Genomic DNA, 57671 nt, shown 5'->3' with positions numbered 1-57671 from the left:
GGATATGCTCGGCTGGGGTGCCGGTATAGTGCTTGAGGCGGGCCAGCGAAAAATCGGTACGCAGACCGTCGAACAGGGCGAGGGGTCTATGCCCTTCGGTGTCGAGCAGGTCCATGCCGTCGGCGACTTCGTTGCCGATCAGGGCCAGTTCCGTGGTGGGGAAGTGCCGCGCCAGATCGAAGGCCGAGACGCTGTTGAGGTCGAGGCCTGCGCCGTCGAGCACGTAGGGATAGGGGATTTCCTGATCCGAAACGCCGACGTGGATCGTGGCGTTATAATCCTTTTGCAGCAGTTCGAGCTGCTCTTCGACCGAGTCGCCGAACAGGTCCGGGCGGGTGATCGAGGACGAATAGGTGCCCGGACGCGAGAAACGGGCGAAGGCGCGATTGACGACCGGATGACGGTGGGTCAGAGGCGCATCGTCGTCGTCTTCGTCGAAATCGACGCCCTTCCACACCACGATCAGGCGCGGATAGCAGTACCGGCCCGTTTCACGGGCGGTCTTCGACGGTTTGGTGCGATCGGAGAGATAGGCCTGAAGATCGGTCTGCAAGGCCTTTACGGCGGCAGAATAGATATCTTTTAGCTTCTGAATGGCCTCGCCTGCGGTCAGGGTTTCGAGGTGTGCGTCATTTTCGGCATGACGTGCCGCTTTGCTTTCATTTGTCATGGAATATTGTGTCATGAAATTCCACGCCTGAAAAGGGTGCGGCGCAAAATAGTCATCTATACCTCCCCAACGTGTTGGGGAGGGGGACCGCACGAGTTGGCCGCAGGCCAATGAGATGTGGTGGTGGGGTGTCTTGTTTTCCTACGACAAGGTTGCGGAAGCTTGGTTGTCCACCCCACCCGTCATCGCTTCGCGATGCCACCCTCCCCGCCAGCGGGGAGGTATAGGGACTCAGAGATTTGCCTTCAAAAACGCCGCCGCATCCGCCCGTAACGGGGCTTTACCCCGGAAAGGCACCGAATAGACGGCCGCGCAGTCCTGATGGCTCAGGCCGTCATAGAGTTGCAGAGTCGAGTCCGTCCCGACTTTTTTCAGGGCCTTGTCGAGATTGACCGAATTATGCACGCCGCAGACGCTGTCGGCACGGCTGTGCTGGAACAGGAATTTCGTCGTCGATTTGGTGGCGTGATTGAGCGGCTGGGTTTCCTGCGGCCGGGGGTAGGCACCGAAGGTCTGAATCGAGGCCTTAACATCGAAGGGGTAGAAATCATAAGGCCCCGCAATGCCGACACAGACCCTGAACGGGTTCGACGCGACGGGATCGAATTTGAGGAAGCTTTCATCCAAAGCCAAGGTCGCAGCGATATAGGCGCCCGCCGAATGACCCATCACGCCCAGCCGTTTCGCATCGCCGCCAAAACCTGAGACCTCGCGCTGAATATGGCGCACGGCGGCGGCGGCGTCTTCCATGAAGCGCGGATAGACGACTTCGGGGTAGAGGCGATAGTTCGGAACGGCGACGACATAGCCCAGGGCCGCCAGCGACCGGCCCATCCACGCATAGTCCTTCTTGTCGCCGGACTCCCAGCCGCCGCCGAAAAAGAAGATCAGTACCGGCCAGCCCTTGGCAAGCTTCGCACCCGTCGGCGCATAGACGTCGTATCTGTGGCGCGGATTGTCGCCATAGGCCACGTCCTGCGCCACGCGTTTCGAGCCTCCGTCCTTCGGCGTCATACTGTTGAACGCCGTCAGAGTCGAACAGCCCGACAAAACCAGACCTATGCCGGTGCCCAGCACAAGACCGCTTAAGAGATGGCGTTTGCTTAAGGTGGTCATAGCGTCCCGCTCCGACAAATTATGCGCATTTTTGCGTGAACATGATTGAATTGCGACGACAATCCCATACTATCGCATCTCAAGAAACCATACGTAATTCAGGGAGTGTCGGACGTGCATAAACGGCAATTTTTATTGGGAGCTGCGGCGGCGGCTTTTGCGTCTCCGGCATTGGCGCAAACCCCTGCGAAAACCGAAATTCCCAAGGACTGGATCGATCCCGACACCGGCCATCGCATCGTGCGTTTGTCCGAGGAAGACGGCTCGAAATCGCTCTACTTCCACGACAACGCCTTTACCGCCGACGGCAAGTGGCTGGTCTTCGACAGCCCGTCGGGCATCCAGATGGTCGACATGGCGACGCGCAAGCTGCGCCACCTGACGCCCGCCGGTTACGGCACGCTGATGGTGTCGCGCACGAAGAACATCTGCTATGCGCGCAAATATCCCGGCGGGGTGATCAAGACCGCCGACGACGCGGGCCGCGCCGGTATCGAGATCGTCGCCATCGACATGACGACGGGCAAGATCCGCACCATCGCCAGGGACATCAAGGGTTACGTCACCTCGGTCAATGCCGACGACACGCTGCTGGCCGGAACCTGGGCCGAGCGCGAATACCAGCTCCAGCCGGGGCCGAAGGTCGGCGGCACCGACGGCGGCTATAATGCGGTGGGTCCGGACGGCAAGCCTTTGAGCTTTCAGGCGGCCAAGGAGGTGCGCATGGCCGAACGGCTCAAGCAGAACATCCCGATGGAAATCTTCACGCTCGATATCAAGACCGGCGAGCGCAAGGTGGTTACGGCCTCCACTGACTGGCTCAACCACGTGCAGTTTTCGCCCGCCGATCCGCACCGCCTGATGTACTGTCACGAAGGTCCGTGGCATGGCGTCGACCGCATCTGGACGATCAAAACCGACGGAACGGGCAAGGAAAACGTCCATAAGCGTGCCATGAATATGGAAATCGCCGGACACGAGTTCTTCTCCTATGACGGCAACCGCATCCTCTACGACCTGCAAACCCCGCGCGGCGAGGACTTCTGGCTGGCCAGCTACGACCTGACGACGCACAAGCGCGTCTGGTACCATATGCAGCGCAATGAATGGTCGGTGCATTTTCAGGTGACGCGCGACGGTACGCTGTTTGCCGGTGATGGCGGCGACGCCGACATGGTCGCCAAGGCGCCTGACGGCAAGTGGATGTACCTGTTCACGCCGGAAATCATCGAAGACCTCGGCGTCTCGGCCCCCGATGCTGCCGATCTGGTCCGGCCGGGCGTACTGCGGGCGACGAAACTGGTCAACCTCAGCAAGCATAGCTACACGACCGAGCCGAACCTGCAATTCACGCCGGACGGCCAATGGCTGGTCTTCCGCTCCAATATGCACGGCCCGATCCACGTCTACGCCGTCGAGGTGGGCAAGGCTTGATCAGGGCCATTCTAACGGAGGCCTTTCGATCGCCCGCACCGTCAGGGTGTGACTGACACCGCCGGGGGTGCGGTAGGCGATCGACTGCCCGATCGACAAACCGATCAGGGCCGCGCCGACAGGCGTCAGCACCGATAGCCGTCCGGCGTTGATATCGGCCTCATGCGGTAAGACGAGGGTGCCGGTGGTCTCGGCACCGTTGCGGTCGAAGGTAATGCGGTCGCCCATGGCGACGACGGTGGCGGGTATTTTCGCCTGAGATTTCCGGTGGGCGCGCTCCAGTTCGGTCAACAACTGTTCGGCGGCGGCGGCAAGAGGGCCGGCCACGCTCCCGGTCAGGGCCTCCAGCGCGCGGAAGTCGTCATCGCCGATCTGAATAGCGGGAAGTCTGGTTTTTTGAGCGGTCATGGCACACCACGATAGGCCCGGATGCAGCGCATCGGGCGGAAGGATTGATGATTGAGGTGAGCGCCTGAAAAGCGCTAAGGGTGAGCGGGCGCCGGGTCCTTAGCGATGGTCCCAAAACCCGGAAAGCGCGCAGCCGGGCTTCGGGCTATGATCCCGTGACGGGATATCCCTTGAGCGAACCGGTGAGGTGCAAAAGCGCGCGGATGGCCATGCGCCGGACCCTAGCGCCAAGGCACGGATTGTCAAGCCACGTACATTAATTGGTCGGCCTGAACGTCGGGATCGACAGGATGACGCCGTACTTCGCCACCGCCGCCTGCACGTCGGGGCGGGCGATGATTTTGGCGCGGCGGGCGTCGAGTTCGGCCATATACGGCGTAGGTGCCGGTTCCGGCAGGTAGGTCTGCACGTCGATCAAGGTGTCGGAGCGCGTATCGGGATCATCCAGTTTCGCAACGATCAGGGCCGCCAGCGCGTCCTGATCGTTGGCGCACAGAAGCGCCGAGCGCAGAGGCGCATAGCCGTCCTTCGCCTGACCTTTCATGAAATCGAGCGAGGCTTTCAGCTTTTCTGTCTCGCCCTTTTGCGCGTAGGCGCAGGCGCGGATTTCTTCGGCGACCATGATGCCGTAGGGGCTGGTCTGGGTCAGATCGACGCCTGCCACTTCCTCCAGCGCCAGATCGGGCTTGCCCTGCTGGTAATAGAAACTGCCCAGATTGAGCTTCTGGCTGACCACGTCCATGTCCTTGCTGAGGGCGTAGTCGCGGGCCTTGATCTGGGCGGTTTCGGCGTCCTTCCAGCGGCCCAGCTTGCCGAGGATATAGTTGCGTGCGTCCAGTGCCCAGTTGAGGTGCTCCTCGACATCGGTAAAGGACGGTGGGCTGACCTCTGCGGTTTTCAGGGCCGCGTCGATGACCTTGAGCGCTTCCGCCGGGCGGTTGGCGTCGACCAGTTCCAGTGCGTAGGTGTTGGCGCCTTCGATCAGGGCCGGGTGGGCTTCGGCGCGCATTTTGGCGCGCTTTATCGAAGCATCGACGGCGGCGTTCAGGTCGGGGCGCGCGGCGGCGCGGAAGGCGGTGTAGCGGTTGTCGATGTGCAGACGCACCAGACTGCCGACTTCGATGAAATCCTTGGCCAGTGCCGTGGCTTTTTCCCGCTCGCCCTTTTGCACATAGATCTCGAACAGGTCGAACCACAGACCTTCGGCGAGCATGAACGGGTTTTCCGACGTGTATTTGCCCGCATAAAGCGCTTCGAGCAGTTTCAGGCGGCGCGCACCGCCGTCGTCCAGCGCCTTGGCGCGGGTGAGCAGGCTGAAAACGTATTCGCTCTCGGTGGCTGAAACGGCGTCCGGCCATTTTTGCGCCACGACGATGACGGCGTCGAGCGCCTCCTCTTCCTTGCCCATCTGGCTACAGATGTCGGCCAAAGCGAACCAGTAGTCGGCGTCGCGCAGGGCCGGGGCGATTACCCCGGCTTGTAACAGGCGGTCATAGGCTTCCTGAGTCGCGCCATTGGCATAGAGGCTGAGAGCTAAGGCATGGAAGGTGGCGAATTGCGATTCCAGCGGCAGGTCGACGAACCGCGGGTGGCGGATCACGGCCTTGAGGGTATCGACCGCCCTGGCGTTGTCGCCTTTGGTGGTTTCATCGGCGGCCTGCATCATCAGGCGGTACATCGAGGCGAAATCGGTCTCGATGGTCTCAGGTCCGGCGGGGGCGGCGGGGGCGGCCGTCACCGGCGTCGCCAGGGCGGCCATGGCCAGTGCCAGCGGTAAAAAGGTACGAATGCGCATGATGTTCCCCCTCCGGATCGTTCCGGTTGAAGATAGGCCGCCATCGCCGGTTTGTCAGCCGCGTTTTTTTAGCCTCTGACCAAAGTGCAGCCGGTCGAATAGACCAGCAGGACCGGCGGGGCCGGAGGTTTGCACGGCAGGGCTATACCGTTTTCATGATAGTCGAAATTACCGATGCGATAGGTGCCGGTCGCCTGATCGCGCTCAGCCGTTTGCGGACGCACCTGACCGAGGATTTCAACAAGGGCACGGTCGTAGAGCCTGAGGCCGAGGGAACGGGATTTACGCATGCACAAACGGTGAACGCTTAGGGTTAATGAAAGATTAACGAACTGCGATATGCAAAGATTTCGGCCCGCGCAACGACAGGCCGGATTTGAATTCGGGCTCTGCGGTCATGTCTATATGGCCGAAGCGGATGAGGAGTTGCGAAAAGACCGCCTCCATATTCATCCGCGCCAGATGATTGCCGAGGCAGAAATGCGGTCCGGCGGCGAAGGCCAGATGCCGGTTCGGTGCGCGACCGATATCGAAGCGGTCGGCGTCGAGGAATGCTTCCGGATCGCGGTTGGCCGAGGCATAGAGCAGGCCGATCTTCGTGCCTTTGGGGATGTCCCAGCCGTTGACGGTCATGTCGTCTGAGGCATAGCGATGAAAGAAGGGCAGGGGCGCGTCGTAGCGAAACATCTCCTGTATGGCGGTCGGCATCAACTGTGGATTATTCCGCAGACGGGCCATCTGGTCGGGGAAACGCAGTAAGGCGTTCAGACCGTTGCCGAGCGCGTCAATCGTTGAGCCGTGTCCTGCCATCAGGATCAGCATACAGGTCGAGACGTATTCGTCCTCGGTCAGGTCACCGGCGTCCCAGCGGGTAATCAGACGCGAGATCAGATCGTCCTTAGGGTGTTTCCGGCGGTGGTTCGACAGGTCGGACAGATAGTCGTAGAAGGTCTTCGTTGTCCGTTCGGCCAAGACTTTTCGTTCGTCCGTGCGGTCGATATCGAAATACTGCACTATGTCTTCGGACCACTGGCGCAGGGCGTGGCAATCCTCGTCCGGCACGCCGAGGAAGCGCCCGATGGCCAGCCCCGGCACGTGGGCGCACAGGTCTTCGATAAAGTCGAAGCGCTTGCCCAAGCGGTCGAACAGCCCGCCGACATAGGATTCGACGCCGCTTTTCAGCCGTTCGATCTGGCCCGGCGTGAACTCGCGAAAGACCAGCTTGCGCAGGCGCTGATGCACCTCGCCGTCGGCATTGAGCATGGAAAACTGCACGAAGCGCGAATGGAACGGCATGTCGTGCCAGTTCTGGGCGCGGCGTTCCTCGGCCATTTCACGGGCGGTCATCAGATGGTCGAGCGAGCGCAAACTGAGCGGATTCAAGGCGGCGGCCTGCACGTCGGTATGGCGCGAGAAGAGCCAGATATCGAAGGGCGCGTAAAAGACCGGTTGGCCCGTGGCGCGCAGCGCAGCATAGTCGGGGTAGGGATCGCGGGCAAAGGCCGTGCTCAACGGATCGAAGGTCGCGTTCTGGTCTGTCGGCAACTGCATCTTACCCTCCGTAAAAGGCAACGATTTCAGAGGTCGGAACGGTCGTCAAGCCGAGACAGGACACCCTCTGTGAAAGCTTGCGGGTTAACCCCTCTTGATTTCACACGCCATTGCCGCAATTGTGAGACTGAATCTCGCCTTAAGGGCGTATAGTGCTGGTGTGCCCCAAGTTGGCGATTTTCGTCGGCGATTTTCGTCGGCGATTGCCCAAGCGTTGCATCTGTGGTTTTGAGCGTGAGGAAAACTGCCCGTATGGCGGTGGATGTAAAGGTTCTTTTCGACGCGGCACCCGATGGTTTTGTGACCCTCGATACCGGAGGCATGATCCTCTACGCCAATCCGTCCGCAGGTCGATTGTTCGGTTACGATCCGGCGGAATTGCATGGCCATCCGTTCCACGTATTGCTGACCGAAAGCTTTGATCCGGAACTGTTTTCGCGTGGCGAATTGACCGGTCGTCACCGGTCGGGGCGGCTTTTACCCTTCGATCTGAGCGTTTCCCTTTATGAAGATGAGGGCGCCCGGCGCTATGCCTTGATCCTATGCGATGCCACCGCCCGCAAAGCGGCCGAAGGTCGGGCGCGCGCCGCCCGCACCCGCGCCGAAGCGGTATTCGACCACGCCTCCGACGGCCTGATGACGCTGAATGCGCATGGCGTGATCGACAGTTTCAATCCGGCCTGCGAGGCCATGTTCGGCTATGCAGCGGCCGATGTCATCGGGCGGCACATGAAGGTGCTGCTGCCGGAGCCCTATCATTCCGGCCACGACGGCGCGATCCGCTATTTCGAGACCACGCAGGACCAGCGGACCTCGGCAGGCGACGGGCCGGAACCCGCGCAGGGCCGGCGCAAGGATGGGAGCGTCTTTCCGATGGACCTCTCGTTTCGCCAGTTCACGCTCGACGACGCGATCGGGTTCTGCGGTATCGTGCGCGACATGACCGAGGTCCGGGCCGAGGCCGATCGTCGCGACAGCCTGCTGGAAAAGCTGATCGATTCCAATACCGAGCTGGAACGTTTCGCCTATGTCGCCTCGCACGACATGCAGGAGCCGGTGCGCATGATCGCCAATTTCAGCGAGATCATCCGCGACGACTACGCCGATAGGCTGGATGCCGACGCGAAGGAATATCTCGATATCTTGGCCGGTTCCGCCGAACGGTTGCAGGCCATGATCCGCGATCTGCTGCAATATGCGCGGCTGGGGCGCGAAGGCCTGACCTATGCCGAGATCGACCTTTATGATCAGCTGAGTCACGTGCGTGAAAATCTGGGTGAAATGATCCGCGAATCGAAGGCGGTGGTGCGCATCGACCCGATGCCGCGCGTCCACGGTAACGCCGTGCAGTTGCTGCGTCTGTTCCAGAACCTGATCGCCAACGCCATCAAGTATCAGCCTGCCGACAATGTGCCGCACGTGGTGGTCTCGGCGCGCGACGACGGGACGCAGTGGCGCTTTTGCGTCGCCGACAATGGCGTCGGTATCGACGGCGCCTTTCACCAGCATGTGTTCGAGCCGTTTCGCCGCCTCCAGCAGTGGGATCAGGTGCAGGGCACCGGGCTGGGGCTGGCCATCTGTCGACGGATCGTCGAAAATCACGACGGGCGCATGTGGCTCGACTCGGCGCCCGGCGATGGCAGCCGCTTCTATTTCACCTTGTCGAAATCCCTTATAAGAACCGCTCCAGAGGTAAACCCATGACCCGTTTAAACCGTCCGGCGGAAATACTGGTGGTCGATGACAATCGCGGCGACGCGATTCTGGCGGCGCGCGCCTTCAAGGCCGCCGAGCTGGAGTCGAACCTGACGGTCGCCGATACCGGTGAAAAGGCGCTGGCCATGCTGAGCCGTGAAGGCGAATACGCCGATACGCCCTTGCCGGACCTGATCCTGCTTGACCTCAACCTGCCCAAGATGAGCGGCACCGACGTCCTGACCCGGATCAAGGCCGATGCGGCGCTGAAACATATTCCGGTGATCATCCTGTCGTCGTCGGGGGCCGAGCGCGACGTGACGGTCAGCTACGGGCTGCACGCCTCGGGCTATGTCATCAAGCCGGGCAGCCTCGAACAATTCAAACGCTTCGTCAGCGCGGTGACCGATTTTTTTTTCGACATGGCGATCCTGGGCGGGCCGGACCGTTTCGCTGGCCGTCAGACCTGACGGAATGGATGTAAAATCCTGTTACTTTACGCCGCCACGCTCTTTTTAGGCAGGCTGAACGAGATCACCGTGCCGGTTTCCGACGAGCCGATACCGATCTGACCGCCGTGCATGATGACGATCTTGCGCGCGAGAGTCAGGCCCATGCCGGGACCGTCATAGATGTCATCCGTGTGCAGTTTGCGCAGGGGGCGGAACACGTCGTCATAGAACATCGGATCGACGCCGAGGCCGTTGTCGGCGATCGAGAGCCAGTAGTCGCGCTCGGTGTCTTCGCAGGCGATATCGATGGTCAGCGGGCGCTCGTGGCTGCGGAACTTGATGGCGTTGTCGACCAGCATATAGACGAGCTGATAAAGGCGGTTGGGATCGCCGGTGACCTCCGGCAGACGCGTATGGTTGAGCGTCGCCTTGATCATGTCGAGATCTTCCTGCCGGTTCATGTGAACGCGAGCGACGACCTCTTCCAGATCGACCTTCTGCGTCAGGCGCGGCACGGTGTTCAGGCGCGAAAACTGCAAAAGACCCTGCAATATTTCCTGAAGCTTTTCGCCGCTTTCGAGCACCATCGACAGGTTGGTCTTGGCCTCATCCGTTTGCGGCACGGGGGCCTGTTCGACCAGCAAGCGCGAGAACTCGACGAGGGAGCGCACGGGGCCCGCCAGATCGTGCGATACGATATAGGCAAAGTCCTTGAACTCCTCGGCCGGGTCCATTTCCGTCATTCCCCTGATCTGATATTTCTGCACGTTCTGTCCTCATCCTGAAGTTGGTAACGTCGATACCTGAACGGTATGATACAGCCAGAAACGCAACTTAATCGTGAATCTATAGGGATTCAAAGCGGATTTGAAAGCACATAAATTTGATCGAGCGTATTTTTTGCTTATGACTCCGCAGGTTGTACGTTTTTCTCCGGAACGTTTCGTTATAAAAAACCCTCCGGAGCCCGGCTCCGGAGGGTGATATTTATCAGGGCTTCCTGATGACCGTGACATTGGGTTTCGGCGGGGCCTTCATCTGGTCGCCGATGAAGTAGGACGGCCACGGCGGCTGATTATAGGCGGTGTTCTGCCAGGCGATCGCCGCGCGGTATTGCGGGTCCTGCATCAGGGTGATCAACTTGTACTGGGTCGGGATGTTGGTCGAATAGATACGCAGGGTCAGGTTATCCGTGCTGCGCAGCATGACTTCTTCGCGCCAGTCGCCGAACAGGTCCGCCGACAGGGCCGGGGTCGACTTGGTGCCGTTGTTCGACGTCGCGCCTTCGGCATTGAGCAGGACGGTCGCGTCGCTCTTTTCCCAGTCCCACTTCGACACCTTGTTGCCGTCGAGCAGTTCGCGCAGAAGATCGCCGTCCCACCAGATCATGAAGTTCATCTGACGCGGGCGCTTGTCGGAAATGACATTGCCCTTGACGTCGAAGAGGTTGCCGCTGTTCGAGCCCCAGAACTCCGCGCCGGGGAAGCGCGGGTCGATGTCGCCCGCCGCGCCGCGGCCCGTGTCCTTGTCGGCGGGTATCTTGAAGATGACCTCGCCGGTGCCGGCATCGAGCAGCGCCGCACCGGTATTGCCCGACATCTTCATGTTTTCATGGACGCCCCACTTTTCGAGGCCGGGACGGTTGGGATCGAGATCGGAGACGTGCATGGCGTCGCCGTGGCCCATGCCCGTGCTCCACAGCGGCTTGCCGTTGTCGTCGATGGCCATGGCGCCGTAGAGGATCTCGTGCTTGCCGTCGCCATCGACGTCGGCAACGCTGAACTGGTGGTTGCCCTGACCGGAATATTTCTCGTCGAGGCCGTTTTCCTTCGAGTCGAAATACCAGCGATTGACCAGCTTGCGGCCCTTCACGTCGACCGCAGCGATGGTCGTGCGGGCATAGTAGCCGCGCGCAAAGACCGCCGACGGATGGACGCCGTCCAGCCATGCCGTCCCGGCCAGATAGCGATCCGAACGGTTGCCGTAGGCATCGCCCCAGCGCGCCTTGGCCTCGTCGTCGGTCGGATCGTCGCCGTTGGGGCCGCGCGGCGAGGGGTATTTGATGGTGTCGAGCACGGCACCGGTCGCGCCGTCGAACAGGCTGAGATATTCCGGTCCCTTGAGGACGCGGCCCTGCATCTGCGCCATCAGCTTGCCGTCGGCGGCGACCACCGAACCGGTCTTGTCGTTCTGGGCGATTTCGCCGCCGTCCGAGACCCAGTTGGCCTTGGCGTCGCCGATGATCTTGCCCTTGGCGTCGGTCGTGCCGTCGGCGGTCTTGACGATCAGCTCGGCCTTGCCGTCGCCGTCATAGTCTTCGACCTGAAACTGCGTGTAGTGGGCGCCGGCGCGGATATTGCGGCCCAGATTGATGCGCCACAACTGCTTGCCGTTCAGCTTGTAGGCGTCGAGATAGACAAGGCCGGTATAGCCGCCCTGACTGTTGTCCTTGGCGTTGGTCGGCTCCCATTTGAGGATGACTTCGTACTGCCCGTCGCCGTCGAGATCGGCGACCGAGGCGTCGTTGGCGGTATAGCCATAGACCTTGCCGTCCGGCGTCGTGCCGTCGGCGGGCTTGTTGAGCGGGATGCTCAGGAAGCCGTCGATGATCAGGGCTTTCGACTTCGCGCCTTCCTTGCCGCCCGTCACTTCGCGGACTTCGTAGGCATTTTTGGCCGTACCCGTTTCGTCGGCGAAGTTCGTGCGGTCGCCGATCGGCTGAGCATTGAGCTTCTTGCCGTCGCGATAGACATTAAAAGCGAGTTTCGCGTCGTCGGTCGTCAGCGACCGCCAGCTGACCAGTACGCCCTTATCGCCGGTCACGGCCACCGCGCCGCGGTCGAGATACTCGACCTTCATGGAAGTCGTTTGCGCTGCGGCAGGCAGGGCCAGCACCATCAGGCCTGCAACGGCCAGCGCACCTGCGCCCGAGCGCAGATGGTATTTCAACGATGTCATTATATATCCTCCGTGCGGCATCCCTGTGGTCCACATTCAGGCGGTTCTACGCGGGAGGCCGTGTTACCTGTCGCTATTTATCTCATGATTGGGTAATTTTGTACAAGATTTGATCAAATGTGATCGATTTTGCATTGTTAGCGCTAACTTTGTCCGACTTATTTGTCATCTAAAACATATCTTTTCGCACGCGACACACATGGCTGTATTCGAGCGGCAATAATGCAAGAACTTGAAAAGTCTTGCTTATTTTATTTATATATTACAAATATTTAGTATGCTCATTTGTCGGGACATTCTGTGTCAGAATGGTAATGGGTGGCCTTGCAGTGAAATTTTCTCCGGAAGATTCAATCTGTTGCACGCCGAACTTGGTTATTATTAAGATTATGTTTTTAAAGGATAATGTGTCGATTTCCCTGAGGTGATAGCTTTTTTTGTCCCTATTTTCGGGACGAAAATATCAATTTGAAAATTTTACAAAAGTTTCTGTGGTGACATTTTCGGGCTGATTTTACCCTTCAGGGACGCAAATTGTGGTTTTTGGGTAACTTCTCAGGCCAAATCCTACAATATTGTCTGATGAATGCCCGATTATGATCACAATGCGGCTTGACTTATCACTATCGGTCAATCAAAGGTCAACCTCATCCAACAGGTTGTTAGGTCAGAGGTCCACCAAAAACAGGACCCTGGCAGGGGAGTGAAAACCGGACCGAAAGGTTCATTCCGAATAGGGCCAGCGCACGACTTCGCACAGACGAAGGTGCATGGCTGGCGGTCTGATCGCCGCTACGGGATGACTGATGGGCTCCGACATACGGAAGGTGCCGCCCGGTGCCGCGCCGTCGCTTTCCTTCGTTACAGTCTAAGGACTAACGCCATCGCTAAGGGGCATGTCGCTACGTGCGACATTCGGAGGAATATTAATGCATAAATCGCAAAAGGGCGCTTTCGCCCGTTACCTGATGACCGGCACCGGCCTGGCCATGCTGGCCGTTTCGGCCCCGGCCTTCGCGCAAGACGCGCCGGTCGCTGCCAAGGGCGACGAAGTGACCGAAGTCGTCGTCGTCGGCGCCCGCGCCGCGCAACAATCCGCCAACGAGCGTAAGAAACGCGCCAAGACCCCGACCGACTCGATCGTCGCTGACGACGTCGGCGCGTTTCCGGACCGCAACATTTCCGAAGCTATTTCGCGCATCGCCGGTACGGCGGTCGACCGTAACGAGTTCGGTGAAGGTTCGGGTGTCACCATTCGCGGCAACACGGCGGATATGGTTCGCGTCGAACTGGACGGTATCGGTGTTCAGAACGCCGGCGGTCTGGCCATCTCGTCGGGTACCGGCGACGGTCGCGGCGCCGACATGCGCGAACTTCCGTCCGACCTGATCAAGAGCGTCGATGTCGTCAAGGGCTCGACCGCCGACATGACCGAAGGTTCGATCGGTGGTTCGGTCCGGATTCAAACCCGTACCGGTCTGGATTTCAAGAAGCCTTACCTGTCGCTGCGCATCGGCACGACCCGCAATACCCTGGGTCGGGAATACCGCCCGGACATCAATATCGTTGGTTCGCGCAAGTTCTTCGAAGGCCGTCTGGGCGTTCTGGCGAGCCTTTCGACCAGCAAGATTCAGAACAATGGTCACAACATGGAGGTCGTGACCTCCAATAACGCCGGTTACGCGCGTGCGGTCGATTTCGACAACTCGCCGAACAAGACCTTTACCTTCAATCCGTCGACCGTTACGGGCCCTCTGGCGACCACGCCGAACCTGGTCTCGCCGGCGGCCAACGGTGGTGCGGGCATCAACTCCCTGACCCCGCTCGAAGTCGTTACCCTTTCGGCCAATGCCAAGACCAAGGACGAATGTAACGCAGCCTTCCCGCTGCTGACGGATGCCCAGCTGGCGCTGATCGCCGGCGGCACCAGCAACAACAACCGCGTCGCAGCGCAGAACCAGCGCATGTATGAGCGTATCACCTGCCTGAACCAGTGGAACGACTATACGCCGTCCCTGATCCGTAACTTCCAGAACTCGAACGACGATGAACGCGTGGCCGCCGACATCCGCTTCGATTACCGCGTCAATAATAACCTGAGCATCTACGCCAAGTACGGCATCGCCAACCGCCACGTCGACGACCAGTACCGCAACCGCAATCTGGGTGGCATCAACATCAATACGGCGTTGACGTATAACGATACCCTGACCAACGGTCCGAACGGTACGCTCTATCCGTCGAACAGCATCAACTATCGCACCGCCCTCGCCAATTCCGGCTACTACAACTACAACACCGGTTACCTGACGGCACCGATCACCATCGACATCAACCCGGTGGCGGGTACGGCTGCGGCAAACGTGTCCAACTATGCCTTCCCGACTCTGGGTCTGGTGACCAACGTCGATCCGGCTTCGGTGAAGGTTGACGCCAACCACCACGTGACGGCGTTCTCCATCTCGGACGGTTCGGTCGGTATCGACCAGATTTCGACCAATATCATCTCCGACAGCAGCTACATGCAGTTCGGCGGTGAATATAAGGACGGTCCGCTGAAGATCGAGTTCGTCTTCAACCGTGGCGAAGCGACCTATTCGCGTGACGACAAGCGCAGCAGCATCAACGCGCCTTACGGCAAGGCAACCTTGACGGTTCAGCCGAGCGGTCTGTGGGCCTACACCCTGCCGACCGGTTTCGACGAAAACAATGCGGCGAACTACGTCGTCCTCTCGCCGGCAGCGGCGCAGAATGCTGTGGCGGCCTCGATCAACAACCCGGCCATCCCGGCCTATACCGCGGCTCAGATGCCGCAGTTTACGCCGACCTTCCAGGTCACCTACCAGCCGCGGATGCAGGAATCGAGCGAAACGACGGCCAAGTTCGACCTGACCTACCGTCTGGAAGACAAGCTACCCTTCTTCACCCTGTTCAAGACCGGTTATTCCAAGCGTGAAAACAAGGCCCAGTACTGGGGGCCGGGCGGTTATAACGTCAAGGAAGCGGTCGGCACCTTCGGTACCACCACATATCAGGCGCCGATCGTGGTGCCGACGCTTAACCTGCGTGGCTTCTTCCGTGCCTGTCAGCCGACGGCGACCTCGACGGTGCCGTGTCCTTACGGTTATGTCGCCAACACGAACCTCAGCAGCAAGCTGACGGGGACTGACACCTTTACGCCGGCCCAACTGGTTGCCCTGCTGGGCAGCGTGCGTACGGAACCGGATTCGGTCTTCTTCGACGGCTATAACGGCGCTGGCAACCTGACCAACTGGTACGGTATCGATATCGACAAGCTGTGGGGCCAACTCGGCGCCGCGCAAAACGCTAACCTGGACTGTATCAAGGTCTGTATGGGTAGCGACGGCAACATGTACGAACAGCCCGTCACCCTGACCAATGAAGCGACGACGGCCGCCTACTATATGGTGGAATTCGAGCAACAGCTTCCGTTCGGCATGGAGTTCAGCGGTAACGTCGGCCTGCGTATGGTCGAGGTCGATACCTCGGCGACCGGTGTGTTCGTTCTGAACTCGATCCGCAAGACGGCGACCTACAACCCGGCGACGCCGGCAGCGGCAGGCGGAACGGTCACCTATACCTTCCGTCAGCCGGTCGAACTTGACCGCAAGACCCGTGACTGGCTGCCGAGCTACAACGCCAACCTCTGGGTTATCCCGGATATTCTGGTGGCGCGTTATTACACTGCCAAGACGGTTTCGCGCCCGCCGATCGCCCGCCTCGTGCCGGCCGGTACCTGTAGCTTCGATGAACGTAACGAAGGCGTCATCGCCGTTGACGGCAGCGATCAGGACATGACCTGCACCGGCACTATCGGGAACCCGAACCTGAAGCCTTACACGGCCAAGAATTCGAGTGTCACCGTCGAATGGTATCCGAACAAGGACACCATGCTGTCGCTGGCTTACCACAAGCTGGACGTCAAGATCGGCGGCCCGATCGCCGTCGCCAAGACCAACGGCAAGCTGTTCGAAGGTTCGGGCCTGGTCGATCCGCAAACCGGCGCGCCGGTCAGCGACCTCGAATTCTCCTACACCCAGTGGGAAAACGACGTCGGGTATGGCCGTACCGGCTGGGAATTCACCTCGAAGACCGCCTTCACCTTCCTGCCGTGGTACGCCCGTTACACCGGTGCCGACTTCAACATCTCGACCCTGGCCAGCACGGAAGGCACTTCGGTCGTCGATCCGAACTCCGGCGATCAGATGCGTCCGGTCGGCGAGTCCGATTACTTCGCCAACCTGTCGCTGTGGTATGACGATGGCAAGACGAATGCCCGCGTCTCGTATCAGAAGCGTACCGAGTACTTCACCTGTATCACGCCGTGCGGCACCGCCAACACGGTCAACAACTACCCCGGCTCGTTCGGCGTAACGGCGGCGCGCCCTGTACCGTACAACCCCGGTCAGCCGCGCTTCCAGGACGAAACCCAGTACGTCGATGCCAAGATCACGCACAAGTTCCGCCCGAATATCGAGTTCTATCTCGAAGGGCGTAACCTGACCAAGCAAGGCACCTCGACATCGGGTGGCGATTACAACGGCTTCGCCAACGGTGAAAAGAACCTGTACCGCCTGTCCTACGGTGGCTCGCGCTACATGTTCGGCGTCACCTATCGCCTGCAATAGTCGATAAGAAACTGACTGCTAAATACCGCCGTCCGGGTCTCCGGGCGGCGGTTTTTTGTGTCCGATTGATGTTGACAGGATGTGAGCATTGGCGTCATCTGCGATCAAAATAGCGCTAAAATGGTCAACCAAGCGCCGGACTATCCCCTCTCTGCCGTTTAACCGGCAGACCAATTGCACAGGCTGGGAACCCTAAATATGCCGAACCCTTCATTTTCACGCCGCCACCTTCTTCAGGCGGCCACCGCCTTTGGCGCCTTGTCCTCCGTTCCGTGGGTGGCCGAAGCCGCCGCGCCGGTCAAGGCGACGCCCGTATCGTCGACGGACCTCACATGGCTGGATGGCAAGCCGAATGCCTTCGAAGGCGGGACTTTGGGTGTGCCGTGGCCGCGCGGTACGGTGAAACTGGCCAAGGGCAAGACGCCGGAGTTCAGGCTGGGCGACGTGCCGGTGCAGTCGTGGCCCATCGCCTACTGGCCGGACGGCTCGCTGAAATGGACCGCCCACGCGGTCGCTGGCGGGGCACCGAGCGAAGGGCTTTCGCTCACCGCCGGTAAGCCGAGCGCGCCCGCCAAGGCCGTCAGTGTCAAACAGGCGGCGGATGCCGTCACCATTACCTCCAGTGATCTGGTGTGGGTCGTGCCGACCTCGGGCGAGTATCTGATCGCCAGCGCCACGCGCGCGGGCCGTCTGACGCTCAAGGAGATGAAGCTGGTCGCCCTGTGGCAGGATCAGCCGGACCTCGACGCCACGGGCAGCGTCAACCAGCAGAAATTCGCCAGCAAGGTGACGAAGGTCACGGTCGAGCAGACCGGTCCGGTCCGTGCTTTGCTCAAGGTCGAAGGTACGCACTCTGGTAATGGCCGCGACTGGCTGCCGTTCAGTGTCCGTCTGTACTTCTACGCCGGTTCCGAAAGCGTCCGCATCGTCCACTCCTTCATCTATGACGGTGACCCGGCGAAGGACTTCATCCGCGGTCTGGGTGTCACGGCAAAGACGCCGCTGACCGACGAAACCCATAATCGCCATATCCGCCTGTCGGGCGACGGTGTCGGTGTGTGGGGTGAGGCCGTGCGGCCCCTGACCGGCCTGCGCCGTCCCGTCGGCAAGGGGCTCGGCGCGGCTCAGGTCGATGGCAAGGCTGTGGCGGTTGCCGATATGGCCAAGCCGGTGCAGGACGGTTTGAAGTGGATTCCGGAATGGGGCGATTTCAGCCTGTCGCAACTGACGCCCGACGGTTACACGCTGAAAAAGCGTACCCGCGCCGGTCATGCCTGGATCGACTCCAATGCGGGCACGCGTACCAAGGGGCTGGCCTATGTCGGCGGGGTCAGCGGCGGCGTGGCGCTGGGGCTCAAGGACTTCTGGCAGCGCGCGCCGACCAGCCTCGATGTGCGCAACGCCCATACCGACACGGCGGAAATCACCGCCTGGCTCTATTCGCCGGACGCGCCGGCGATGGATGTCCGCCCCTATCGCGGGCAGGACGGCATGGACACCCACCCCAAGGAAATCGAAGGCCTTAACATCACCTATGAGGACTATGAAACCGGCTGGGACACGGCCAATGGTGTGGCGCGGACGTCGGAGCTGACGCTGTGGGCGCTGGGCGCGACGCCGTCGCATCAGGCCTTTTCCGACATGGCCGAGCAGATCGCCAACCCGGCGCGTCTGACCGTATCGCCCGCGCGTATCAAGGAAGCGGGCGTGTTCGGCGATTGGGGGCTGCCCGATTCCTCGACTCCGGCGCGCAAGATTCTCGAAGACCGCCTGACCTATCAGATCGACTACTATATGAAGGAGGTCGAGCAGCGCCGCTGGTACGGCTTCTGGACCTATGGCGACGTCATGCACACCTACGATGCCGACCGCCACATGTGGCGCTACGATATCGGCGGCTATGCCTGGGATAATTCCGAGCTCTCGACCGACCTGTGGATCTGGTACACCTATCTGCGTACCGGTCGCGCCGATGTGTTCAAATTCGCCGAGGCCATGACGCGGCAAACCGGCGAGGTCGATGTCTATCACCTCGGGCGGTTCAAGGGCTTCGGTACCCGTCACGGCGTCCAGCCGTGGTCGGATTCATCGAAGCAACCGCGCGTGTCGAACGTCGCCTATCGCCGTATCTTCTATTATCTGACCGCCGATGAGCGCGTCGGCGACCTGATGCGCGACCTGATCGATTCCGACATGGCGCTGGAAAATGTCGACATCTCGCGCAAGCTGCCGCCGGCGCCGGGACGTGAACGGCCCAAGGGTGTCGTGGCCTCGGGCTTCGGCACCTCGTGGGGCGCGTTCCTGGGGGCATGGCTGACCGAATGGGAGCGCACGCAGGACACAAAATGGCGCGACCGCATCGTCAACGGCATGGTCACCATCGCCGCCATGAAGCGCCGCTGGTTCGCCGGTGAGGCGCCTTACGACCTCAAGACGGGTAAGTTCCTCGGTGACGGCGACTATATTTCCGTATCCCACCTGAACGCCGTCTTCGGGGTCGTGGAAATGACCTCTGAACTTTGGGATCTGGTCGACATCCCGGCCTACAAGAAGGCGTGGCTGGAATATTGCCGCTTCTACAACGCACCGAAGGCCGAGATCGTCGCACTGCTGGGCAAGGATCCCGGCGGTCGCGCCCTGACCGACTCGCATTCGCGTCTGACGGCCTTTGCGGCGTTCCACGAGAAGGACAAGGCGCTGGCGTTGCGGGCGTGGGGCGAGTTCTTCGGCAAGGAAGGTCGCGAATCCGACGGCGGACTCAACCGCAAGACCAAACGCATCGATGGTGCGGCCGTCCTGCGACCGCTGGACGAAGACCCGACCCTGTCGACCAACGGCACGGCGCAGTGGGGCCTGTCGGCGATCCAGAACCTGGCCCTTATCGGGGATAGTCTGGAAGAGGCCGCGGCCAAGGCGGGCGTCGTGAAATAGCGCTTCCGTTGTCAGGAGCCCAGAAAAACCCGGCCGTGGCGACGGTCGGGTTTTTCTTTGCCTGTCGCGCAAAGAAAAACGCATCAGCCAAAAGGCGATGCGTCCAAAGTTTCAGGGAGGAAATGTCGGCCGAAACGGAACTGCCAGTAATGGCGGATCAGGTTCGAGGGCTGGGGGGCTGTTCAGGGGTGAACCTGACCGGACCGATCCGACCGACAAGACCGTTTTATAAAGCAAAGGCGGCGGCGAAAGGGCGGAAATAAGGTCTTATTGCGGTGCAATCGTTTCTTTCCGATAAGTGGCCCGCAGGACATAGTTTTACGGATTTGACGCCTGTCGCATAAGGATTTTGACTTGCCGGGAGCCCGCGGCGGGCGCTTAATCGCGGTCTGATGTATGAGGTTCAGCATGAGTTTTCAGGACCACGGATCAAGCTTCCAGCCGTCGGGCGCGACGGTTTTCTTCGAGCGCCGCGAACTGGAGTTGATCCTTCGATTGTACGGGCAGAAGGTCGCGGCGGGCGACTGGCGCGACTACGGCATCGATAGCCTGTCGGACGCGGTGGCTTTCAATATCTTCCGGCGCACGGGTGAAGCTCCCGTCTACCGCATCGAAAAACGCCCGGCCCTGAGCCGCAAGCAAGGGGCCTTTGCCCTGTTCAACCAGAACGGCCTGATCCTCAAACGCGGCCACGAACTGGCCCCGGTGCTGGCCTTTCTCGACAAGAAAAAGTTCGACGTCATCTAACAAAAAACCCGCCGGAGTGATCCGGCGGGTTTTCGTCTTGGTTGTTACCTTCGTTAGCGGCGGTCGCCCATCAGACGCAACAAGAAGGTGAACAGGTTGATGAAGTCCAGATACAGCTCTAGAGCGCCGAAAGACGTGGCGACATTCATCTTCGCTTCGCTACCGCCCAGCTGATAATAGATGCTTTTCAGCTTCTGCGTATCGTAGGCAATCAGGCCCGCAAAGATCACCACGCCGGCCAGCGAAATGATGAAGTCGAACATCGAGTTTTGCAGGAACATGTTGACGATGCTGGCAACGATCAAGCCAATCAGCGCCATGATCAGGAATGAACCCATACCCGACAGGTCTTTCTTGGTGGTATAACCGACAAGGCTCAGGCCACCGAAGGCGATGGCCGTGACGGCGAAGACCTGAGCTATAGAGCCGAGATCGTAAACGATGAACCAGACGGCACCGGAGATACCGAAAGCGGCGACGATGAACCAATAAACGAATGCTGCCATGCCCGGAGAAATGTTTTTAATAAACATGGTGCCGAGCAGCAGGGCCAGAGGCGCGAACCTAGCTATAATGCCCAGCAGCGTAAAGCCCGTCAGAGCGCCCGTGGCATCGTGCGTGAAAAAGTATTGTGTAACCGGTGGGTAGAAGGCGACGGTCCACGCCAGAGCACCGGTGATCAGCAGGCCAAGGCCCATCTTGTTGTATACGCCAAGCATGAAGCTGCGCAGGCCCTCATCGCGTGACATGTCCATCGAAGGCGCGTCGGGCGTCGTATAGCGGCTGAAGTCGTTCATTATCTGTATTCCCCTGTGGAATAACCGCGCTGACGGCGCGAGATTGACCCTAATATGTGGTATGACGAGGCCGCTGGCAAGGCGGCGTGAGTCAAGTTACAGCGCATTTAATTCCTGCAAAGGATTGCGCGTCCCTGATTACTCTCATTTGATGCGTTAACGCTGTTCCGAAAGGGTCCGATGTCCGTTCACACGCCTTTGCGCTCCGTTTTGTTCGTACCCGCCGCCAGTGAAAAGGCGATGGCCAAGGCCGCAAGCCTTGTTTGCGACGCGATCATCTTCGATCTGGAGGACTCCGCCGGAGCGGAGGAGAAAGAGTCAGCCCTCGCGCGGTTGGTTGCGACGCTGGAGACGAGCGGGTTTGCGGCACCGGTGATCTGGGTACGCATAGATGCGTTGGCCGTGCCGGTGACAGAAGTGTTGAAGCCATTTCTTGGCCACAGGGTTCATGGGCTGGTCGTGCCGAAAGTATCATCTGCCCGCGATCTCAAAGGCCTGCCCGATGTGCCGCTGTGGGCGATGATCGAAACGGCGCGCGGTGTGGTCAATCTGAAAGAGATTTGCGAAGCGCCGGGTCTGGCGGGTCTGATCGTCGGGCCCAACGACCTGCGTGCGGATCTGCGCGTGGCGGCGACGGGGGGGCGCGCTGAAATCGCCACGGCCCTGTCGCAGGTCGTGCTGTACGCACGGGCCTATGGTCTGGACGTGATCGATGGCGTTTATAATAATTTCCGCGACGAAGACGGCCTGCGCGCCGAATGCGCACACGGCAAGGCGCTGGGTTTCGACGGCAAGACCCTGATCCATCCGGCGCAGATCGCGATTACCGAAGCGGTCTTTTCACCGTCGAACGCGCAGTTAAGCTGGGCGCGGGACGTGGTGGCCGTGTTCGACGCACCGGAAAATGCGGGCAAAAGTTTAGTCGCGTTGGACGGTGAGATGGTCGAGCTTATGCACCTCGCCACGGCGCGGCGGTGGTTGGGGATACAAGAAAAGATTTGACCACGAAAAACACGAAACGAAGTTTCGTGCTTTTCGTGGTCAAATCTTTCTTACTTCGCCTTCGCCGCCACGTCGAACAGGGCGCGCTTCATTACCTGATAGAGATAGGCCGACTCGACCGTCGAGCGGATCAGATAGGCCTGAGGCCCTGAGGCGTAGACCGGCACGTCTTCGCCGCCGTGGGCCGCCGACGGCATCTTGGTCAGGGACGGGTTGGTGAAGTCGGGGTTTTGCGTCTCGGCGGCGGTGAGTTCGCCTTCGTGGTCGTGACCGCCGGGGCCGGTCGCGTAGCTGAGGATCGAATAGACACCGCCGGTCTTATCCTTGGCCACGCCGTCGACCGGGGTTTCGCGCGAGGCGTAGCCCGACAGGACAAGGCCGTGGCTGTGGTCGGCGGTGATGATGATCAGGGTCTCTTCCGGGTTGGTCTTCGCCATCGCCACGCTGACGGCCTGGGCCAGTTCGTCGACATCGGTCAGGGCGCGGTGGGCGTTGTTCTTATGGTGCCACTTGTCGATCGAGGCCGATTCGACCAGCAGGAAGAAGCCGTCCGGCTCGCGGCTCAGCAGGTCGATGGCTTTATCGGTCATGTTCGCCAGCGTCGGCACGTCCTGCGGGTGATCGACCGGCGACGGCAGGTCGCCCTTCGAGAACAGGCCCAGCACCGGCCCTGCTGTGCGCGTATCGAGCGCGTCGAGCGCCGCCTTGCCGGTCAGGAATTTCGCGTTCTTTTGCTTCAGCCACTGCGCGGTCAGGTCGCGACCGTCCTTGCGCTCGCCGCCTTTGGTTTCCGGCAGGAAGGCTTCGAGGTCGCCGCCCATGGCCACGTCGAGGCGCACGGCTTCCGGCGCTTCGACCAGTTGGCGGGCCAGATCAACGCAACCTTTGGCCACCGCTTCCGCCGGCAGGTCGCCGTCCGCGCGCCAGCCGCGCGTCGAGGTGTGGCCGTAGGTGCCCGCAGGCGTCGCGTCGGTGATGCCTGAGGTCGTCACGGCACCGATGGAACGACCGCTCAGCTTGGCCTGTTCGGCGATGGTCTGGACGTGCGTGGCCGCGTCAGCGCAGACGCCGCCCTTGACGGTGTCGTCGACGCCGATGCCGCCGTTAATCGTCTTGAAGCCGGTGGTGATCGCCGAAATGCCGTTGGCCGAGTCGGTGACCAGATTGTTGCTCGAATAGGTCTTGGAAAACGCCGTATAGGGCAGGGCTTCGAACGACAGGACGTAGGACGCGCCGTCCTTGCCCTTCATTTGCCCGGCGAAGATGCGCCCGGCGGTGACCGAATTGATGCCCATGCCGTCGCCGATGAACAGGATGACGTTTTTCGCGCGGCCCGTATTCGGCGCGCGCTTCAGCGCGGCCTCGACGGCAGCTTTTTGCGCGGCGTAGTAGGGCGAGGTCTTGTCGGGCACCGTTTGCGCTATCGCCGACATCGGCAGGAGAAGCGAGGAGGCCAGCAGACAAAGCGCGCGCAGGGACATGGGACACCATTGGATAATAGAGGTGTCCGTGGTTTAGGCCCGCCTCGTGACAGGGCCTTGACGCATCGATGACGCTAAGGTGACGTCTCGAAGCACGCCACTCTCTCCTCCCTGCGGCTCTGCCGTGGGGAGGTGCCGAAACGCGCAGCGTTGAGGCGGAGGGGGATTGCGCCAAACGGACAAGCTTGCGGCAAATGTTCGGAGTCATCCCCCTCCGTCAGTCTGCTTCGCAGCCTGCCACCTCCCCACTTCGTAGGGAGGAGGGAGTACGTCTAACTGCTGTCTAGTTTTCGACCTTTTCCAGATAGGTCTCCGAACGCATTTCCTCTAGCCGCGACACAGTGCGCTCGAATTCGAACGCGCCATCGCCCGACGGGTAGAGCTTCGCCGGTTCGGCGGCCGCCAGCGCCACCAGCTTGACACCGGCCTCGTACAGCGCGTCGATCAGGGTGACGAAGCGTTTGGCCTCGTTACGTTTTTCCGGCCCCAGTTCCGGGATGTGTTCGATAAACACCGTCGTGAAGCGCTCGGCGATGGCCAGATAGTCCGCCGACCCGTTATTGGCGGCGCAAAGCTCGGCGAAACTGGTCCGCAGCAACGGCCCGCAGGTCGCTTTGAACACCAGCTTGCGCTCGTTGACGCTCAGTTGCGTGGTGACGACCTTGCTGTGATGGGTCATGGCTTGCCACAGGGCCTCGAACCCGGCCTGAGCCTTCGTGTCGCTATCGGGCGAGAAATAGACCTGAGCCCCGCGCAGACGGTCGAGGCGGAAATCCTTCGGCCCCTTGATCTGGTGTACCGTCATCCGTTCGCGGATCATGGTGATGAACGGCAGGAACAGGTCGCGGTTGAGGCCGTTTTTGTACAGTTCTTCCGGCGCGCGGTTCGACGTGATGACGATGGTCACCTTGTGCGCGAACAGGGCCTCGAACAGCCGCCCCAGGATCATGGCGTCGGCGATGTCGGTGACCTGAAGCTCGTCGAAACAGAGCAGCTTCGATTCCGAGGCGATCAACTTGGCGATCGGCGCGATCGGGTCGTCGCCCTTGTTGGTGCCGAACTGCGCCTGACGGTCCTTGGCCGTGCCCTGCCGCCAGAGCTGAACCAGTTCGTGGACCTTGGCCATGAAGGCGTGGAAATGGATGCGGCGCTTGGAATTGAACGACACTTGCTCGTAGAACAGGTCCATCAGCATCGACTTGCCGCGCCCCGGCGGTCCCCAGAGGTAGAGCCCCAGCGGCTTTGCGCCGCCGAACACTGCGTTCAGCATCCCCCCCGACGCCTTAAGGTCGCGCTCAAGCTGGCACAGGACCTCGACGGCCTCGGCCTGAGCCGGGTCGGCGGTGATTTCTCCCATTTTGACGAGGCGGCGATAGGCGGATTTGACGGCGCTGGGCATGACGAGGGCTGAAATACACGGAAATGTGATGTGAAATCGACGCTCAAAATATAAGGATTCAATGTGAAAAAATAAAATTCTCAACCTTGAGCAGGGCCAAACTAGCAGAAAAACCGCACCATGAGGTTAAAAATTTGCTGCGGCTGCGTAAGGCATCAAGGCCTTATTGTGGCAGGGTTTGCGGCGAGACGCAGGGAAATCTGCTTGGCGACCTGCACGCCGTGGGCTGCTGCCGTGGTCACGCACGGGTGCCAGTAATCGGTCACTTCGCCGCAGGCCCAAAGGTTCGGCATCGACGTCTCGCCCTGACGGTTCACATCGACATAGCCATTTTCATTAGTGATGTGAAGGCCTTCGGGCAGGCTGGCCCGAAAGCCGTACATGACCCCGAAAACGTCGAAACCCTCGCCGTTGACGGTCATCTGGTCCTGATCGGCCTGATAAGGACCGATAACGACCCTGGCATCCGGTACAGACGCCTGCACCACGGCCTGGGCGCGGGGTGTCGTGCGTGCAAAGATCGTCACCGATTTTCCACCGCGTTGCAGCACGAAACGCGCCTGATCGAAGGCATTATCGCCGCCACCTAAAATTGCAATTTTTCGGTTGCCAACCGTTATATTTTCCATAGGGTGGCCAGGTCCGATCGCCACGCAATCGCTTGGCAGAAAAGGACCTGCGTTGGGTTTGGTTCCGGTTGCAACAATAAGATGTTTTGTCAGTACACGCGTGGTTCCGAAGGTAACCTCATAACCTTCAGTGCTCGGACGAATAGTGCCGATGCGCGTTTGCAAAAGGTGCGGCACGCCCGCCGTCACGATGTGCCTATGCAGGGCCTCGGCCACCTGCTCACCCGTGCGGCCCGTAACTCCCGGAATCCACAGGTTTTCGTACGGACTGCGCCGTTGCAGGCCGCCCAACCGGTCGCTGGCTTCGACCAGCAAAACCTCGACGCCCAGCTTATGCAGCCACAGGGCGCAGGCGCAGCCCGCCGGGCCGCCACCGATGATCAGAGCCTCAAGATTTTTCGTGATCGGAGAGTTAAGCGTTTCCATGTGCTCATCCATAAGCGAAACCCCTTTTCTGGCAAGGTCTTTGCAGGAAAACTATAAGGCCTTGTTCATCTTTGAATAAGACCTATATGAGATTAAGTGTAACAATGGGATACGAAGCGTGAGTCTGTTCGATATCCCTCGGGAAGGAATAAACCAGTGAAGTTGTTGTGCGTAGAAGACAATTCGACCCTGCGGAAGATGATCGACCTGATGCTGTCGGCGACGGGCGTTCATGTGGAGTTCGCGGCCAATGGCCGTGAAGCGGTCGAGGCCTATGAGGTGAGCGAGTACGACGCCATCCTGATGGACATGGAAATGCCCGTCATGGACGGCCTTGCCGCGACCAAGGAAATTCGCCAGCTGGAATACGGTCATCATCTGGGCCATACGCCGATCCTGTTCCTCACCGGTAATGACGACCGCAGTGCGCTGGTCCACGGTCAGGAAGTCGGTGGCGACGGCCACCTGATGAAGCCCTTCACCCCTGAAGCCCTGTTCAATGCGTTGGATCGTGTCCTGCACATTCCGTCGGCCACCGGTTACGACGGCGGCATGGCAGCCCACGCCTGATTAAGTCAGGCTGATTCAACGACCTAGAAAAAAGCCGTTTTCCCGGATGGCTTTCTCTGATAAGGCACGGGCCGCTATGACCAGCGGCCCGTTTTTCATGCCGATTTACTTGCAGCGCATTCCGAAAAGTGTGCAGCGGTTTTCGGAATCAAATGCGCGGCAAAATAAAAATTTAACTTCAGGAGTGATTACGATGACCTATCGTGTCGCCGTTGTCGGCGCTACCGGCGCCGTGGGCCGTGAAATGCTGGCAACGCTCGAAGAGCTCGAATTTCCGATCAAGGAAATTTACGCCGTCGCGTCGCGCAAATCGCTGGGCGTCGAAGTCTCGTTCAAGAACGGCACCCTGAAGTGCGAAGACCTTGAGCAGTTCGACTTCACCAAGGTCGATATCGTCCTGATGTCGGCCGGTGGCGACGTGTCCAAGAAATGGTCGGAAAAGATCGGCAAGCTCGGTCCCATCGTCATCGACAATTCGTCGGCGTGGCGCATGGACCCCGACGTGCCTTTGATCGTGCCGGAAGTGAACCCGGACGCCATCTGGGACTGCAAGAAGAAAAACATCATCGCCAACCCGAACTGCTCGACGATTCAGATGGTCGTGGCGCTCAAGCCGCTGCACGACGCCGCCGTCGTCAAGCGCGTCATCGTCTCGACCTATCAGGCGACCGCCGGCGCGGGCAAGGAAGGCATGGACGAACTTTGGGATCAGACCAAGGCCGTCTTCGTCATGGGCGACGTGCCCGCCAAGAAGTTCACCAAGGAAATCGCCTTCAACGTCATTCCGCACATCGACGTCTTCATGGAAGACGGTCAGACCAAGGAAGAGTGGAAGATGAAGGTCGAGACCAAGAAGATCCTCGATCCGAATATCGAAGTCTTCGCGACCTGCGTCCGCGTGCCGGTCTTCGTCGGCCATTCCGAGTCGATCAATGTCGAGTTCGAGAACCCTCTCAGCGAAGACGAGGCGCGTGAAATCCTGCGTGAAGCGCCGGGCATCGCCGTCATCGACAAGCGCGAAAACGGCGGCTACGTGACGCCGAAAGAGTGCGTCGGCGAATTCGACACCTTCGTATCGCGAATCCGTACCGACCCGAGCGTGCCGAACGGCCTGGCCTTCTGGTGCGTCTCGGACAACCTGCGCAAGGGCGCGGCGCTCAACGCCGTGCAGATTGCACAGCTTCTCGACGAACGCGGGGTTCTGACGCCAGTGGATGCTTAAGGTCACTCACACAAAGTGATCCTTTTCAACCGGCGGAACCCCAGGTTCCGCCGGTTTTTCATTGCCGTGTCACCACGCTTCGTTAGGAAGTAAAAATTGAAACCAGCAGGTTCTTCTACTCCCCCGGCGCGCCGGGGGAGGTGGCGCGCGAAGCGTGACGGAGGGGGGCTCGCGTAGGATTTTAACGGGCACCGGGCGTGTTGAAACGCCCCGAGCCCCCACCACCGCATCTAGCTTGCTCCGCAAGCGTCGTGCGGTCCCCCTCTCCGGTACACCGGGGAGGTATAAGGATGTAACCATGTCGACCGCCTCTGGCCTACCGACCACACCATCGCAACCCTTCTTCGCCTCGCCCATCGGGCTGGCGGTACTGTGCTACGCCGTCTGGGGCTTCGCGCCGCTGATCTATCTGCCGATGAAGCATTTCGGCGCCGAACCGCTGGAGATCATGGCGCACCGTTCGTTGTGGGCGGTTCTGTGGTCAGGCGGGCTGGTCCTGATCACGAAGCAGTTCCCCGAAGTCGTGCGTATTTTCCTCAATCCGAAGGTCGCCCTGACCTTGCTGATCGCTGCCCTGATGATCGCCATCAACTGGGGCGTCTTCGTCTGGGCGGTAACCCACGGCCATACGATCGAGTCGGCGCTGGGCTATTATCTCAACCCGCTGATCAACATGGCGGCAGGCGCCTTGCTGTTCAAGGAACGCCTCGACAATTACGGTAAGGCCGCCATCGGGCTGGCCGTCGTTGGTGTGGGCGTTCAGGCTGCGGCGCTTGGGCACGTGCCCTACATCGCCCTGACTCTGGCGGTGAGCTTCGCCACCTACGGCATCATCCGCAAGCAACTGGCCGTCTCGGCGCTGGCCGGGTTATTCGTCGAGTGCGTGTTCCTGTTCATCCCGTCGATTGTCTATCTGGTGTGGTTCGAAGGGCAGGGCGCGGGCCATTTCTTCGACGCGCCGATGAATGCCTTCTGGTTCGCCCTGACCGGCCCGGTGACGGTGCTGCCGCTGTTCCTGTTTTCCTACGTGGCGCGGCGGCTGCCGTTATCGACCATGGGCTTCATTCAGTTTCTGGCGCCGACCATCGCCTTCTTTATAGGCCTGTTTCAGGGCGAGCTGTTTACGCCGCTGCGGGCGCTGTCGTTCGTCTTTATCTGGGGCGGGGCGCTGGTCTTTGCCTTCGGTGCCTGGAGGCGCGCAAAGGCCATGCGGGTGGCCTGACTCCCTCCTCCCTATCGAGCCTTTGGCGAGATGGGGAGGTGGCAGGACGCGCAGCGGACTGACGGGGGGGGCGACGAAGTCGCTGAATCGTCAGCCTCGGTGCATGTAGTTTGAAACGGAGGCATCCCCCTCCGTCAGCATCGCCTTCGGCTCGCTGCCACCTCCCCATCGCTACGCGACAGGGAGGAGAAATTACAATGCCCCGTAAAACGCGTTGATCAGCCCCACCGGACGGGGATCGCCGATCAGGAAATGCGACTGCTTGTTCATCACATAGGCCATGCTGATGCGCGTATCGGGATCGGCCAGCACGCACGACCCGCCCCAGCCGCTGTGGCCGACGGTACGGGCGTTCGGACCGTAGATGTTGATCCCCTTGTTGCGCAGGAACCCTGCCCCCCACGACAGGTCGAACGGCAGGACGCGGTCGCGGCCATAGACGCGTTCCTTCGTCGCGTCATTAAGCGTCTTTTCGGACAGGATCGCCTTGCCCTGAAGCTGGCCACCATTGGCGACGACCTGCATCAACTTGGCCAAAGCCTCCGCTGTGGCGTGACCGTTGGCCGAGGGAATTTCCATCTGGCGCCAGTCGCCGGAACCCCGACCGGCCGGCGAGGAACCCTTGTCGAGGAAGGCGGCCTGCTTGATCGGATCGAGCGGGCCGAGGTCGGGCGCACGGGTCGGTTTCCACATTTCGGAGATACGCGGGAATTCGCTTTCCGGCGTGCCGATCATCAGGTCGAGTCCCAACGGCTCCGCAATCTCTTCGCGCAGCGCCGTCCCCAAGGTCCGGCCGTCGGCACGGCGAAAAATCTCGCCCAGCAGATAACCGATGGTGATCGGGTGGTAGCCGGAGCCTTCTCCGGGCGTCCATAACGGCGTCTGGTGGCACAAGGCGTCGAGCAGGGCCGGGATATCGAACCACGTGGCTGGATCGATCGGCGGACTGAACCCCGACAAACCGCCCTGATGCGAGATCAGTTGGCCCAGCGTGATGTTGTCCTTGCCTTTCTGTCCGAACTCCGGCCACAGCACCGAGACCTTGTAATTGTAGTCGAGCTTGCCCTGATCGACCAGCCACGCGATCATCAGCGCGGTCACGGCCTTGGTCGAGGAAAAGATCGGCGTCAGAGTCGTGTCGGTGAAGGGCATCGTGCCTTCGCGGTTGCTGACCCCGCCCCACAGGTCGAGAATGACCTCTTCCCCGCGCACCACGGTAAAGCGTGCGCCCTTTTCGGTGAGCCCTTCCGGTCCGTCAACGAAGTTCTGCGCGAAGCGGTCCTTGACCGCGGCGAATTTGGCGGGCGCGAAGCCGTGGATCTCGGTCATGCGGGGTCTCCGTAACACTTACAGTAGCTATAGGCGGCGCGGCGGATCAGGGCAACCGTTCTGCCATCGATTGCGCGGGGCCGACGCCGCAAAAAGGCCGCATTTGGCCGTGCTTTTGAGCCGCAAAATTGACAGGAGACATCCATGCGCCTTGCCGTTCCGACCATCGCTGCCTTTCTTGCCGTCGCCGTGCCTGCGGTGGCTCACGAAGGCCACGAAACCCACGCGGTGGCCACCGACACCGCGCTAAAAGCCGCCGTGGACGGCGCGTGGCGCACGGCGGAAAACAAGGACCGCGATCAATTCCGCCATCCGGTCGAAAGCCTGACCTTCTGGGGGCTTAAGCCCGGCGCGCAGATCGTCGAATACTATCCCGGCAACAAGGGCTGGTGGACCGAGATTCTGGCGCCCTACGCCTATAAGACCAAGGGTCGCTACACCGCTGTTCTGGGCAAGGTCGACGATCCGGCCTTCTGGGCCGAGGTCGCCGACAAATCCATCTACGGCGCCGTCAGCGCCTCGACGCTTGATGCCCTGCCGGCCAATGAGGCCGATCTGGTGCTCATTGCGCGCGCCTTCCACAACTGGGCACGGCAGGACGGTGCGACCGATCGCCAACTCAACGCGGCGTTCAAGGCCTTGAAATCGGGTGGCATTCTGGCGGTCGAGCAGCATCGCGCGCCGGAAGGCTCGGACCCCAAGGCCGGGACGGGCTATGTGCCGGAATCCTACGTCATCGAAGCCGCCAAGAAGGCCGGGTTCGTCTTTGTTGGAAAGTCCGAGATCAACGCTAACGCCAAGGACACGCGCGACCATCCGTTCGGCGTGTGGACGCTGAAACCCATCCGCCGCAGCGAACAGGCGGGCCGGACGCTGACGGCAGACGAGCGCGCCAAGTACGACGCTATCGGCGAATCCGACCGCATGACGCTGACGTTCCGCAAGCCCTGATCGGTTTATTATAATCGTGCTGCGGAAGCCCATATTTACCTGATGAAACCACGCGCATGATCGTCCCATAACCACGGGAGCTGATCATGCGCGAACTCAAAACCACACTCACCTTTTCCTTGATGGGCCTCGGTCTGACCGGCGGCCTGATCCTCGCGCTCATGGTAACGCTTCCGTAGAATTTGATCGTCAGTCCAAAAGCGATTGACGATTAAATTTAAAGAACATATCATGAACAATTATGAAAAAGAGTTTGCGTGAACGTCTTGCTGTTTTGTCCGATGCCGCCAAATACGATGCCTCGTGCGCCTCATCGGGAACATCGAAACGCGACTCGTCGAAATCCGGCGGTTTAGGCTCGACCGAAGGTTCCGGCATCTGCCACGCCTATGCGCCGGATGGGCGGTGTATCTCGCTACTCAAGATATTGATGACCAATTTCTGTATCTATGACTGCGCCTACTGCATCAACCGCTCATCCTCCAATGTAGAGCGGGCAAGGTTCACGCCGGAAGAGGTCGTCTGGCTGACGCTGGAGTTTTATCGCCGCAACTATATCGAAGGCCTGTTTCTCTCATCGGGGATCATCCGCGATTCCGACTATACGATGGAGCAGATGGTGCGCATCGCCCGCGACCTGCGCGTGAAACACAATTTCCGCGGCTATATCCACCTGAAAACCATTCCCGAAGCCTCGGCCAAGCTGATCGAGGAGGCCGGATTGTTCGCCGATCGGTTATCGATCAATGTCGAATTGCCGACCGATGCCGGGGTAGAAAAGTTTGCCCCGCAAAAGCATCCGGCCAATATTCGTCGCTCGATGGGGGCGCTTAAAATCAAGATTGATGAATTGTCCGAGCCTACCCACACCAAACGTCGCAAGCGTTTCGTGCCGGCGGGACAGTCAACCCAGATGATTATCGGCGCCGAACCGACATCGGATGCCACTATATTGAAATCAAGTGCCGGACTCTATTCGAATTTCAGTTTACGCCGCGTCTATTACTCGGCCTTCTCGCCAATACCCGATGCCTCCAAGATATTACCTTTGACCAAACCGCCGCTGGTGCGTGAACACCGCCTGTATCAGGCCGACTGGCTGTATCGCTTCTACGGCTTCGGCATGGATGAAATTACCGCAGGGAAAGTGGACGGTATGCTGGAACTCAACATTGATCCGAAACTGTCCTGGGCCTTGTCGAACCGCGACCGCTTCCCCGTCGATATCAACCGCGCCGACAAGGAGATGCTGCTGCGCGTGCCTGGTTTCGGCGTCAAGACGGTGATGTCGATTCTGATGGCGCGCAAGCACCGGCGACTGGGGCTCGACGATCTGGGGCGGCTGAAGGTCTCGATCAAGAAGGTCAAGGCCTTTATCGAGGCCGCCGGCTGGACGCCGGTCAGTCTGATCGATCGCGGCGACCTGCGCGATATGTTCGCCCCGCCACCGGAACAGTTGGTGTTGTTGTAGCAGGTGCCGACCCCTGCACCCGAAATTTGGTGTCATGAAAATAGAGTTGAGAGCCCGTGGTGAGTTTACCGAATGGCGCGATGCGGCGCGTGAAGCGCTGTGCGCGGGTGTGCCGCCCCGCGATATCGACTGGAATGCACAGGGGGGTGAGCACGGGTTGTTTGATGATCTATCCCCCTCTCCCCCGTGGGGTATAGCGCCCGCGAAAGTACAGCTTTCGCCAGCGATGGGCTGGGGTGAGGGGGCTTCTGTAAGCGTTCTTGGGCCTCCCCCTCACCCGGCGCTACGCGCCACCCTCTCCCCAAAGGGGCGAGGGGAAATACGTGTTCCCCCCGCCTTCCTCACGCTCGCCGAAGCCGTGATCTGCCACTCGGACCCCGCGCGGTTCGACCTCGCCTATCGCCTGCTGTGGCGCTTGCAAACCGAAAAACATCTGCTCGGCGATGTGTCAGGCCCGGACATTGTGCGCGCCCATGCGATGCAGAAATCCGTCGGTCGCGACAGCCACAAGATGAAAGCCTTCGTGCGCTTCAAGGAACTGCCGGAAACCGGCGACCGTCGCCGCTTCATCGCGTGGTTCGAACCGGAACACTTTATCGTCGCCCGCGTGGCGCCGTTTTTCCAGCGCCGCTTTACCGATATGGACTGGATCATCGCCACGCCCAAAGGCTCGGCGGTATGGGACGGTGACACCCTGCGTACCTCCGACGAAGCGGCGGAAAAGCCGGAGATCGTCGATGACACCGACGACCTGTGGCGCACCTATTTTGCGCACATCTTCAACCCGGCCCGCCTCAAGGTGAAGATGATGCAGTCGGAAATGCCAAAGAAATACTGGAAAAACCTGCCCGAAGCCGAACTGATCCCCGACCTGATCCGCGACGCCGAACAACGCGTGCGCGACATGGCCGAACGCGAGGCGTCCAACTCCATGCCAAAATTCCACGCGGCTTTGCAGCGCCGGTCTTTCCCCTCGCCCCCACGGGGAGAGGGTGGCGCGTAAGCGCCGGGTGAGGGGGCTCTACGATAAGGCCTCCCGCAGCCACGCGGCATAATGGGCGCTGGCCCATTCGACACGGGTTGCCAGGATCTCCGGCACTTCGTAGCTATGCTCGGCCTCGATCAATGCCTCCAGCGCAAACAGTTTCGCGCTCACCGTCTTGGCCGTCAGCAATACCTCGTTGGTCGTCTCGATTTCGCCCTGCCAGCGATAGGTCGAACGGATCGGCGTCATCTGCACGCAAGCCGCCAGCTTCTGCACGACCAGCAGATGCGCCAGACGTTCGGCCTCCGCCTCGGTGGCACAGGTGGTGGATATGGTCAGGATATCGGTCATGCTCGAATCTTACGCCCGACCGCAAGACCGATCAAATATCGCTTTCGTGAAGGGTGCAGGATAGCCTCCACGCAAACCCGGAAACCTGTCGTGAGCCTGACCGCGAAACTCATCTGGTACGTTGAAAGCCGCCTTGGCCAACCGCTTAGCCTGTCGCAGGTCGCCCGTGCCCACGGCGTGTCGGCCTTTCATGTGACGCGGCTGTTCGCGCTGGCGACGGGCCGTCCACTAATGGCCTATGTCAGAGCGCGACGGTTGTCCGAAGCCGCCAAAGCACTGACAATCGACAGCGATATTCTGACGGCGGCGATCGGGGCCGGTTATGGCTCGCACGAAGCCTTTACCCGCGCCTTTCGCGCCGAGTTCGGTCTGACGCCCAGGGCCTGTTTGCACGACCCCGATACGATCCAACCCTTGTTAACGGAGGCCCTGCCTATGTCCGCCCTGACCTCAGACGATACCTTGCCGCCGCAAACCCCGCGCATCGAGCGCCTCGATGCTTTGACCGTTGCCGGTCTTAGCGGCACCTACGATTTCAGCAACTTCTCCGGCATTCCGGGCCAGTGGGCGCGCTTTCGCGACTATTTCGGCCATATCGACGGGCAGGTCGGCGGGTTGAGTTACGGTGTGTCCTATAATTATCGTCCTGAGGGCATCGACTATTTGTCTGGCGTCGAGGTCAGCGACACGGATAATCTGCCACCTGAATTTACGAGCGTGCCCCTGCCCGCCGGACGCTATGCGGTGTTCGAACATAGCGGTCACGTGTCGGGCATCTCAAAGACGTGGCGGACGATCTACGACGCCTGGCTGCCCGCCTCAGGCCTCAAGGTGCGCTACGACCCCAGCTTCGAGCGCATGGACGACCGCTTCGACGGTCGCACAGGAACGGGCGTGATCGAAATCTGGGTGCCGGTGGATTAGGTCTTAAGACCTCCAGATTTGCTCGCATTTATGGACGCGCCAGAAGCCCAGCGTCCTGACGAGATCGCACCTTTCGCCTATGCCGCTTTCACCGTCGCCGCTGGGGTTGCCGATGCTTAGATGGGCGTGAGTCGCGTCATCGTGCGTAGGCAGGTTGACATAGGGGCTGATGATAGTTGTTCCCTCGACGGTCGGCAGGGTTTCACGGTTCATCTCGGGATAGTGCCGGGATCGGTAGACGGTTTCACCCTCGATCGTCACCACCTTGCAACTTAGCCAGCGCGGCAGAAGTCCCAGACCGGCATAGGACTGATGGTAAACGAGGCTCATCATCACGCAGTCCTGTTCGGTTCTGGCGCGATAACCTGCGAGCTCGACCGGCAGGGATGGATCGTCAACCGGCACGATGAACGAAAAGCCCAGAAAGCCGAAGAGCAGGGCCAGAACGAGGGTTGTCGCTGTAATTTTAAGGCCTGACGTCATCTTGTCCCCGGTTGATGATGGTGTCGTGGCTAATCGTTCTACACACCCGCAGCAAAAACAAAACCCCGGATGGTTGTCCGGGGTTTGGGGTCTAATTTGTATTCTGCGAAACATCAGAAAGCCCGAAACTGGAGACGATATCATAATCGTCTTCGCCGTTTGCCGTGTAGCTCAGACGTCCGCCCTCATCCCGCACAAGTGTGAGGTGCATCCTGACCATACACAGGGCCAGACACAGAGCCTGTAGCGCGCTCCCGCCATGTACCTGCTGATCCGTGTAGTTCAGAGCGGGAATGCTTACCGGGCAAACCCATTCGCTGTCACCACCCTCAAAGGCATACGGCGTTCCGATCTCCACGATGACCTCGAAAGGGGTCTGGCCGGGATAGGCCGCATAAAGCCTCTCCCGTACCACCACCGTGTTCATCGGTCCGCGTGCCATTAATACCGGTAATGCTCGGGCTTGAACGGGCCTTCGACCGTGACGCCGATATAGTCGGCCTGTTCCGGGTTGAGGACCGTCAGCTTGGCCCCCAGCTTTTCGAGGTGCAGCAGCGCGACCTTTTCGTCCAGCTTCTTCGGCAGGGTATAGACCTGCTTGTCGTAGGCCTTGTTGTTCGTCCACAGCTCGATTTGCGCCAGCGTCTGGTTGGTGAACGAGGCCGACATGACGAAGGACGGGTGACCCGTAGCGTTGCCGAGGTTCACCAGACGGCCTTCGGACAGGATGATGATCTTCTTGGCGTCGGGGAATTCGACGTGGTGGACCTGCGGCTTGATCTCGTCCCACTTGTAGTTACGCAGGGCGGCGACCTGAATTTCCGAGTCGAAGTGGCCGATATTGCAGACGATGGCGTTGTGCTTCATCTCGCGCATGTGCTCAAGGCGCAGGACGTCCTTGTTGCCGGTGCAGGTGACGAAGATGTCGCCTTGCGCGGCCACTTCTTCGACCGTGCGAACTTCGTAGCCTTCCATGGCGGCCTGAAGGGCGCAGATCGGGTCGATTTCGGTGACGATGACGCGCGCGCCGCCGTTACGAAGCGAGGCCGCCGAGCCCTTACCCACATCGCCGTAGCCGAGAACGACCGCGACCTTGCCGGCCAGCATGACGTCGGTGGCGCGGCGGATGGCGTCGACCAGCGACTCACGGCAGCCATAGAGGTTGTCGAACTTCGACTTGGTGACCGAGTCGTTGACGTTGATGGCGGGGAAGGGCAGGTCGCCCTTTTGCGCCATGGCATAGAGGCGGTGGACGCCGGTGGTGGTTTCTTCAGACACGCCGATGATGGCGTCGCGGATTGCCGAATAGAAGCCCGGCTTTTCCTTCAGGTAGCGCTTCATGACCTTGTAGAGGGCTTCTTCTTCCTCGTTGGTCGGGTTGTCGAGGAGCGTGGCGTCCTTTTCGGCCTTGGGGCCGAGCACGGTCAGCAGCGTCGCGTCACCGCCGTCGTCGAGGATCAGGTTCGGGTAACCGCCGTCGTGCCACTCGAAGATCTTGTGCGCGTAGTCCCAGTATTCTTCCAGCGTCTCGCCCTTGATGGCGAAGACCGGCGTGCCGCGCTCGGCAATCGCGGCGGCGGCGTGGTCCTGCGTCGAGAAGATGTTGCACGAGGCCCAGCGCACTTCGGCGCCCAGCGCTTGCAGGGTTTCGATCAGGACGCCGGTCTGGATGGTCATGTGCAGCGAGCCGGCGATGCGCGCGCCTTTCAGCGATTGCAGCGGGCCGTATTCGGCGCGGGTCGCCATCAGGCCCGGCATTTCGCCTTCGGCGATATCGAGTTCCTTGCGGCCCCAGGCGGCGAGCGAGAGGTCTTTTACGATGAAGTCTTGAGCGGCCATTTGGGGTGCCTTCGCCTATATGGTTTCAGATGTTGCCGGTCTTATAGCGAGGTCGGCGGCGAAGTGCAATTGGGATATAAAGATATCTTTATATGAAATTTCTGATGCGAGATCGCTGACTTTGTAGTATGAACTATGTTCAATTTGAGGGCGGTCATGAAGAATAAGCGCATAAAGGGACTGATTATACTGGGGGTAGGGGTGGTTATGATCGCTGTGCCCTTCCTACTTACGGATTATGCTTTCAAACACTGGAGCGATAATGGTGCGGCGTTGATGTGGGTGTCGCCGTGGGGGCTCTTACTCCAATTTGGCATTTTCGGGGGGCTATTTGTTACGGGATGGGGACTTGTCTGGCTGTTCGGGTCTCGGTCCAAATAGACGTGTTATTTTGAAACTTGCCGACTAGTGTTTGACCAGTCTGCGCGATCCGGGCTAAACCGGCTATCTCCTCCCTACGAAGCGGGGAGGGGGACCATCAAGCGCAGCGCAGATGGTGGTGGGGTATTGCGGCGGTGCCGCCCCCTCCGTCTTTGCCGCTTCGCGCCAAATCCACCTCCCCATCTGCGCCCAAGGGCTTGATAGGGAGGAGAATAAGGGAATTACATGGCCGATACCGCGCATCCGTTCGTCACCGTCCGTCACGACTGGACCAAGGCGGAGATCGCCGCCCTGTTCGACCTGCCGTTCATGGAGCTGGTCTATCGCGCGGCCACCGTGCACCGGCAATATTTCGACCCCTCCGAAGTGCAGTTGTCGCAGCTCCTGTCGATCAAGACCGGCGGCTGTGCGGAAAACTGCGGCTACTGCTCGCAATCGGCGCACCATAAGACGGGTCTCAAGGCGTCGAAGCTGATGCCGGTCGATGAAGTTTTGACGGCCGCGAAGGCCGCAAAGGACGGCGGAGCGCAGCGTTTTTGCATGGGCGCGGCGTGGCGCGACCTCAAGGACCGAGACGTCCCCGCTCTGGCCGAAATGATTTCGGAAGTGAAGGCCTTGGGGCTGGAAACCTGTGCCACGTTGGGGATGATCACGGCGGATCAGGCGAAGTCGCTGAAAGACGCAGGCCTCGACTATTACAACCACAACCTCGACACCTCGCCGGAATATTACGCCGATGTGGTGACGACGCGGACCTATCAGGAGCGTCTCGACACGCTGGAGGCCGTACGCGAGGTCGGCATGAAGACCTGCTGCGGCGGCATCGTCGGTATGGGGGAATCACGCGCCGACCGGGCCTCATTCCTGCATCAGCTGGCGACGCTGCCCGCGCATCCGGACAGCCTGCCGATCAACAATCTGGTGCCGGTGTCGAACACGCCTTTGGGTGAATTATCCAAGGTGAAGGGTGGCGTGACGCCGGTCGAATTCGTGCGCACCATCGCCGTGGCGCGGATCGTCTGTCCGAAGTCGATGGTGCGTCTGAGCGCGGGTCGCAACGAGATGAGCGAGGAATTGCAGGCGCTCTGTTTCATGGCCGGGGCCAATTCGATCTTTGTCGGCGATCAGTTGCTGACCACGGCCAATCCCGAGCGCGGCACGGACGCGCACCTGATGCAGAGCCTCGGCCTGCGTCCGATGACGATGTAGTCTCCCTCTCCCCTATGGGGAGAGGGGGTTATCTCAACTTCCGCACTTCCAGATTTTCATATTCCCCCACCAGCGGGGCCATCTGGCGGAAGCCGATGCTGCCCTTGGTCGGCCATTTCCGCTCCGGCCCGCCGGTCCAGTTGACCACCGGCAGGTCGTTGATCGTAAAGGCCACCGTCGCGCCGGACTTGCGGATTTTCACGCGGTAGGGCGGCTTGGCGTCCTCGACGTCGGGCAGGGGATCGGCACCCTGCGCCAGCAGTTCGAACCCCGGCGCGTAACGCAGATTGGCGAGGTGGAAGGCGCGTTCCTCTTCCCAGCGGCGGCGGAAATAGGAGATTTGCAGGGCCTGTACGTCGCTCTTGGTATATTGGTCGTAGATCCCGGCGCGCGGTTTCAGTTTCGGATCAAGGATATGCTCGCCGTTGACGCCCGCGGCAGCGAAGAACAGGATGCACAGGCCGGGTTCTTTGAGGACGCGGAAATCCCAGCTTATTTCGATGTCGTCGGGGAAGACCTCCGGGCACCAGAAGACGAAGTTCGAGGCCTGACCGTCGGCGGCGTCGCGCAGCGCGCTCATCTGCATCCGGCCATTGGGGAAGTCGACCTTCGCCTCGCCTTCCATTTTGAATGTCGCCACATCGGCGGGCGTTTTCAGCGGATTGGCATAGACCAGATCGCCCGCTTCCTTGGCGAACAGCGGTGAGGCGGCACCTGTGGCGGCCAGCCCGGTCAGAAATATCCGGCGGTCGAGTTTCATGACCGATCTCCGTTTCGAGTTTTCATGGCAATAAGGCTTTAAACGCGCGGATCAGCAAATCCCGCCGCGTTCTGCCCGGCGCGGTTGTCGGGCGCGGGCTTTTTGCGCGCGGTACCCGGTTGCGCGGAAGGCCGCCATCGGATCAATCGCGCCCCCTTTACGACGGCGCGCCTCGGCCAGGGCCGGACGCATATCAGTCTCAAAAGCCATGCGCAGGCAGTTGTGCCCCATCATGACGTCGTTGGCGTCCTGATACTCCGCCATGGCCGCGCGATCGACGATCAGCGCCTTGGCATAGGCCCCACCAATGGCGCGCGCCGAATTGAGGATGCTCTCCATCGGGTCGGTAACATTGTGCGACTGATCCATCATGTAGGAGGGATCGAAGACCGTGCCGCGCTTTACCGCGCGCTCTTCGGCGTGGACCAGTTCGTTGAAAATCAGGAAGAGCTGAAACGGGTTGATCGACCCGGCATCGAGATCGTCGTCGCCGTATTTCGAGTCATTGAAATGGAAGCCGCCCAGCTTGCCGAACTGCGCCAGCCGCGCGACGATCATTTCGATATTCACGTTCGGTGCGTGGTGGCCCATATCGACCAGACACTGGGCTTTCGGCCCGAGTTGCTGAGCGCACAGGATCGAGGTGCCCCAGTCCTGAATGACCGTCGAATAGAAGGCGGGTTCGTACAGCTTATGCTCAAGAAACACGCGCCAGTCGTCGGGCAGGGCGGCGTAGATCTCGGTCATGCTGTCGAGATAGCGCTCCAGCGTCTCGGCGAATTGCGCCTGACCGGCGAAGTTGGTGCCGTCCGAGAGCCAGACGGTCAGGGCGTTGGAGCCAAGCTTCTGCCCGATCTCGATACATTCGAGATTGTGTTCGATGGCCTGCTGACGCGTGGCGCGGTCGGTGTGGCTGAGGGAGCCGTATTTGTACGAGAGGGCCTGTCCCGGCTGGTCCTGAAAGGTGTTGGAATTGACCGCGTCGAAACCGATGCCGTAAGCCTCGGCGTATTGGCGCACCTCGGTATAATCGTAACTGGCGTCCCACGGGAAATGCAGCGAAATGCGCGGAGTCATGCCAGCGATCTGATGGACGGCGGCGCAGTCCTCGATCTTTTCAAAAATGTTGTTCGGCTCGCCCGGCATGGGGAAACGGGCGAAACGCGTCCCGCCGGATATCATCCCCCAACTGGGCAGGCCGACTTCCAGCGTCATGAGGCGGCGGACGACCGTCTCGATATCGATGTCGGCGCGCTCAAGTCGCACGCGCAGGCCCTCATAGTCGTAGAGGTGCGCGGCCATGAGCTTGTCGTTCTCGGCGTCGATCACGTCCTGCGGCAGGGCCGACAGGTGTCTCTTGACGGCGATATCGTCCATGCGGGGGTCCTGAAATCTTACTTTTGTGCTCCATTACGGCCCAAAGTGCGGGCGAGTCAAATCAACTGCGCTGTGTGTGCCGTCGAGCAAAGTATTTTATGTCGCGATGTTGTAGCCAAAAACCGCTTCACACTTTTTGGCACATCGCTGGACTGATGCGCAAATGCCAGACGCGACGGATTTTTCATCGCCAAGCCTTTGCGCGGACACAGTTTTCCCCTAGGGTCGAAATCAACGAAGCCGGTGAAAAATAAGCAATCTTCGCCGATAAGTTTCGATCAGAAACGGTCGAAACCCAAGCGTCTTCGATCAGGGAGTGTGGTGATCTTGGCGGACCTTTTGCGCGACATAAGCCCTGTGGACGGGACGGCGGACGCCGTACATCCGGTCGCCGAGGTCGTGTCACTGCGCGAAGTATCCGACGACATATCGCGCCGCCGGACAACGGGGACGGTTTGCGTCGTGTTCGATGTCGGCAAGACCAACGCCAAGGTCAGCGTCATTGATTCAGGGGGTCATATCCTGACGCAATCGGCGATCCGCACGCCGCACCTGCATACCCGGCTTTACGCGGCCTTCGATGTCGAGGCTCTCCACGACTGGTTCGTCGGCGAACTGAGACGCCTCGGCGCGCGCTATCGTATCGACCGCATCATTCCGGTGGCGCACGGGGCGGGCTGCGCTTTCCTTGGCGCTGAAGGTGAGTTGCTGCAACCGGTGCAGGACTATGAGGCCGCGATCCCGCAAGCCTATGCGCAGGCCTATCAGGCCATTCGGCCGCCGTTCGAGGAAACCCTGTCGCCGCTGCTGCCCAACGGGCTGAACCTCGGGGCGCAGATATTCTGGCACGCCCGCCGCGATCCGAAATTCATCGAGCGTGTCCATCACATCCTGTCCTATGCGCAATACTGGACGTGGCGGCTGTCGGGCGTCATGTGTTCGGAAATCACTTCGCTCGGGTGTCATACCGACCTGTGGAACCCGACGACCGGCACGTTCTCGTCGCTTGCCGTGCGCGAGGGCTGGGCGTCGAAATTTGCGCCCCTGCGTCCGGCGTGGGAGCGGGCGGGGGCGTTGCGGCCTCAGATCGCGCAGGCGGCAGGTATTGCGCACGATTGCCATATCCATGTCGGGCTGCACGATTCCAATGCCGCCCTGGCTCTGGTCATTGCGCGCCACGCGCACGACGACCGCGCGGCCTTGCCGGTCATCCTGACGACGGGGACGTGGTATGTCGCCATGGCGCCCGGCGTCAGCCCCGCCAGCGTCAAGGACGATTTGCAGCCCGATCGCGACTGCCTCGTCAATATCGACGTCTATGGTCAGGCCGTACCGTGCGCGCGCTTCATGGGCGGCCGAGCGCTGGAGCTGATTACCAATGGCCGGGTCGATGTGCCGGTCAGTCTGGAGACCGCGCGGCGCGTCCTGGCCTCAGGGGCGATGGCCTTGCCGAGCTTTGTCGGGGCGGGCGGACCCTTTCCGGGGCGGCAAGGTGAAATCCGCGGCTTCGATGACGATACGCCGGAAACGCGTCTGGCGCTGGGGCTGATCTATATCGCCCTGATCGCCGTGTCGTCGCTCGACATGATCGCACCGACCGACCGGCCCTTGCTCATCGAAGGCCCGGCGGCGCACAATCCGGTCTTCTGCACCCTGCTGGCGGCGATGCGCGACGGCGAGGTCTGGGTGTGCGATACCTCGTCCGGCGTGACGCGCGGGGCAGGGGCCATGGCCTTTTTCGGTCAGCACACGCCGCCGGCCCCGGCCTATAAATCCGTGACGCCGCAACTGGTCGAAGAGATGCGCGCCTATCGTACCGCCTGGATCGCTGCGATGGATGAGACGGCCTGATTGGTATCGCTAACATTTTACGTAACGGCCATTAGACAAATCCCAAAAACCTGCCTATAAGAATCAATCATAATCGATCATCGCTTGCGCAGGGGCTGCGGGCGTGGTCATCTATAAAAAATAATATTCAGGGCGGAATAACCTATGCACCTTCAGGATCGCTGGAAGCTGATCATCGACGAACTCAATCCGGACCGGGTGACCTCGGTCGATGAATTGACCAGCCGTCTGGGGGTGTCGCCCGCCACCATCCGCCGCGATCTCAACGAATTGCACGAACTGGGGCATCTTCTGCGCGTGCGTGGCGGGGCCATGCGCGTCGAAGGCAAGCATTTCAACGGTAAATCCGTTGTCGAGGAGCGCCGTCCGGACAGTCTGGTCGGGCAATCGAGCTTCCTCGATTCGACCATCGTCAACGCTCCGGTCAAGCGCGCCATCGCGCGGGCGGCGCTCGATTACCTGCAACCCGGCACCTCGATGATCATCGACGGCGGCACGACGACCTACACCATGGCCAATATGATGGCCAACGAACCCTATCATGTGCTCACCACCTCGATCCCGATCCTGCAATGTCTGCTCGACCGCTCGAAGGTCAAGGTGACCCTGCCGGGCGGCGAACTGTTCCGCGAACAGCGCATCATCCTCAATCCCTACGAGGACGGCATGTTGCAGAATTTTTCCGCCGCCAAGATATTCATCGGCTGTCAGGCCCTGACCAAGAACGGACTGATGCAGTCGGACACGCTTCTGGTGCAGTCGGAACGCCGCCTGATGGAGCGCGCCGATCAGGTCATCCTGCTGGCCGACTCGTCGAAGATCGATGCCCCGGCGTCCCTGTCGGTCTGCCCGCTGACGGCTATCGACGTGGTGGTGACGGACGAGGGGATCACGCCCGCGGCGCGCGGCTGGCTGGAAAACGCCGGCATCGAGGTGCGCATCGCGCGTCTTACCTCCGAAGACCTCAAGGCGTTCGAGGTCGTTTAGCGGCGAGGGTTAGAGCAGCACTTCGGCCTGTAGCCTTGCCTGCCACAGGGCCTTGCGGCGTTTCAGGTCGTCCTTGCAGGCCATTTCCGAATAATCCTCCGGCACCCGGTCCAGTTCCTCGTAACGGAACGCCGCCGCGCCGTGTTCGCTGTACGCCGCCTGTAACGGCTTATGGATGTGCTGCCCCAACCGCAGCGTGAACCAAAGCCCGTTCTGCTGCGCCTCTAAATTCCGGCTCGCGCCGACCCACACCTCGCCCGTAGCGTTGCAGATCACCGCATAGATGCCGCTGACCGACTTACGTTCCTTATAGGCCGCGATGGCCGCCTTCTTTTCATCGTGATCCATGAGATTCTCCTTTGACAGCCGCGCTCATGCCATATATTTTTATCCGGGTAAATATAATTCGAGGATATGATGGATTCCGAGCCTCTTTACGTCGTGTTCCAAAACGCCAAACGGCTGGCCGTGGGATCACTGGCCGAGATCGCCATAGCGGCGCGCCATGCGGGCGATCCCGTCCTGATCTTCAACCGCAGCACCGGCAAGGTCATCGACCTCGACCTGCGCGGTGACGATGAGACGATCCGCGCGCGCTACACACCGGAGCCGGAGACCGCCAGGCGCGGACGCCCAAAGCTGGGCGTCGTGGCACGCGAAGTGACCCTCCTGCCGCGCCACTGGGACTGGCTGGCGCAACAGCCCGGCGGGGCGTCCGTCACCCTGCGCAAGCTGATCGACGCCGCGCGCAAGGACGGCCCGGACCTCAAGGCGCGCACCACGGCGGCCTATAATGTGATGTTCGCACTGGCAGGCGACCACACGGGCTTCGAGGAGGCCTCCCGCGCCCTGTTCGCCGGGGACCGGGCAGCCCTCACTGCGCGCATGGATGATTGGCCAGCCGATATCAGCGACGAGGTCATCAATTATCTGGGTGCGGATCAGTCGCATTCCCAATAACCTGATCATGGCCAAAAGCATTATTCATGGATGAAAAACAAACTTCACCCATGCAAAAATCTGCGCCCTGACACGGTGAATTTACCCCCGTCCTCTGGTCAAATGTTCGCGTCTGCGATATGCGCAAGGGAAATAAATATCCCAGACCTTTCCGAGGTGCATTTCCATGCTTGAAGCCTATCGTGCCCACGTCGCCGAGCGCGCCGCCCTGGGCATCCCGCCCCTGCCGCTGTCGGCCCAGCAAACCGCCGACGTCATCGACCTGATCAAGAACCCTCCGGCGGGCGAAGAGGACTTCCTGCTCGACCTGATCACCTACCGCGTCCCCCCCGGTGTGGACGATGCGGCCAAGGTCAAGGCCTCGTTCCTGTCCGCCGTCGCGCACGGCGACTTCCCCGTCGCCCTGATCAGCCGCGAAAAGGCCACCCAGCTCCTCGGCACCATGGTCGGCGGCTATAACGTCAAGCCGCTGATCGACCTGCTGACCGACGCGACCGTAGGCCAGATCGCCGCCGAAGCGCTCAAGAAGACGCTGCTGATGTTCGACTTCTTCCACGACGTGGCGGAATTGGCGAAGAACGGCAACGACAACGCCAAGGGCGTCATCCAGTCGTGGGCCGATGCCGAATGGTTCACCTCGCGCCCCAAGGTCGCCGACAAGATCACCGTCACCGTGTTCAAGGTCACCGGCGAAACCAATACGGACGACCTGTCGCCCGCGCCGGACGCCTGGTCGCGCCCGGACATTCCGCTGCACTACCTCGCCATGCTGAAGAACAAGCGTGACGGCATCACGCCCGAAGAAGACGGCAAGCGCGGGCCGATGCAGTTCATCGACGACCTCAAGGCACGCGGCCACCTCGTCGCCTATGTCGGCGATGTCGTCGGCACCGGCTCGTCGCGTAAATCGGCGACCAACTCGGTCATCTGGGCGACCGGCGAAGACATCCCTTACGTGCCGAACAAGCGCTTCGGCGGCGTGACGCTGGGCGGCAAGATCGCCCCGATCTTCTTCAACACGCAGGAAGATTCCGGCGCCCTGCCCATCGAGGTCGACGTGTCGAACCTCAACATGGGCGACGTCATCGACATCTATCCTTATGAAGGCAAGATCGAGAAGGACGGCGCGACGGTCGCCGAATTCGCCCTGAAATCGCACGTCATCCTCGACGAGGTTCAGGCCGGTGGCCGCATCAACCTGATCATCGGTCGCTCGCTGACCGCCAAGGCGCGCGACTTCCTCGGCATCGCCGCCTCGACCGAGTTCCGCCTGCCCGTACCGCCCGCAGGCTCCGTCAAGGGCTTCACCGTCGCGCAGAAGATGGTCGGCAAGGCCTGCGGTCTGCCCGACGGTCAGGGCATCCGCCCCGGCACCTATTGCGAGCCGAAGATGACCACGGTCGGCTCTCAGGACACCACGGGCCCGATGACCCGCGACGAACTGAAAGACCTCGCCTGCCTCGGCTTCTCGGCGGACCTGGTCATGCAGTCCTTCTGCCACACCGCCGCCTATCCGAAGCCGGTCGACGTCAAGACCCACCGCGAACTGCCCGCCTTCATCTCGAACCGTGGTGGCGTCGCCCTGCGTCCGGGTGACGGGGTCATCCACTCGTGGCTGAACCGCCTGCTGCTGCCGGACACGGTCGGCACCGGCGGCGACTCGCACACCCGCTTCCCGATCGGGATTTCGTTCCCCGCCGGTTCGGGCCTCGTGGCCTTCGGTGCGGCGACCGGCGTCATGCCGCTCGACATGCCGGAATCGGTCCTCGTCCGCTTCAAGGGCGAAATGCAGCCGGGCATTACGCTGCGCGATCTCGTCCATGCCATCCCCTATTACGCCATCAAGCAGGGCCTTCTGACGGTCGCCAAGGCTGGCAAGATCAACGAGTTCTCGGGCCGCATCCTCGAAATCGAAGGCCTGCCGAACCTCAAGGTCGAGCAAGCCTTCGAACTGACCGATGCCTCGGCCGAGCGTTCGGCGGCGGGTTGCACCGTGAAGCTCAACAAAGAGCCGATCATCGAGTACATGACCTCGAACATCGTGCTCATGAAGAACATGATCGCCGACGGTTACGCCGACGCCCGCACCCTGCAACGCCGCATCAAGGCGATGGAAGACTGGCTGGCCAACCCGGTCCTCATGGAAGCCGACGCCGACGCCGAATACGCCCACGTCATCGAGATCGACCTCGCCGAGATCAAGGAACCGATCCTGTGCGCGCCGAACGATCCGGACGACGCGCGCCTGCTCTCGACCGTTCAGGGCACCGCCATCGACGAAGTCTTCATCGGCTCGTGCATGACCAATATCGGCCACTTCCGCGCCGCCTCGCTCCTGCTCAACGGCAAGCGCGACATCCCGACCCGCCTGTGGGTCGCGCCGCCGACCAAGATGGACGCCGCCGAACTGACCAAGGAAGGCCACTACGGCGTCCTCGGTTCCGCCGGTGCGCGCATGGAAATGCCGGGCTGTTCGCTGTGCATGGGCAATCAGGCGCAGGTCCGCGAAGGCGCGACCGTCGTCTCGACCTCGACGCGGAACTTCCCGAACCGTCTGGGCAAAAACTCCAACGTCTTCCTCGCCTCGGCGGAACTCTCCGCCATTGCGTCGAAGCTGGGCCGCCTGCCGACCGTCGAGGAATACCACGCCGACATGGGCGTCCTCAACGCCAAGGGCGACGAGGTCTACCGCTACATGAACTTCGATCAGATCGAGGAATATGCCGACGTCGCCAGCACCGTCGCTGCGGAGTAGTTGTAAGAAAGATTGCAGGAGGCTCGCCTCCTGCACCTCATGACTTTAAGAGCCCTGTCGGAAACGACGGGGCTTTTTTCACGCTCCCTCCTCCCTACGAAGTGGGGAGCGGGGCGGCCCGTGCCGTGGCGGCGAGTGAAACGAGACGACGGAGGGGTATAACGCCCCACCGCGTTCACACGTTCAGGCCTTTAGTATTTGGTTTCGACCTCGACGACCCCTCCACCATTTGCTACGCAAACGGTCCCCCTCCCCACTTCGTAGGGAGGAGAGAGTACAAAAAAAGCCCTCCGGTTCGCACCGGAGGGCTTTGATCGTTCGGCCTGAAAGCGCGGATTAACGCGCCAGCCAGCCGCCATCAACCGGGATGATCGCGCCATTGACGTAATCCGATGCCGGAGCAGCCAGGAACACCGCCGTACCACCCAGATCCGACGGCTCACCCCAGCGGCCTGCCGGGATGCGGTCGAGGATCGACTTGTTACGGTCGGCGTCGGCGCGCAGTTGCGCCGTGTTGTCGGTCGCCATATAGCCCGGCGCGATCGCGTTGACCGTGATGCCCTTGTTGGCCCATTCGTTGGCCAGCAGGCGCGTGATCCCGGCGATACCCGACTTCGAGGCGGTGTAGGACGGGACGCGGATGCCGCCCTGGAACGACAGCATCGAGGCGATGTTGATGATCTTGCCGTAGCCCTGCGCGATGAAGTGACGACCGGCGGCCTGAGCGACGAAGAACGCACCCTTGATGTTGACGTTCATCACGTCGTCCCAGTCTTTTTCCGAGAAATCGACGGCGTCGGCGCGACGGATCAGGCCGGCATTGTTGACGAGGATGTGCAGGCCCCCCAGCTCGTCGATCGTCGTCTTGATGACGCGTTCGATGGGCTCGACCGAGCCGAGATTGGCGTCGATATTGATGAAGCGGCGGCCCAGCGCCTTGACCTTCTCACCGGTCTCGTCGGCGGGAACGATGCCGACGGCGGCGATATCGGCACCGGCTTCGGCCAGCGCCAGCGCGATGCCCTGACCCAGACCCGTATTGGCGCCGGTAACGAGGGCAACCTTGCCCGACAGATCGAATGCGTTTGTCATAATTAGTCTCCCGTTCGTTTAATACCTCCCCATATCATGGGGAGGGGGACCGCACGACGCGCGAAGCGCTAGATGCGGTGGTGGGGGCCTTTCGGTATATTATACTGTACCGACTGCGCCCGTTGAAACTCTGCAAAGCCCCCCTCCGTCTGACCTCCGGTCAGCCACCTCCCCCACAAGTGGGGGAGTATAGGGGCTGCGAGGCATAGCCTCGCCGTACTAAAAAGTCAGAAAATCTCGAAGGGCCGCCCCGAGAGATTTTCTGCCCGTATCCAATAAACCACCTCCCGATGCGTTAGCATCGGGAGGTGGGATCACGCCAGTTGGCAGATATCCAGCACGTTCATATCGGTATAGTCGAGGTTTTCCCCGCCCATGGCCCAGATGAACGCATAGTTCGACGTCCCGGCCCCCATGTGGATCGACCACGGCGGCGAGACGACGGCTTCGTTGTTCTGAATGACGATATGGCGCGCGGCGTCCGGCTGTCCCATGAAGTGGAACACCCGGTCGTTTTCGCCGAGGTTGAAGTAGAAATAGACCTCCGAGCGGCGGTCGTGCAGGTGCGGCGGCATGGTGTTCCATACCGAGCCCGGCGACAGGATGGTCAGGCCGAGCAGCAACTGGCACGACTTGGCGGTCGTCGGCACGATGTACTGATAGATGACGCGTTCGTTGGATTGCTCCAGCGAGCCGCGCGCCAGCGGCACGGCCTGATCGATCGAGATCTTGACCGTCTCGTAACGCGCGTGGGCGGGCGTCGAGGTCAGGTAATAGAGCGCCGGATTGGCCGCGTCGTCAGACGTGAAGACCACGTCCTTGGTGCCCATCGGGATGTACAGGCCATCCTTTTGCGCCAGATCGTAGACCACGCCGTCCACCGAGACCTTGCCCGTGCCGCCGCCGACATTGATGACGCCCAGTTCGCGGCGCTCAAGGAAGGGATGACCGGCGGCCGAGGCCGGTTCGGTCTGGTCCGGCAGGCGAAGCTCGCCCGACACCGGGGCCGCGCCGCCGACGACGAAGCGTTCGAAGTGCGTGTAGTTCAGAATGACCGAATCCGCCGCGAACAGGCCCTGCATCAGGTACTTGTCGCGCAGGTCTTCGGTATCGGCGAAATCCATCATATCGGGATGGGTCGCATGATAGATCTTCTGGTACAGGGAATTCTGGCACATGGGATCGCTCCATTATGAAAAAAGCCGGGTTTTGACACCCGGCTTCCGGTTCAGCTTAGGCGTTTTCCAGCGCCACAACGCCCTTGATGTAGGCCTTGATGCCTTCGTCCTGCGCGTTGGCAAAGAAGTATTCCTGGAACTTTTCACCGGCGACGGTCGCCTTGAGCAGGTCCTGATCGATGGTCTTGAGGACCGTCAGCATGTCGTGGCAGGTGACGCTCTTCACGGTCTTCAGGATGCCGCGGTTCTTGGCCATGATTTCGGCGCGCTCCTTGGGATAGCCCAGACCGCGCTCGCCGTCGAACAGCTTGCGGTAGACGTCCTGAAGGTTCAGCTCGGCCGCCCAGCCGAAGCCCTTGGCGTAGGGCATGGAGATGGCGTTGCCGTCATTGATCTGGCCGAACAGGAAGGCGTCGGTCGGGTCGATGACCAGACCGCAGAAGACGCCCGGCATCGCGTTAGCGGCCAGCATGGCGCCCATGCCCGTGCCGCAGCCGGTGACGACGAAGTCGGCGGCCTTCGAGTTGAGCAGGATACCGGCCAGAAGACCGTTCATGATGTAGGTCAGCGAGGCCTTGTCGTCGGCGCTGTACATGCCGTAGTTGAACACGGTGTGGCCGAGCGGCTCGGCAACGGTCTTCAGCGCGTCGAAGATAATGCTGTTCTTGGCGGCCTGGCTGTTCTCGTTAATCAGAGCGATTTTCATAATATCACGTCCTTTGAAGGGTCGAATTTTGTGAGGAGAGGTCTGAACCTTTGGTCAAGCGACATATCCCGGTTTAAGGGATGTGTCACCACGTAATGAGACATTCGCGGCGATATTTTAACCGGTCAAGACAAAGGGCCGGTATCGCTACCGGCCCCTGCATTCAAACAATAATTTGTCCTACAAACCGCAACCTATTGCAGGTTCACGAACATGCCGCCGTCGACCAGCAGCGACGCGCCGGTGACGTAACCGGCCAGTTCGTCCGAGGCGAGGAAGATGACGGGACCGGCAAGATCTTCCGGCTGACCCAGACGGCCGAGCGGGATGCGCGCTTCCATATATTCGCGCTTCTTGACATCGGCCAGATCGTCCTTGTTGATGTCGGTCAGGATGGTGCCCGGCAGGACAGCGTTGCAGCGGATGCCGTGCTTGCCCAGCGCGATGGCCGTCGATTGCATCAGCGACAGGACGCCCGCCTTGGTCGGCGTGTAGTGCGTCTGGTACTCACCACCGACTAGCGCCGAGATCGACGAGACGGCGACGATCGAACCGGCGAAGCCGTTTGCGCCCTTGCCCTGTTTGACCATCTGGTTGGCAGCAGCCTGACACATATAGTAAGCGCCGTTCAGGTTGACGGCGATGGTGCGATCCACCGTTTCGACCGGCATGTCGAGGAAGCCGTGGAACGGGCAGATGCCGGCATTGTTGACGAAGATATCGACGCGGCCATAGGCTTCGACGGCGGCAGCCACAAAGGCCGTGGCCGATTCCGGCTTCGACACGTCGCCGCGCAGCGCAAAAGCCTGCCCGCCGGCGGCCTTGATTTCCTCGACAGCGGACTGGGCCGAAGCTTCGTCACCGGCGAAATTGATGCCGATCTTCGCGCCATGACGCGCGGCGGCGACCGCGATGCCGCGACCGATGCCCTTGGAGCCGCCGGTAACCAGCAAAACCTTGTCTTTGAGTAGCATGTCTTTTCTCTCTGTATTACCGGGAAGCGTTGATCCCACCCCCGCGTTTCCAATCGATTGTAGTTGGATCACTTTCCATTCGGAAAGTGATCCGGATTACTCTTGTCGCGCGTTTGATTCCAAAAACCCCAAGAAAGCATCATGTACACTTTTTGGAACGCGCTTTTTAACCATTCGCGCCATTCGCCTGTTGCGACAGGCGCAAAAACTTATCCCCCAGACGATACCCGCCGCCGCCCGCGTCACGCGGGGCGACGCTGAGATAGCCCTGCTCGACGAGCGTCGAGGCCAGCCGGTAGGCCGTGGAGCGGGCCAGACCGGCACGTTCGGCGATATCGTTCAGCGTCACAAGCCCCGACGCCACGGCCTCGACGATCATCAGGCCGCGCACCAGGGTCTGGCTGCCGCTGACCGATTTCGTCTGAACATCCGTGTCTTTGATCATTGTGCTTTGAGGCCCGTGATTTGACGTTTTGACGTTCGCGGCTGACGTTTTTTGCTTGATAAGCTATAGGTTAATTTCATATATTGGAATATAGCGATTGGCAACGGTTTTTGCGCTCACAAATGAGCATAACTGCCACAAATCGATCATTGCCGGATATCCGGCTCCGCTTTCGACATGCAGGGTTAAAAAGGCTTCTAAGATGGGTTACCCCAAGATCAAGCACGTGCGCGCGTTCGTCATCAAGGGCGGCGAAGGCGGCGGTGGCGCCGACTATCACGATCAGGGCGAAGGCCACTGGATCGACAATCACATCGCCACCTCGATGGGGCGCTATCCCGAATATCGTCAGTCGCGCAAGTCGTTCGGCATCAACGTGCTGGGCACGCTGGTCGTCGAAATCGAAGCCGATGACGGCACGATTGGTTTCGCGGTGACCACCGGCGGCGAGCCCGCCTGCTACCTCGTCGAAAAGCACTTCGCGCGCTTCCTCGAAGGCCGCAACCCGTTTGAATACGAGCGCATCTGGGATCAGATGTATTTCGGTTCGCAATATTATGGTCGCAAGGGCATCGTCGTGAACGCCATTTCCGGCGTCGACCTCGCCCTGTGGGACCTGATGGGCAAGCTGCGTCAGGAGCCGGTCTATCACATGCTGGGTGGCGCGGTGCGCGACGAACTGCAATTCTACGCCACCGGCGCGCGTCCGGACCTCGCCAAGGAGATGGGCTTCATCGGCGGCAAGATGCCGCTGTATCACGGCCCGATCGAAGGCGACGAAGGCCTCAAGAAGAACGTCGAACTGATTGCCGACATGCGCTCGAAGGTCGGTGAAGACTTCTGGCTGATGTACGACTGCTGGATGGCACTCGACGTCAACTACGCGACGCGTCTGGCGCACAAGTGCCACGAATATGGCCTCAAGTGGATCGAAGAAGCCATCAACCCCGACGACTACTGGGGCTATCAGCAACTGAAGAAAAACGCCCCTCCGGGCATGCTGGTCACCACGGGCGAGCACGAATCGACCCGCTGGGGCTTCCGTATGCTGCTTGAGATGGACTGCTGCGACATCATCCAGCCCGACGTCGGCTGGTGCGGCGGCGTCACCGAACTGCTGAAGATCTCGGCCCTGGCCGACGCCAAGGGCACGCTGGTCGTGCCGCACGGCTCGTCGGTGTACAGCTACCACTTCGTCATCACGCGTCACAACTCGCCCTTCGCCGAGTTCCTGATGATGGCCCCCAAGGCCGACCACGTCGCCCCGATGTTCCACCCGCAATTGCTGGGCGAGCCCATTCCGGAAAATGGCCGCATGAAGGTCACCGCGCTTGACAAGCCGGGCTTTGGCGTCGAATTGAACCCCGAAGTAAAGCTTTATCGTCCCTACGAACACTGAGTGCGTTAAGCCCCCTCACCCCAACCCTCTCCCCCTCGGGAGAGGGGGCTTTTTTATCGGCCACCTTCTCCCTGTGGGGAGAAGGTGGCCGATAGGCCGGATGAGGGGGAATTACACAAAGGATATTTTTAAATGAAACTCGTCCGTTTTGGCCCGCAGGGTCAGGAAAAGCCCGGCGTTATCGATGCCGACGGCAAGCTGCGCGACCTGTCCTCGGTCGTCGCCGACATCACCCCCGAAGAAGTCCGCCTGTCGAAGCTGGCCGGTCTGAAGGCCACCGACGTGTCGGCCCTGCCGGTCGTCGAAGGCGACGTCCGGTACGGCGTCCCGGTCAACAAGATCAACAAGATCATCGCGGTGGGCCTGAACTACGCCGACCACGCCGCCGAAGCCGGTCTGCCCGTGCCGCCGGAGCCGATCTTCTTCACCAAGGCCATCACCTCGCTGACTGGGCCCAACGACGTGGTCATCAAGCCGCGCGACGCGACCAAGCTCGACTGGGAAGTCGAACTGGGCCTGATCATCGGCAAGACCTGCCGTTACGTGGACGAAGCCACCGCGCTCGATCACGTCGCCGGTTACGTGCTGGTCAACGACATTTCCGAGCGCGCCTTCCAGAAGGAGCGCGGCACGCAGTGGGTCAAGGGCAAGGGCGCCGACACCTTCTGCCCGACCGGTCCGTGGCTGGTCACGCCGGACGAAATCGGCGACGTGCATAACCTCGACATGTTCCTCGACGTCAACGGCGTCCGCCGTCAGACAGGCAACACCAAGACCCTGATCTTCAACGTTGCCCACTGCATCAGCTACATCTCGCAGTTCATTACCCTGCAACCGGGCGACCTCGTCATAACCGGCACGCCTCCCGGGGTCGGCGAAGGCCAGAAGCCGACCGCGATCTATCTGAACGCGGGCGACACCATGCACCTCGGCATCACCGGCCTCGGCGAACAGCGCCAGACCGTCGTGCCGTTCACCCTCGAAGGCCTGGAGATCATTGAGTAATGGCTTACGCTGAACGTTATGCTGGCCGTTGCGCCGTCATCACCGGCGCTGCCGGTGGCCTCGGTAAGGCCGCTGCCGCCCGCATCATCTCTGAGGGCGGCAAGGTCGTCCTGTGGGACCTGAACGCCGACCTGCTGGAAGCCACCGCCAAGGAAATCGGCGCTGCCGGTTTTGTGGCGCTGGACGTCTCGAAGCTTGAGGAAGTCTCCGCCGCCGCCAAGAAGTCGGCTGAGATCCTCGGCAAGATCGACATCCTGATCGCGTCGGCGGGCATCACCGGTGCCACCGTGCCGGTGTGGGAATTCCCCGTCGATTCGTGGCTCAAGGTGATGGATATCAATCTCAACGGCCTGTTCTACTGCAACCGTGAGATCATCCCTTACATGCTGGAAAACGGCTATGGCCGTATCGTCAACGTGGCCTCGGTCGCGGGCAAGGAAGGCAATCCGAACGCCTCGGCCTATTCGGCCTCCAAGGCGGGCGTGATCGGCTTCACCAAGTCGCTCGGCAAGGAACTGGCCACCAAGGGCGTCATCGTCAACGCCCTGACCCCGGCGACCTTCGAGTCGCCGATCCTGGCGCAACTGCCGCCGTCGCAGGTCGAATATATGCGCTCGAAGATCCCGATGGGCCGTCTCGGCATCGTTGACGAATCGGCGGCCATGGTGACCTTCATGGCGTCGGAAGAGTGCTCGTTCACCACGGCCTCGACCTTCGACACGTCGGGCGGCCGCACGACGTTCTAATTTTCCAAGCATCCCCCTTGATATCAGGGGGGACCCCGGCTTTAGCCGGAGGGGGGTTATGCGTCGGTTGTTAACCCCACCGTCTTTTGCCGCTTCACGTCAAAAGCCACCTCCCCTGAAATCAGAGGAGGAACTTTAACGAGGCCCAAATGACTAAACTGCCTTTCATCGACGCACACATCCACCTGTGGGACCTTGACCTGCTTCGGTACGGCTGGCTCTCGGCCCCGTTCGACGATTCAGGCGTCAACGGCTCGACCGAGGCCATCGCCTCGACCTACCTCCCCTCGCATTACCAAGCCGACGCCACGGGCTTCGACGTGCGCGGCACGGTCCATATCGATGCCGGGGCTCACGGTGACGACGCCCTGACCGAGACCCAGTGGCTGCAACGCCTGTCGGACGAGACGGGCATCCCCACGGGTATTGTGGCCTTTGCGGCGCTCAACGACCCTGAGGTCGAAACGCTTCTGGCGGCCCACAGCCGTTACCCGGCGGTGCGCGGTATCCGCCATATCCTCAACTGGCACCCGGACAGCTATTTCACCTACACGCCGCAGAACCTGCTCGACGACCCGCAATGGCAGGCCGGTTATGCGCTGCTGGCCAAGTATAACCTGTCCTTCGACCTGCAAATCTATACCAACCAGATGGCGGCTGCCGCCGACCTCGCGGCGAAGCATCCGGACATCCCCGTCATGCTCAATCACGCCGGGATGCCGGTCAATGACGGCGAGGGCCATATGGCGCGCTGGGAAGCCGGTATGCGCCGTCTGGCCGCCGTGCCGCATGTCTCGGTCAAGATCTCCGGCATGGGCTTTGCCGAGCGCCAATGGACGACCGAGAGCATCCGCCCGATCGTGTTGAAGACCATCGAGATTTTCGGCGTCGACCGCGTGATGTTCGCGTCGGATGTGCCGACCGACAAGCTGTTCTCGGACTATGCGACGATCATGAACAGCTTCGACGCGGTGACCAGCGATTTCAGTGAAGCCGAGCGTCTGGCCATGTTTGCGGGCAATGCCAACCGGCTGTATCGGCTGGGGATTGCGCTCTGACAAAAATCATACCTCCCCAACTTGTTGGGGAGGGGGACCGCACGAGATCGCGTAGCGATTGAGATGCGGTGGTGGGGGCCTTTTCTGGCAAAGACCGCAAGGCCCCCCTCCGTCACGCTTTCGCGTGCCACCTCCCCCGCGTGGCGGGGGAGTATAAAATGTAAAAAGCCGCCCCGTGAGGAGCGGCTTTTTTGTTGGCGGAGGCTGAACTTAGCCCTTCTTCGGCTTGCGGCCCCAGAGGTGCGCGAACTTCCAGCCGGTCAGATCTTCGACGATCCGGCGGCTTTCCTCGGACTCGGGCTCGGTTTCCCCGGCGCGCAGACGCTCGACCTCATGCACCAGCACCGCGTGGGTTCTGGCGTTGAGCTTGAATGCCCATGAAATCCACGCGCCCAGGATCATCATCAGGATCGGGCCGCCGACCATGACCAGAACGATCGTATGGATGGCGTCGGGCGTCTGGGTAGCGAACTCGGTGGCCTCTTTCGGCGTTGGCACATAGCCGCCCGCGTCGATCACCCAGCCGGTCGCAACCAGCGCCGCCGATTGCGCCGCTTTACGCGTAAAGGTCATGACCCCGGCGAAGATACCTTCGCGGCGCTGACCCGTCACGGCTTCGTCGACGTCCGGCAGGTAGTTATAGACCGACCACGGCACGAAGTTCAGCGTCCCGCGACCGAGACCGGCGAGGATGATAGGCACGAACAGCCAGAACAGCAGACCGAAATTCGACTGGCTGAAAGCGACCAGAATGTTGCCGTCGAGCGCCGCCAGACCGGCACCGAACCCGGCGGGCTGTGTCAGGTAGAAGGCGAGGAACAGCAGAACCGCGGCGATCACGAAGCAGATGGCGATGCGGTAGGCAACGGTCGGCCCGGTCTTGATGACCACTTGCAGCGCGATCATCACCGAGATCAGCTGGGCGATGTACATGGTCACCATCATGCCCGAAATCAGCGGCGTCGCGTCGGCCTTGGACAGGACGGCACCCGCCGCCAGAACCGTAGTCACGAAGATCGGGAAAGCGGTGTTGAAGATATCCTGCGACAGGTATCCACCCAGATAGATGCTGATGTGCTGACGGAAGGCGCGCAGACGCAAGGTCGAGAACAGATCGCCGAACATCTTGACCGGGATCATCAGCGCGGCCTTGAGCGACGGGGGATCGCCCTGATAAGCCAGTTCGTCGGCGGTATAGGGACGTTCCCACGAGAAGACCAGCACCAGAATGACGACGATCGAGAACAGGATGCCGAAGATGGCCGCCATGACGAGGAAGATGTTCGGCGACCCTTGCCCGG

General features: G+C 60.8%; 49 protein-coding genes (2 of these 49 cut by a window edge). 23 read left to right on the top strand and 26 right to left on the bottom strand.

Translation table 11 applies throughout. The features are described 5' to 3' along the window. Window positions 1–670 carry the start of an AMP nucleosidase gene (locus AEYBE204_RS33825; protein ID WP_052019481.1) on the bottom strand. The gene continues 863 nt to the left of window position 1, outside the view, so the window shows 670 of its 1533 coding nt (coding positions 1–670); it begins with the start codon at window positions 668–670; the stop codon falls past the left edge of the window. A 231-nt stretch (window positions 671–901) separates the two neighbouring features. Next, window positions 902–1786, bottom strand: coding sequence for an alpha/beta hydrolase (locus AEYBE204_RS33820; RefSeq protein WP_023463040.1), 885 nt, complete (start codon window positions 1784–1786; stop codon window positions 902–904). A 114-nt stretch (window positions 1787–1900) separates the two neighbouring features. Between AEYBE204_RS33820 and AEYBE204_RS33815 the strand changes: the two genes are divergently transcribed. Next, entirely contained in the window at window positions 1901–3220 is a 1320-nt protein-coding gene (locus AEYBE204_RS33815; RefSeq protein WP_031231030.1) for an oligogalacturonate lyase family protein, read from the top strand. On the opposite strand, the gene rnk is transcribed toward AEYBE204_RS33815, so the two are convergent. The 4 genes from rnk to AEYBE204_RS33795 all read right to left on the bottom strand — a co-directional run bounded on the left by rnk (window position 3221) and on the right by AEYBE204_RS33795 (window position 6974). Further along, window positions 3221–3628, bottom strand: coding sequence for a nucleoside diphosphate kinase regulator (rnk, locus tag AEYBE204_RS33810; protein WP_023463038.1), 408 nt, complete (start codon window positions 3626–3628; stop codon window positions 3221–3223). Window positions 3629–3884: 256 nt separating this feature from the next. Continuing rightward, entirely contained in the window at window positions 3885–5423 is a 1539-nt protein-coding gene (locus tag AEYBE204_RS33805; RefSeq protein WP_023463037.1) for a hypothetical protein, read from the bottom strand. 68 nt (window positions 5424–5491) lie between these two features. Then, window positions 5492–5713: a hypothetical protein gene (locus AEYBE204_RS33800; protein ID WP_023463036.1), complete on the bottom strand. Its 222-nt coding sequence runs from the start codon at window positions 5711–5713 to the stop codon at window positions 5492–5494. A 34-nt stretch (window positions 5714–5747) separates the two neighbouring features. Beyond that, window positions 5748–6974, bottom strand: a complete 1227-nt coding sequence (locus tag AEYBE204_RS33795) for a cytochrome P450 (RefSeq protein WP_023463035.1) — start codon at window positions 6972–6974, stop codon at window positions 5748–5750. Between the two features lie 252 nt (window positions 6975–7226). Here AEYBE204_RS33795 and AEYBE204_RS0120555 point away from each other — a divergent pair, with 252 nt between their 5' ends. Together AEYBE204_RS0120555 and AEYBE204_RS33790 are read left to right on the top strand one after the other, a co-directional pair. Further along, on the top strand, window positions 7227–8678 hold the full coding sequence (locus tag AEYBE204_RS0120555) for a PAS domain S-box protein (RefSeq protein ID WP_023463034.1): 1452 nt from the start codon (window positions 7227–7229) through the stop codon (window positions 8676–8678). Further along, the gene (locus tag AEYBE204_RS33790) at window positions 8675–9139 is read left to right on the top strand and encodes a response regulator (RefSeq protein ID WP_023463033.1); all 465 of its coding nucleotides are present in this window, start codon (window positions 8675–8677) and stop codon (window positions 9137–9139) included. Before AEYBE204_RS0120555 ends, AEYBE204_RS33790 begins: the two co-directional genes overlap by 4 nt. Before the next feature lie 26 nt (window positions 9140–9165). Here AEYBE204_RS33790 and AEYBE204_RS33785 read toward each other — a convergent pair whose 3' ends face one another. Together AEYBE204_RS33785 and AEYBE204_RS33780 are read right to left on the bottom strand one after the other, a co-directional pair. Next, the gene (locus tag AEYBE204_RS33785) at window positions 9166–9855 is read right to left on the bottom strand and encodes an ATP-binding protein (protein ID WP_023463032.1); all 690 of its coding nucleotides are present in this window, start codon (window positions 9853–9855) and stop codon (window positions 9166–9168) included. A gap of 256 nt (window positions 9856–10111) precedes the next feature. Further along, window positions 10112–12079, bottom strand: coding sequence for a rhamnogalacturonan lyase (locus AEYBE204_RS33780; RefSeq protein ID WP_023463031.1), 1968 nt, complete (start codon window positions 12077–12079; stop codon window positions 10112–10114). 929 nt (window positions 12080–13008) lie between these two features. Between AEYBE204_RS33780 and AEYBE204_RS33775 the strand changes: the two genes are divergently transcribed. The 3 genes from AEYBE204_RS33775 (at window position 13009) to AEYBE204_RS33765 (ending at window position 20406) form a co-directional block, all read left to right on the top strand. Continuing rightward, window positions 13009–16728 (top strand): TonB-dependent receptor, encoded by a 3720-nt coding sequence (locus tag AEYBE204_RS33775; RefSeq protein WP_023463030.1) that lies wholly within the window; start codon window positions 13009–13011, stop codon window positions 16726–16728. A gap of 198 nt (window positions 16729–16926) precedes the next feature. Further along, window positions 16927–19659: a hypothetical protein gene (locus AEYBE204_RS33770; RefSeq protein ID WP_023463029.1), complete on the top strand. Its 2733-nt coding sequence runs from the start codon at window positions 16927–16929 to the stop codon at window positions 19657–19659. 408 nt (window positions 19660–20067) lie between these two features. After that, window positions 20068–20406: a DUF2794 domain-containing protein gene (locus AEYBE204_RS33765; protein ID WP_023463028.1), complete on the top strand. Its 339-nt coding sequence runs from the start codon at window positions 20068–20070 to the stop codon at window positions 20404–20406. 53 nt (window positions 20407–20459) lie between these two features. Here AEYBE204_RS33765 and AEYBE204_RS33760 read toward each other — a convergent pair whose 3' ends face one another. Continuing rightward, entirely contained in the window at window positions 20460–21203 is a 744-nt protein-coding gene (locus tag AEYBE204_RS33760; protein WP_023463027.1) for a Bax inhibitor-1/YccA family protein, read from the bottom strand. A gap of 180 nt (window positions 21204–21383) precedes the next feature. Here AEYBE204_RS33760 and AEYBE204_RS33755 point away from each other — a divergent pair, with 180 nt between their 5' ends. Beyond that, the gene (locus AEYBE204_RS33755) at window positions 21384–22205 is read left to right on the top strand and encodes a CoA ester lyase (protein WP_023463026.1); all 822 of its coding nucleotides are present in this window, start codon (window positions 21384–21386) and stop codon (window positions 22203–22205) included. A 50-nt stretch (window positions 22206–22255) separates the two neighbouring features. Here AEYBE204_RS33755 and AEYBE204_RS33750 read toward each other — a convergent pair whose 3' ends face one another. The 3 genes from AEYBE204_RS33750 to AEYBE204_RS33740 form a co-directional block, all read right to left on the bottom strand. After that, window positions 22256–23686, bottom strand: a complete 1431-nt coding sequence (locus AEYBE204_RS33750; RefSeq protein WP_023463025.1) for an alkaline phosphatase — start codon at window positions 23684–23686, stop codon at window positions 22256–22258. A gap of 283 nt (window positions 23687–23969) precedes the next feature. Beyond that, window positions 23970–25085: a cell division protein ZapE gene (gene zapE / locus AEYBE204_RS33745; RefSeq protein ID WP_023463024.1), complete on the bottom strand. Its 1116-nt coding sequence runs from the start codon at window positions 25083–25085 to the stop codon at window positions 23970–23972. A gap of 155 nt (window positions 25086–25240) precedes the next feature. Next, window positions 25241–26140: an NAD(P)/FAD-dependent oxidoreductase gene (locus tag AEYBE204_RS33740; RefSeq protein ID WP_031231022.1), complete on the bottom strand. Its 900-nt coding sequence runs from the start codon at window positions 26138–26140 to the stop codon at window positions 25241–25243. Between the two features lie 156 nt (window positions 26141–26296). Here AEYBE204_RS33740 and AEYBE204_RS33735 point away from each other — a divergent pair, with 156 nt between their 5' ends. From AEYBE204_RS33735 to rarD, 3 genes are all read left to right on the top strand, one after another. Next, window positions 26297–26710, top strand: a complete 414-nt coding sequence (locus tag AEYBE204_RS33735) for a response regulator (RefSeq protein WP_023463022.1) — start codon at window positions 26297–26299, stop codon at window positions 26708–26710. Between the two features lie 193 nt (window positions 26711–26903). Further along, entirely contained in the window at window positions 26904–27932 is a 1029-nt protein-coding gene (locus AEYBE204_RS33730; protein WP_023463021.1) for an aspartate-semialdehyde dehydrogenase, read from the top strand. 298 nt (window positions 27933–28230) lie between these two features. After that, on the top strand, window positions 28231–29154 hold the full coding sequence (rarD, locus tag AEYBE204_RS33725; RefSeq protein ID WP_023463020.1) for an EamA family transporter RarD: 924 nt from the start codon (window positions 28231–28233) through the stop codon (window positions 29152–29154). Between the two features lie 192 nt (window positions 29155–29346). On the opposite strand, the gene AEYBE204_RS33720 is transcribed toward rarD, so the two are convergent. After that, window positions 29347–30483 carry a serine hydrolase domain-containing protein gene (locus AEYBE204_RS33720; protein ID WP_023463019.1) on the bottom strand — a complete coding sequence of 379 codons (1137 nt, stop codon included), beginning with the start codon at window positions 30481–30483 and terminating at the stop codon, window positions 29347–29349. A gap of 144 nt (window positions 30484–30627) precedes the next feature. Between AEYBE204_RS33720 and AEYBE204_RS33715 the strand changes: the two genes are divergently transcribed. The 3 genes from AEYBE204_RS33715 (at window position 30628) to AEYBE204_RS0120550 (ending at window position 33908) form a co-directional block, all read left to right on the top strand. Then, window positions 30628–31434: a class I SAM-dependent methyltransferase gene (locus tag AEYBE204_RS33715; protein ID WP_023463018.1), complete on the top strand. Its 807-nt coding sequence runs from the start codon at window positions 30628–30630 to the stop codon at window positions 31432–31434. 241 nt (window positions 31435–31675) lie between these two features. Beyond that, the gene (locus tag AEYBE204_RS33710) at window positions 31676–32905 is read left to right on the top strand and encodes a putative DNA modification/repair radical SAM protein (RefSeq protein ID WP_023463016.1); all 1230 of its coding nucleotides are present in this window, start codon (window positions 31676–31678) and stop codon (window positions 32903–32905) included. 319 nt (window positions 32906–33224) lie between these two features. Continuing rightward, entirely contained in the window at window positions 33225–33908 is a 684-nt protein-coding gene (locus AEYBE204_RS0120550; RefSeq protein ID WP_255346437.1) for a TIGR03915 family putative DNA repair protein, read from the top strand. Window positions 33909–33926: 18 nt separating this feature from the next. Here the strand turns inward: AEYBE204_RS0120550 and cutA are convergent, their stop codons facing one another. Continuing rightward, window positions 33927–34241 (bottom strand): divalent-cation tolerance protein CutA, encoded by a 315-nt coding sequence (cutA, locus tag AEYBE204_RS33705; RefSeq protein ID WP_023463014.1) that lies wholly within the window; start codon window positions 34239–34241, stop codon window positions 33927–33929. A 90-nt stretch (window positions 34242–34331) separates the two neighbouring features. On the opposite strand from cutA, the gene AEYBE204_RS33700 reads away from it, so the two are divergent. Next, on the top strand, window positions 34332–35165 hold the full coding sequence (locus tag AEYBE204_RS33700; protein ID WP_023463013.1) for an AraC family transcriptional regulator: 834 nt from the start codon (window positions 34332–34334) through the stop codon (window positions 35163–35165). Between the two features lie 3 nt (window positions 35166–35168). Here AEYBE204_RS33700 and AEYBE204_RS33695 read toward each other — a convergent pair whose 3' ends face one another. From AEYBE204_RS33695 to ahcY, 3 genes are all read right to left on the bottom strand, one after another. After that, complete coding sequence (locus AEYBE204_RS33695; RefSeq protein ID WP_023463012.1) at window positions 35169–35648, bottom strand: hypothetical protein; 480 nt, start codon at window positions 35646–35648, stop codon at window positions 35169–35171. A gap of 91 nt (window positions 35649–35739) precedes the next feature. Beyond that, window positions 35740–36075, bottom strand: a complete 336-nt coding sequence (locus AEYBE204_RS33690; RefSeq protein WP_155908433.1) for a hypothetical protein — start codon at window positions 36073–36075, stop codon at window positions 35740–35742. A 14-nt stretch (window positions 36076–36089) separates the two neighbouring features. Then, on the bottom strand, window positions 36090–37487 hold the full coding sequence (gene ahcY / locus AEYBE204_RS33685) for an adenosylhomocysteinase (RefSeq protein WP_023463010.1): 1398 nt from the start codon (window positions 37485–37487) through the stop codon (window positions 36090–36092). A gap of 606 nt (window positions 37488–38093) precedes the next feature. On the opposite strand from ahcY, the gene bioB reads away from it, so the two are divergent. Further along, a complete protein-coding gene (gene bioB / locus AEYBE204_RS33675; protein WP_023463008.1) occupies window positions 38094–39077 on the top strand; it encodes a biotin synthase BioB in 984 nt (327 codons plus the stop codon). 28 nt (window positions 39078–39105) lie between these two features. Here the strand turns inward: bioB and AEYBE204_RS33670 are convergent, their stop codons facing one another. Both AEYBE204_RS33670 and rhaI read right to left on the bottom strand, forming a co-directional pair. Next, window positions 39106–39837 (bottom strand): DUF1961 family protein, encoded by a 732-nt coding sequence (locus AEYBE204_RS33670; RefSeq protein ID WP_023463007.1) that lies wholly within the window; start codon window positions 39835–39837, stop codon window positions 39106–39108. A gap of 51 nt (window positions 39838–39888) precedes the next feature. Beyond that, window positions 39889–41214 (bottom strand): L-rhamnose catabolism isomerase, encoded by a 1326-nt coding sequence (gene rhaI / locus AEYBE204_RS33665; RefSeq protein WP_023463006.1) that lies wholly within the window; start codon window positions 41212–41214, stop codon window positions 39889–39891. Between the two features lie 327 nt (window positions 41215–41541). On the opposite strand from rhaI, the gene AEYBE204_RS33660 reads away from it, so the two are divergent. Both AEYBE204_RS33660 and AEYBE204_RS33655 read left to right on the top strand, forming a co-directional pair. After that, window positions 41542–43065, top strand: a complete 1524-nt coding sequence (locus AEYBE204_RS33660) for an FGGY-family carbohydrate kinase (protein WP_162148413.1) — start codon at window positions 41542–41544, stop codon at window positions 43063–43065. 144 nt (window positions 43066–43209) lie between these two features. Further along, entirely contained in the window at window positions 43210–44052 is an 843-nt protein-coding gene (locus AEYBE204_RS33655; protein ID WP_023463004.1) for a DeoR/GlpR family DNA-binding transcription regulator, read from the top strand. Window positions 44053–44061: 9 nt separating this feature from the next. Here the strand turns inward: AEYBE204_RS33655 and AEYBE204_RS33650 are convergent, their stop codons facing one another. Beyond that, window positions 44062–44400, bottom strand: coding sequence for a GIY-YIG nuclease family protein (locus AEYBE204_RS33650; RefSeq protein ID WP_023463003.1), 339 nt, complete (start codon window positions 44398–44400; stop codon window positions 44062–44064). A gap of 66 nt (window positions 44401–44466) precedes the next feature. On the opposite strand from AEYBE204_RS33650, the gene AEYBE204_RS33645 reads away from it, so the two are divergent. Next, a complete protein-coding gene (locus AEYBE204_RS33645) occupies window positions 44467–45012 on the top strand; it encodes a DUF2239 family protein (RefSeq protein WP_369751903.1) in 546 nt (181 codons plus the stop codon). Window positions 45013–45178: 166 nt separating this feature from the next. Then, a complete protein-coding gene (acnB, locus tag AEYBE204_RS33640) occupies window positions 45179–47767 on the top strand; it encodes a bifunctional aconitate hydratase 2/2-methylisocitrate dehydratase (RefSeq protein ID WP_023463001.1) in 2589 nt (862 codons plus the stop codon). A 336-nt stretch (window positions 47768–48103) separates the two neighbouring features. Here acnB and kduD read toward each other — a convergent pair whose 3' ends face one another. From kduD to AEYBE204_RS33615, 5 genes are all read right to left on the bottom strand, one after another. Continuing rightward, window positions 48104–48859 (bottom strand): 2-dehydro-3-deoxy-D-gluconate 5-dehydrogenase KduD, encoded by a 756-nt coding sequence (kduD, locus tag AEYBE204_RS33635; protein WP_023463000.1) that lies wholly within the window; start codon window positions 48857–48859, stop codon window positions 48104–48106. A gap of 314 nt (window positions 48860–49173) precedes the next feature. After that, entirely contained in the window at window positions 49174–50022 is an 849-nt protein-coding gene (kduI, locus tag AEYBE204_RS33630; protein WP_200862187.1) for a 5-dehydro-4-deoxy-D-glucuronate isomerase, read from the bottom strand. A 70-nt stretch (window positions 50023–50092) separates the two neighbouring features. After that, on the bottom strand, window positions 50093–50743 hold the full coding sequence (locus AEYBE204_RS33625; RefSeq protein ID WP_023462998.1) for an RpiB/LacA/LacB family sugar-phosphate isomerase: 651 nt from the start codon (window positions 50741–50743) through the stop codon (window positions 50093–50095). Between the two features lie 194 nt (window positions 50744–50937). After that, complete coding sequence (locus AEYBE204_RS33620; RefSeq protein WP_023462997.1) at window positions 50938–51717, bottom strand: SDR family NAD(P)-dependent oxidoreductase; 780 nt, start codon at window positions 51715–51717, stop codon at window positions 50938–50940. Between the two features lie 166 nt (window positions 51718–51883). Beyond that, window positions 51884–52162, bottom strand: coding sequence for a helix-turn-helix domain-containing protein (locus AEYBE204_RS33615; protein ID WP_023462996.1), 279 nt, complete (start codon window positions 52160–52162; stop codon window positions 51884–51886). A gap of 202 nt (window positions 52163–52364) precedes the next feature. Between AEYBE204_RS33615 and rhmD the strand changes: the two genes are divergently transcribed. The 4 genes from rhmD (at window position 52365) to AEYBE204_RS33595 (ending at window position 56370) form a co-directional block, all read left to right on the top strand. Continuing rightward, on the top strand, window positions 52365–53561 hold the full coding sequence (gene rhmD / locus AEYBE204_RS33610) for an L-rhamnonate dehydratase (protein ID WP_023462995.1): 1197 nt from the start codon (window positions 52365–52367) through the stop codon (window positions 53559–53561). A 132-nt stretch (window positions 53562–53693) separates the two neighbouring features. Beyond that, window positions 53694–54566 (top strand): fumarylacetoacetate hydrolase family protein, encoded by an 873-nt coding sequence (locus AEYBE204_RS33605; RefSeq protein WP_023462994.1) that lies wholly within the window; start codon window positions 53694–53696, stop codon window positions 54564–54566. Continuing rightward, window positions 54566–55312 carry an SDR family NAD(P)-dependent oxidoreductase gene (locus AEYBE204_RS33600; protein ID WP_023462993.1) on the top strand — a complete coding sequence of 249 codons (747 nt, stop codon included), beginning with the start codon at window positions 54566–54568 and terminating at the stop codon, window positions 55310–55312. Before AEYBE204_RS33605 ends, AEYBE204_RS33600 begins: the two co-directional genes overlap by 1 nt. A 149-nt stretch (window positions 55313–55461) precedes the next feature. Continuing rightward, a complete protein-coding gene (locus tag AEYBE204_RS33595; protein WP_023462992.1) occupies window positions 55462–56370 on the top strand; it encodes an amidohydrolase in 909 nt (302 codons plus the stop codon). 210 nt (window positions 56371–56580) lie between these two features. Here the strand turns inward: AEYBE204_RS33595 and AEYBE204_RS33590 are convergent, their stop codons facing one another. Then, on the bottom strand, window positions 56581–57671 hold the 3' portion of the coding sequence (locus AEYBE204_RS33590; protein WP_023462991.1) for an MFS transporter. 526 nt of this gene lie beyond the right edge of the window; 1091 of the gene's 1617 nt are visible here — the last part of the coding sequence; the start codon falls outside the window, past its right edge — the gene reads right to left on this strand; it ends in the stop codon at window positions 56581–56583.

This window comes from Asticcacaulis sp. YBE204 (assembly GCF_000495855.1).
GTDB lineage: Bacteria > Pseudomonadota > Alphaproteobacteria > Caulobacterales > Caulobacteraceae > Asticcacaulis.
This window is presented reverse-complemented; position numbering and strand designations above follow the sequence as displayed.

Coding starts and splice junctions, on each gene's coding strand:
- AEYBE204_RS33625 (WP_023462998.1), bottom strand. CDS start 50,743: ATGAAAATCGCTCTGATTAACGAGAACAGCCAGGCCGCCAAGAACAGC.
- AEYBE204_RS33740 (WP_031231022.1), bottom strand. CDS start 26,140: ATGGAAACGCTTAACTCTCCGATCACGAAAAATCTTGAGGCTCTGATC.
- AEYBE204_RS33595 (WP_023462992.1), top strand. CDS start 55,462: ATGACTAAACTGCCTTTCATCGACGCACACATCCACCTGTGGGACCTT.
- AEYBE204_RS33670 (WP_023463007.1), bottom strand. CDS start 39,837: ATGAAACTCGACCGCCGGATATTTCTGACCGGGCTGGCCGCCACAGGT.
- AEYBE204_RS33615 (WP_023462996.1), bottom strand. CDS start 52,162: ATGATCAAAGACACGGATGTTCAGACGAAATCGGTCAGCGGCAGCCAG.
- cutA (WP_023463014.1), bottom strand. CDS start 34,241: ATGACCGATATCCTGACCATATCCACCACCTGTGCCACCGAGGCGGAG.
- AEYBE204_RS33730 (WP_023463021.1), top strand. CDS start 26,904: ATGACCTATCGTGTCGCCGTTGTCGGCGCTACCGGCGCCGTGGGCCGT.
- kduD (WP_023463000.1), bottom strand. CDS start 48,859: ATGACAAACGCATTCGATCTGTCGGGCAAGGTTGCCCTCGTTACCGGC.
- AEYBE204_RS33790 (WP_023463033.1), top strand. CDS start 8,675: ATGACCCGTTTAAACCGTCCGGCGGAAATACTGGTGGTCGATGACAAT.
- AEYBE204_RS33715 (WP_023463018.1), top strand. CDS start 30,628: ATGCGCCTTGCCGTTCCGACCATCGCTGCCTTTCTTGCCGTCGCCGTG.
- ahcY (WP_023463010.1), bottom strand. CDS start 37,487: ATGGCCGCTCAAGACTTCATCGTAAAAGACCTCTCGCTCGCCGCCTGG.
- AEYBE204_RS33805 (WP_023463037.1), bottom strand. CDS start 5,423: ATGCGCATTCGTACCTTTTTACCGCTGGCACTGGCCATGGCCGCCCTG.
- AEYBE204_RS33605 (WP_023462994.1), top strand. CDS start 53,694: ATGAAACTCGTCCGTTTTGGCCCGCAGGGTCAGGAAAAGCCCGGCGTT.
- AEYBE204_RS33795 (WP_023463035.1), bottom strand. CDS start 6,974: ATGCAGTTGCCGACAGACCAGAACGCGACCTTCGATCCGTTGAGCACG.
- AEYBE204_RS0120555 (WP_023463034.1), top strand. CDS start 7,227: ATGGCGGTGGATGTAAAGGTTCTTTTCGACGCGGCACCCGATGGTTTT.
- rnk (WP_023463038.1), bottom strand. CDS start 3,628: ATGACCGCTCAAAAAACCAGACTTCCCGCTATTCAGATCGGCGATGAC.
- AEYBE204_RS33755 (WP_023463026.1), top strand. CDS start 21,384: ATGTCCGTTCACACGCCTTTGCGCTCCGTTTTGTTCGTACCCGCCGCC.
- AEYBE204_RS33695 (WP_023463012.1), bottom strand. CDS start 35,648: ATGACGTCAGGCCTTAAAATTACAGCGACAACCCTCGTTCTGGCCCTG.
- AEYBE204_RS33710 (WP_023463016.1), top strand. CDS start 31,676: ATGAAAAAGAGTTTGCGTGAACGTCTTGCTGTTTTGTCCGATGCCGCC.
- AEYBE204_RS33650 (WP_023463003.1), bottom strand. CDS start 44,400: ATGGATCACGATGAAAAGAAGGCGGCCATCGCGGCCTATAAGGAACGT.
- acnB (WP_023463001.1), top strand. CDS start 45,179: ATGCTTGAAGCCTATCGTGCCCACGTCGCCGAGCGCGCCGCCCTGGGC.
- rhmD (WP_023462995.1), top strand. CDS start 52,365: ATGGGTTACCCCAAGATCAAGCACGTGCGCGCGTTCGTCATCAAGGGC.
- zapE (WP_023463024.1), bottom strand. CDS start 25,085: ATGCCCAGCGCCGTCAAATCCGCCTATCGCCGCCTCGTCAAAATGGGA.
- AEYBE204_RS33600 (WP_023462993.1), top strand. CDS start 54,566: ATGGCTTACGCTGAACGTTATGCTGGCCGTTGCGCCGTCATCACCGGC.
- AEYBE204_RS33765 (WP_023463028.1), top strand. CDS start 20,068: ATGAGTTTTCAGGACCACGGATCAAGCTTCCAGCCGTCGGGCGCGACG.
- AEYBE204_RS33620 (WP_023462997.1), bottom strand. CDS start 51,717: ATGCTACTCAAAGACAAGGTTTTGCTGGTTACCGGCGGCTCCAAGGGC.
- AEYBE204_RS33785 (WP_023463032.1), bottom strand. CDS start 9,855: ATGGACCCGGCCGAGGAGTTCAAGGACTTTGCCTATATCGTATCGCAC.
- AEYBE204_RS33780 (WP_023463031.1), bottom strand. CDS start 12,079: ATGACATCGTTGAAATACCATCTGCGCTCGGGCGCAGGTGCGCTGGCC.
- bioB (WP_023463008.1), top strand. CDS start 38,094: ATGGCCGATACCGCGCATCCGTTCGTCACCGTCCGTCACGACTGGACC.
- AEYBE204_RS33820 (WP_023463040.1), bottom strand. CDS start 1,786: ATGACCACCTTAAGCAAACGCCATCTCTTAAGCGGTCTTGTGCTGGGC.
- AEYBE204_RS33720 (WP_023463019.1), bottom strand. CDS start 30,483: ATGACCGAGATCCACGGCTTCGCGCCCGCCAAATTCGCCGCGGTCAAG.
- rhaI (WP_023463006.1), bottom strand. CDS start 41,214: ATGGACGATATCGCCGTCAAGAGACACCTGTCGGCCCTGCCGCAGGAC.
- AEYBE204_RS33655 (WP_023463004.1), top strand. CDS start 43,210: ATGCACCTTCAGGATCGCTGGAAGCTGATCATCGACGAACTCAATCCG.
- AEYBE204_RS33770 (WP_023463029.1), top strand. CDS start 16,927: ATGCCGAACCCTTCATTTTCACGCCGCCACCTTCTTCAGGCGGCCACC.
- AEYBE204_RS33690 (WP_155908433.1), bottom strand. CDS start 36,075: ATGAACACGGTGGTGGTACGGGAGAGGCTTTATGCGGCCTATCCCGGC.
- AEYBE204_RS33775 (WP_023463030.1), top strand. CDS start 13,009: ATGCATAAATCGCAAAAGGGCGCTTTCGCCCGTTACCTGATGACCGGC.
- AEYBE204_RS33645 (WP_369751903.1), top strand. CDS start 44,467: ATGATGGATTCCGAGCCTCTTTACGTCGTGTTCCAAAACGCCAAACGG.
- AEYBE204_RS33760 (WP_023463027.1), bottom strand. CDS start 21,203: ATGAACGACTTCAGCCGCTATACGACGCCCGACGCGCCTTCGATGGAC.
- AEYBE204_RS33750 (WP_023463025.1), bottom strand. CDS start 23,686: ATGTCCCTGCGCGCGCTTTGTCTGCTGGCCTCCTCGCTTCTCCTGCCG.
- AEYBE204_RS33800 (WP_023463036.1), bottom strand. CDS start 5,713: ATGCGTAAATCCCGTTCCCTCGGCCTCAGGCTCTACGACCGTGCCCTT.
- rarD (WP_023463020.1), top strand. CDS start 28,231: ATGTCGACCGCCTCTGGCCTACCGACCACACCATCGCAACCCTTCTTC.